The sequence below is a fragment of the Mycolicibacter longobardus genome (assembly GCF_002102265.1).
GTDB classification, from domain to species: Bacteria; Actinomycetota; Actinomycetes; order Mycobacteriales; family Mycobacteriaceae; genus Mycobacterium; species Mycobacterium longobardum.
The window spans coordinates 57,672-114,638 of sequence record NZ_LQPG01000022.1; the positions used below are offsets into that span (position 1 = coordinate 57,672).

Below are 56,967 nucleotides of genomic sequence, written 5' to 3' on the forward strand. Positions count from 1 at the left end.
CATCTCCTGCTTGACCATGAAACGGATCCGGCGCCGCGGCTTGCCCAGGTAGGCGGCCAGGCCGGCGAACGCGAAGTCGAGATAGCCGGTGTGGTTGATCGCGATCACCGCACCGCCGGCAGGGGGCAGGTTCTCCGCGCCGGTGACGTTGATCTTCAAGCCCTCATAACGCCACAGCGTGCGCGCAGCGGTAGCGACACTTCCGTACCAAAGCTCCACAGCGTCCAAGCCTAGGCGATGACGCCGCCCATGCCGCCGCTAAGCTCGGGTGGAGTCTCTAGAGCGTCGGGAGAAGGTACAAGTGCAGGTCACCAGCGTCGGGCACGCCGGCTTCCGGATCGAAACCGCCGCGGGCAGCATCCTGTGCGACCCGTGGGTCAACCCGGCGTACTTCGCGTCCTGGTTTCCCTTCCCGGACAATTCCACCCTGGACTGGGACGCCCTCGGCGACTGCGACTACCTCTACATCTCGCATCTGCACCACGATCACTTCGACCCCCAGCACCTGGCGGCCCACGTCAACAAGGACGCGGTGGTGCTGTTGCCCGACTACCCGGTGCCCGACCTGCGCCGGGAGTTGGAGACGCTGGGTTTCCACCGGTTCTTCGAGACCACCGACTCGGTGCGGCACACCGTGCGCGGCCCCAAGGGCGACCTGGACGTGATGATCATCGCGCTGCGCGCCCCCGCCGACGGCCCGATCGGCGACTCGGGGCTGGTCGTCTGCGACGGGCAGACCACCGTTTTCAATATGAACGACTCGCGCCCGATCGACCTGGACGTGCTGGCGGCCTTCGACACGATCGATGTGCACCTGCTGCAGTACTCCGGGGCGATCTGGTACCCGATGGTCTACGACATGCCGGAGCGGGCCAAGGAGGCGTTCGGCACCCAGAAACGCCAGCGGCAGATGGACCGCGCCCGCCAGTACGTCGCCCACGTCGGCGCGACCTGGGTGGTGCCGTCGGCCGGCCCGCCGTGTTTCCTGGATCCCGAACTGCGTTTCCTCAACGACGACCACGGCGATCCGGCCAACATCTTCCCCGACGAGATGGTGTTCCTAGACCAGTTGCGTCGCAACGGACACCACGGCGGGCTGCTGATGATCCCCGGAACGACGGCCGGTTTCACCGGGCCGCAACTGGATTCGCTGACCCACCCGCTGCCGGACGAGGACGTGGAGGCGATCTTCACCACCGGCAAGGCGGACTACATCGCCGCCTACGCCGAACGGATGGCCCCGGTGCTGACGGCCGAGAAGGCGTCCTGGGCGCCGGCGGCCGGGCCGGCGATGCTGGAGCCGCTACGGGAGCTGTTCGAGCCGATCATGGCCCGCAGCAACGAGATCTGCGACGGCATCGGCTATCCGGTCGAGCTGGTGCTCGACGGGCCGGGTCACACCGAGACCGTTGTGCTGGACTTCCCCAAACGCATGGTGCGCGAGCCGATCCCGGGCGAGAAGTTCCGCTACGGCTTCGGTATTCCGCCCGAGCTGGTGCGCACCGTGCTGCGCGACAAAGAACCGGACTGGGTCAACACCATCTTCCTGTCCACCCGGTTCAGGGCGTGGCGAGTCGGCGGTTACAACGAGTACCTCTACACGTTCTTCAAATGCCTCACCGAGGACCGGATCGTCTACGCCGAAGGCTGGTTCGGTGAAAGTCACGACGACTCCGCGATGATCACGCTGGGCGACTGGCAGATTCAGCGGCGCTGTCCGCACATGAAGGCCGACCTGTCGAAGTTCGGGGTGGTCGAGGGCGACACCCTGACCTGCAATCAGCACGGCTGGCAGTGGGACCTGGGCACCGGCCGCTGCCTGACCGCCAGGGGCCACGAGTTGCGCTGCGAGAAGCTGTGACCGACTGCTACGACGACGGCCGGGTGGCCCTGGACAGCCAGGCGATCACATTGCGCCGCTACCATTTTCCGTCCGGCACGTCGAAGGTGATCCCGCTGTCGGCGATCCGCGGCTACCACGCCGAGCCGCTGGGCATGCTGACTCACCGGTTCCGGATCTGGGGCAGCTCGGACCTGCGGCGCTGGCTGCCGCTGGACGTCAAGCGGCCGGTGCGCAGCACCCTGTTCACCCTGGAGCTGCAGGGCTCACCGTGGCCGCGGCCAGCGTTCACCCCGGCGGATCCGGACAGGTTCCGGGCACTGCTCGACGAGCTGCTGGCGGGCTAGTGTCCTGAGCTCAGCGGTCGGCCAGCACCTGATGGGCGGCGTTGTAGCCGGGAATGAAGGTGATCCCCGGCCCGCCATGACAACCCGCACTTCCCAGATACAGTCCCTCGACCGGTAGCGGCTGCCCGAGGAAGCCCCGGGGGCCGGGCCGGTTGGGGCCGATCTGATCCGAGTTGAGCAGACCGTGGCAGTAGTCGCCGCCCGGCGCGCCGAACATGGTGCCCATATGACGCGGGGTGAAGGTGGTGTGCCGAGTGATGCTGCGCTCGAAATTCGGTGCCAGCCGGGTGATTTTGTCGATCACCCGCTGGCCCATCTCCACCTTCATCTCGCCGTAGTTCCCGTCCCCCTCGATCGGGAACCACAACGCGAACGCCGACGCGGCGTGCTTCCCGGCCGGCGCCAGATCCGGGTCGTGCAGCGACGGGATCTGCAGCACGACGGTCGGGTCGGACGGCACGATGCCGCGGCGCGCGTCCTCCCACTGCTGCTGCACCTCCTCGGGAGTACAGAAGATGCCCAACGAGGCCTGCATGGCGGGGTCATTGAGCGCCTCGTAGGGCGTAGCGAACACCGGGGCCTCATCCAGCGCGAAATGCATCTGCAGATAGCTGCCCCGGTGGTCGGTGCGCGCGTAACGTGCCCGGACATCCTCGGGCACGGCGGACGCGTCGATCAGCTGGGTGACCGTGATGTCGGGGGCGACGGCGGACACCACCACCGGTGCGGTCACGGTGTCGCCGGATTCGGTGCGCACCCCGGCCACCCGGCCTTTGGAGCCGGCACTGTCGACGAGGATCTCGGTGACCTTGGCGCGCAACCGCAGCTGCCCGCCCAGCCCGGTGAACGTGTCGCACAGATGCCCGGTGAGCGCACCGATCCCGCCGCGCAACTTCTTCATCAGCACAGTGTTCTCATCCGGCACACCGAGGCCGTAGGCCAGCGCCGCGGCGCTGCCGGGGGTCGCCGGTCCGCGATAGAGCGTGTTGACGGCCAGCACGGTGAACGAGCCGCGCAGTGCCGCGTGCTTCTCCGGATCCGGCAGGTAGCGGTCCAACACGTCGGTGACCGAACCGAAGAGCATGTCGTCGACGGCGGATCGCTCGAACTCGTTTGTGGCGCAGGCATACATCTCGTCGAGCGTCTTCGGCGGCCGGCCGGCCTCGAAGCGCCCCAAGGCCCGGGTGGGGGCCTGACTCCAGGCCAGCAGCCCGGCCATGCCGTTGACCGCCTCGGCGCCGTGCACCTCCGACAGGTGGGTGAACAGCCTCATCGGGTCGGTGTATTGGATCAGCGGGTCATCGCCGACGCCGCGCATCGCCACCGACATGACCTCGAGATCGATGCTGTCCAGGCCGTCCAACCCCAGTTCCGCGCTGACCACGGCCGACGTCGGGAACTGCACCGAACCGGCGATCTCAAACCGGTAGCCGTCGAAGAGCTCCACCGTGGAGGCCATCCCACCGGCGTAGCGTCCGCTCTCCAGGCACAGCGTGCGCAGTCCGGCGCGCTGCAGGATGAGCGCCGCCGCCAGCCCGTTGTGCCCGGCGCCTATGACGATCGCGTCGTAATCGGTCTTGCAGTCGGTCATGGACCCCGCCCTTCCCCGCTTTCCGGGAACGCTGGCACGCGTGGATAGTTTTGTCAATAATGACGTAACTAGAGGTTCCGGAGCGAGTCCAGCGCGGTATGGCACATCCGGGCCAGCTCGGCCAACGAGCGGTCGGCGCCCAACATCCAGACCTCCATCGCGGCGAACACCGCCGCCGCGATACAGCGTGCCGTCACCGCGATTCGGAGCGGGTCACCGCATTCATGGGGCGGTCCAGCGGCCCGCAGCCGCTCGGCCACCGCGTCGGCGAAATCGGTCTCCACCTGCCGGATGTGGCGCACGATCCGCTCCGGATCGAGCTCCTCGGCGCGCAGCGCGGCGATGCGGGTCACCGCCTCGACGTCGTAGGGAAACGCGAAGATGGCGGCCTGAACCGCCTCGGCCATCGGTTCGTCCGGCGGGCGGGCGGCCAGCGCGCTGCGAAACCACTGCAGCCCGGCGTCGTAGTCGGCGAACAACAGGTCGTGCTTGGAGTTGAAGTGCCGGTAGAACGTCCGCAGCGAGACGCCGGCGTCGGCGGCGATCTGCTCGGCGGAGGTGTCCTCGACGCCTTGAGCGAGAAACCGGACCAGCGCGGCCTGGCGCAACGCTTCACGGGTGCGTTCGCTGCGCGCGGTCTGCGGCGCTCGGGGCGGCATGCGGCTAAACGTACCCCAGCACCGCATTCACCGAGAATGACAATATTGACAAAACCATGGGCCGTGATGACACTGAGCGCATGATCTCGCTCATCGTGCACGCGGTGCTGGGCCTGGCGACAATCGGCTGGATCGTGACCTCCAACCGCGCGGTCTTCGCGAAACCGTCTGGGGGCGGGCTGTTCTCACCCCTGGAGATCGTCTACTACGTGATCGGCATCGGCTCGATCGTGCTGGGCTGGTACTTCAACATCCGCTTCGTGAACGAGTACGCGCAGGGCCCCAACCACAACCCGATCTGGGGGCCCGGCAGTTGGACGCAGTACATCCAGCTGATGTACACCAATCCGGCTGCCGGTTCGGCCAGCCAGGACTACACCATCATCAATGTCATTCTGCTGCCGCTGTTCACCATCGTGGACGGCTACCGGCGCGGGCTGCGGCACCCCTGGCTCTACTTCGTGTCGAGCTTGTTCACCAGTTGCGCGTTCGCCTACGCGTTCTACTTCGCCACCATGGAACGTCAGCGACGGCACGCCAAGGCTTCGTCGTAGCGGGGTCGTGGCGGGGTCGTAGTGGGGTCGTAGTGGGGTCGTAGTGGGGTCATAGCCGGACTGCCTCCCGACGCTGCGAGATAGGCTGATCGCGACGACGGGAGGAATGTCGTGGCCAAGCCGGTGGCGCCGCGCGGATCCGCACGCGAGCGGGTGCTGCAGGCGGCATTGGCCCTGTTCGTGGAGCACAGCGTGGGCGGCACGTCGATGCAGATGATCGCCGACCGGCTGGGCGTCAGCAAACCGGCCGTCTACTACCAATTCCGGTCCAGGGACGACATCGTGATCGCCTTGGTGGAACCGATGTTCGACGACATCGTCCGGGTCATCAAGATCGCCCAGGCCATGCCCACCCAGCAGGGCAAGCGTGACGTGATGGTCAGCGGCGTGGTCGAACTCGCCGTGCGCTACCGCCGTCTCACGTTCCTGTTCTACGACCGAGCCGTGGAACACGCCGTGCGGTCGCGTGAGGATTTCATGGCCCTCGGCGATGACGCGGCGGCGATCCTGCATGGCCCCGAACCGGACGCGACCACCCGCGTCATCACCACGGCGCTGATGGCGGGCACCTTCACCGCCGCAGCCGATCCGGAGCTCGAGGACATCGCCGACGAGGAGCTGCACAAGATCCTGCTGGCCACCGCACGCCGGGTGATGGAGCCGCTGACCTGAGGATCAGCCCCAGGTCCACACGCCCATGTCCTCGGCGGGGTACTGCTCGCACACGTCGGTGGTCCGGGCAGCGACCCCGTGGTTGTTGAAGAACAGCTTCGACCAGTTCGGCCACGCGAAAGCGAGGTTCTCGTAAAAGGCGTTGGTGGCCAGGTTTTCGGAGTAGGCGCGTCGGCCCGGGTAATCCATCGCGTAGAACCAGTGGATCCGGTCCTGCACCGCCCGGTGGAGCTGCGGGGATTTGTTGTTGTAGTCGATCATGTACCGCTCGTAGTAAACCGGTGCGACATCGCGGGCGGCCGCCATGATCTGCTCAGCGGTGCAGCTGGTGTGCAGCATCCGGTTGGGAATCGGGAAGTTCTCCGTCGCATCCGCTGAGGCGGTGCCCGCCGCGGCCATACCGGCCAGGAGCATCGCCGCTGAAACGCCTGCCACCGCACACGCCGCGGGCCTCATCACCAACCTCCCCGATGAGCTCCGCCACCGGAGCCGACGAGCTCATCGCTCGGGTTCCGCTGCAGCGGCGCCGGCCAGGGTGCGGGCTTGGGCCGCAGACGCGGCACCTGCGGCCACCAGAACCATTTGCCGAGCAGGGTTGCGATCGACGGTGTCATGAACGAGCGGATGATCAGGGTGTCGAGCATCAAGCCCAACCCGATGGTGGTGCCGACCTGGCCGATCACCCGCAGTTCGCTGATCGACATCGCCATCATGGTGAAGGCGAACACCAGTCCCGCGGCCGTCACCACCGACCCGCTGCCGCCCATGGCCCGGATCATCCCGGTGTGCAGCCCGGCGTGGATCTCCTCCCGCAGGCGCGACACCAGCAGCAGGTTGTAGTCGGCACCCACCGCCAACAGGATGATCACCGCCATCGCCATCACCATCCAGTGCACCGGCAGACCGATGATGTGCTGCCACAGCAACACTGACAGTCCGAAGGCACTGCCGAGCGACACCACGACGGTCCCCACGATCACCAGTGCGGCCACCACCGCTCGGGTGATCACCAGCATGATGATGAAGATCAGGCACAGCGCCGCAACGCCGGCGATCATCAGGTCGTAGTTGGAACCCTCCTGCATATCCTTGAACATCGCGGCGGTACCACCGACGTAGATCTTGGAGCCCTCCCACGGGGTGGTCTTGATGGCCTCCTTGGCGGCGAGTTTGATCGCGTCGATGTGCGCGATGCCGTCGGCGCTGAGCGGATCTCCCTCGTGGGTGACGATGAACCGCACCCCCCGGCCGTCCGGAGACACGAACATCTTCATGCCGCGCTGGAACTCGGCGTTGTCGAAGATCTCCGGCGGCAGGTAGAAGGAGTCGTCGTTGCGGGCTTTGTCGAAGGCATCGCCCATCGCGGCGGGGTCGCCCTGGGCCTCCTGCTGTTGCCTGGCCAGCCCACTCTGGGTGGCATACGTGGTCAGCATCATGGCCTTGGTGTTCTTCATCATCTGGATCATCGGCGGCATCAGCGCGAGCATCTGCGGCAGTTGCGCGGCCATCGCATCCATGTCCGGGACGATCTGCTTGAAGTTGTCGGTCATAGTGTCGACGCCGTCCATGGCGTCGAAGACCGATCGCAGCGCGTGGCAGATGGGAATGTCGAAACAGTGCGGCTCCCAGTAGAAGTAGCTGCGCATCGGCCGGAAGAAGTCATCGAAGTTCGCGATCTTGTCACGCAGCTCCTCGATGTCGGAGACCATCAGGTGCATCTTTCCCACCATGCGGCCCATGGTGGCGTTCATCTCCTCCATGAGCTCGATCATCTTCGTCATCGTGTCGATGTTGACCTGCATCTCCTCGGCCTGGGCCAGCATCTCCGCGGTGCGGTCGTCGTTGAACTTGCGGGTCATCTCCTGGCCTACGGCCTGCATACCCATCATGTAGCCGAAGGTGGAGTGCTCCATCGGAATGCCCTGCGGCCGGGTGATGGACATGACCCGGGAGATGCCGGGTACCCCGGTGACCCGCTTGGCAATTCGCTCGATGACCAGGAAGTCGGCGGAATTGCGGATGTCGTGGTCGGTTTCGATCATCAGCATCTCGGGGTTCATCCGCGCCGACGGGAAGTGCCGGTCCGAGGCCAGGAAACCCTGGTTGGCGGGTAGCGACTCCGGCATGTACGCGCGGTCGTTGTAGCCCGGCTGGTAGGCCGGCAGTGCGAGCAGACCGACCAACGCGACTGCGGTGGCCGCGATCAGTATGGGGCCCGGCCAACGGCTCACGGCCGCACCGATTTTGCGCCAACCCCGTCCTCGGTCGGCGCGCTTGGGTTCCAGCAGTGTGCCGAACCTGCCGGCCACCACAATGACGGCCGACCCCATCGTCAACGAGGTGATGACGACGACCGTCATCCCGATTCCCAGCGGAATGCCCAGCGACTGGAAGTACGGCAGCCGGGTGAAGTGCAGGCACAGCGTGGCGCCGGCGATGGTCATGCCCGAGCCCAGCACCACATGCGCGGTACTGCGAAACATGGTGTAGTACGCCTGTTCCCGGTCCTCACCGGCACTGCGGGCTTCCTGGTATCTGCCGATCAGGAAGATCGCGTAGTCGGTGGCCGCTGCGATCGCCAGCGTCACCAACAGGCTGGTCGCGAACGGCGACAGCCCGATCAACCCGTGATAGCCCAGGAATGCCACGATGCCGCGGGCCGACATCAACCCGGTCACCACCATCGCCAGCGCCAGCAGCACAGTGGTGATCGATCGATAGACCATCAGCATCATGGTGATGATGACCACGAACGTCAGCGCCTCGATGACGTGCATGCTGCGGGTGCCGGCCTTGTCCTGATCAGCTGAGAGCGCGGCCCCGCCGGTCACGTATGCCTTGACACCCGGCGGCGCCGTGAAGCTGTCGACAGCCTCCTGCACCGCCTTGACCGACTCGTTGGCCAGCGCCTCACCCTGATTGCCGGCGGTGTAGATCTGCACGTAGGCGCACCTGCCGTCCGGGCTCTGGGCGCCGGCGGCGGTCAGGCGATCGCCCCAGAAGTCCTGGATGTGTTCGACGTGGGTGGTGTCGGTCTTGAGTTTGGCGAGAATCTCGTCGTAGTAGCGGTGGGCGTCGGCACCCAGCGGCTCTTCGCCCTCGAGCACCAGCATGACCGAGCTGTTGGAGCTGAACTCCTTGAACACCTCACCCTGACGTTTGACCGCGATCATCGACGGCGCCTCGTCCGGGGTCATCTGCACCGCGGCCATCTCGGCGACCTTCTCCAGCTGCGGGACGGTCACGTTCGCCAGGACGATGATGCCCATCCAGGCCAGCATGATCGGAATAGCCAGGCGCCGAATCCATTTGGCGATCCGGCCGCGCTCGGCGCCGTGCGGGGAACTGTCGGTTCGGGTGCTCATGCGGATTTCACCAGGCAAAAGGTCAGGGCGCTGGCGCCGGTGGCGATTCTTTCGTCTTTGAGCTCGTTGTCGATGCTGATGCGGCATCCCAGGGTGGAGCCCTTGCCCTGCGCGTACAGGTTCGGCGACACCGCGGAAAGGTTGGTGCTCAACGTCACCGACCAGGGCAGGGCTGCGGCGTCGACGCGCTGCGGCCTGCTCTCGAGATCGAGGTAGCTGATGTCGGCGGTCGCGCCGGGTTCACCGAAGACCTCATAGGTGACGACCTTCGGGTTGTACGGCTTGGTGTCGTCGACCTTGGTGCTGACGAGGTTGGAGTTCTCGCCACCGAAGTAGGTGCGTATCCGCAGCACGGTCAGCGCCCCCAGGGCCACTACCGCGACGATGAGCAGCGGCATCCAGGCGCGCTTCAGCGCCGTCATGGAGCAGACTCCGCCGTGCTCGAAAGCCGGTGCACTTGTGAGTTCAACACGGCTAAGCCCCCTGTCTCTGCCCGAGTCTGTGGTTAAGCGTTACGAACGGCAAAGTTATATGATTAGTAAAGTCAGATCAAGTGATCGGTCAGTTCAATCGTGCGACGTGGCCCACGTCTGTGACCGGTCCGCTCGGACAGCAGGAGGCGTGTGGTGGCGAAGACGGCGGCCCCGCGGGGGTTCGCGCGAGATCGGGTGTTGGATGCCGCTCAAGGGCTGTTCGCAGAGCACGGGGTGAGCGGCACGTCGCTGCAGATGATCGCCGACCGACTGGGCGTCAACAAGTCCGCGGTGTACTACCAGTTCCACTCCAAGGACGACATCGTCGCGGCCGTATTCCGCCCGGTGTTCGAGGACATCGCCCGGGTGGTCAGCATCGCCGAGGCGATCCCGTCCCGCGAGGTCCAGCGGGAGGCCACCATCAGCGGCATCATCGAACTGGCCGTCCGCCACCGCCGGACCACGGCCCTGGTCCACGCCGATCCCGCCGTCGCCGGCGTCATCGAGGCCGTCGGGGAGTTCCAGGACGCCTCCCGACGCCTGCAGACCATCCTGGCGGGGCCGGATCCCGGCCCGGACACGCTCATCGCGATCGCGGTCCTGGTGCCCGGAATCCTGGGCGCGGCAGCCGATCCCACGGTTGCCGACATCCCCAACGACGAGCTGCACCGGATGCTGCTGGACTGCTCGCGCCGGCTCTTCGCCTCCTGACAGGCATGCGGGTCAAGCGTGGTGGACCACTCACCGGAAGGCTCTTGCTGCCGCTCCCTTCTCGGGGTCTCGGCGTCCAATCCCGGTTCCTGAGCCAAATGCCTAACGACGTATGTGGTTGTTGCCCGCCTTTGAGCGACAACTGACGTTATGTCGGGTTGGTGATGCGCGACTTCGCCCGCGCTTCGGCCCGCAATGCCATCACCTGATGGTGATTCCGGTACTCGGTACTGCGAGGACCGTGGTCGTTGTCGCTCAAAGGCGGGCAATTATCTATATGGTCCCCGGCCCCTGCGCCGGAAGTCAATGCCGAAGAGACGGCTCCAGCACGTCTACACCCACGTAGGGCACCAGCGCGGCTGGCACTCGGACGCTGCCGTCGGCCTGCTGGTGGTTCTCCAGGATCGCCACCAGCCACCGGGTGGTGGCCAGGGTGCCGTTCAACGTCGCGGCGGTCTGCGGCTTGCCGTTCTCGTCGCGGTAGCGGATGGCCAACCGGCGCGCCTGGAAGGTGGTGCAGTTCGACGTCGACGTCAACTCGCGGTAGTTGCCCTGGGACGGCACCCACGCCTCACAGTCGAACTTGCGCGCAGCCGAAGACCCGAGATCGCCTGCGGCGACGTCGATCACCCGGTAGGGCACCTCGATGCGGGCCAGCATCTCACGCTGCCAGCCCAGCAGCCGTTCGTGTTCGGCCTCCGCCTCGTCGGGACGGCAGTAGACGAAGCCCTCGACCTTGTCGAACTGGTGCACCCGGATGATGCCGCGGGTGTCCTTGCCGTAGCTGCCGGCCTCCCGGCGAAAACACGACGACCACCCGGCGTAGCGCAGCGGTCCGTCCGACAGGTCCAGGATCTCGTCGGAGTGATAGCCCGCCAGCGGCACCTCGGAGGTGCCCACCAGATAGAGGTCGTCGGCCTCGAGCCGGTACACCTCGTCGGCATGCGCCCCCAGAAACCCGGTACCGGACATGATCTCCGGGCGCACCAGGGCGGGGGTGATCATCGGGGTGAATCCGTTGTCGACCGCCAGCCGCACCGCCAGCTGCAGCAGGCCCAACTGCAACAGCGCTCCGCGGCCGGTCAGGAAGTAGAACCGCGAGCCGGAGACCTTGGCGCCGCGGGCCATGTCGATCAGCCCCAGCGCCTCACCGAGCTCGAGGTGATCCCGCGGATCCGTGATCGCCGCCGGCTCACCGACCACATCGCGCACCGTGTAGTCGTCCTCGCCCCCGGAGGGCACCCCGTCGATCACCACATTGGCGATCGCCAGATGCGCGCCCGCGAACGTCGTCTCCGCATCATCCTGGGCGGCCTCGGCGGCCTTGACCTGTTCGGCCAGCTCCTTGGCCCGCGCCAGCAGCGCGGGGCGCTCCTCCGGGGATGCCGCGCCGACGGACCGGCTGGCCGCCTTCTGTTCGGCACGCATCGTGTCGGCCGCCGCGATCGCCGCTCGCCGCGCGGCGTCGGCTGCCAGCAGGGCGTCCACCAGGGCCGGGTCCTCGCCGCGACCCACCTGGGAGCGGCGGACACGGTCGGGGTCTTCACGCAGCAGCTTCAGGTCGATCACGGCGCAACCCTACAACCCGGGCCAACCCGGTCCGCGGCATCACTTTCGCATCATTTGTCACGCTTCGGCGCCTGCCTGTCAGAATGGACGCGATGTCGAAGGCAGCCGACCAGGAAAATCCACCCGCAAAGCGGGTGTCTTGGCTGCGCACACTGCAGGCCGCCGCGACGCGACGCACGCTGCTGCTGACCGCGCTGGGCGGGCTGCTGATCGCCGGGTTGATCACCGTGGTGCCGGTCCTCGGCGAGGGCCCCGCCGGGCTGCTGGGCCACCTCAGCGCCGAACCGGTGGCCGGGGCGGGCGCCAAGGGTGCCGCACCCGGCCTGGGGATCGGCACCGTCAAGGGCAACGAGGCGATCGACCACGCGGTCGCGGGCGACTGTCTGGACTGGCCGGACGACGACCTGGACGGGGCGACGATCGTCGGCTGCGCCGAGGAGCACAAATTCGAGGTCGCCGGGCCGGTGGACATGAAGATGTTCCCCGGCGCCGAGTACGGCCCGGACGCCCCACCGCCGTCGATGGCCCGCATCGAGCAGATCACCCAGGAGCAGTGCGAGTCGGCGGTGCGGCGCTACCTCGGCGCCAAGTTCGACCCGCACAGCAAGTTCGTCGCCAGCATGCTGTGGGCCGGCGAACGGGCGTGGCGGCAACACGGTGAGCGCCGGATGCTGTGCGGCCTGCAACTGCCCGGTGTCGGCGGCCGGCAGACCGCGTTCACCGGCAAGGTCGCCGACATCGACCAGTCCAAGGTGTGGCCGCCCGGCACCTGCCTGGGTATCGATCCGGCCACCAACCAGCCCAACGACGTTCCGGTCGACTGCGCGGCGCCGCATACCAAGGAGGTCACCGGCACCGTCAATCTGGCCGAGCGGTTCCCCGGCGAGCTGCCGCCTGAACCCGAGCAGGACGCGTTCATCAAGGACTCCTGCACGCGGCTCACCGACGCCTACCTGGACCCGGTCCAGCTGCGCGACACCACGCTCACGCTGACCTACGCCACCGTGTCGCTGCCGAGTTGGTCGGCGGGCAGCCGCGAGGTGGCCTGCAGCCTCGGCGCCACCCTGGGCAACGGTGGCTGGGCGGCGTTGATCAACAGTGCCCGCGGGTCGCTGCTGATCAACGGCCAGCCCCCGATCCCGCCGCCGTCGATCCCCGCGGAACGGCTGAACCAATTGCCGGCGGGCAGCCAGCCGCGGTGAGTGTGCAGATGGACCCGCGCCGGTTCGACGATCTCGTCTCCGACGCGCTGGACCTGATTCCCGCCGAGCTGGCCGCCGCCTTCGACAACGTCGTCATCCTGGTGGAAGGCCGCAACGCCGAGGAGCCCGACCTGCTCGGGCTCTACGAGGGTGTGGCGCTGACCGAGCGCGACTCGAGTTACGCGGGGTCCCTGCCGGACACCATCACCATCTACCGGGAAGCCCTGCTGGAGATGTGCGGCTCCGACGACGAGGTCGTCGACGAGGTCCGGATCACGGTGATCCACGAGATCGCCCATCACTTCGGCATCGACGACGACCGGTTGCACGAACTGGGCTGGGGCTAGCCCGCAGCTCACGCGGGTATCACGACCCGGACCCCGAACCGTTCGAAGTCGCGGTCGAAAGTGGCGACGGCACCGCCGTACTCAACGGCAAGCGCGGCGAGGTGGGCGTCATTGCTGAGATTGCCCGCGGTGTCCAGCAGTCCGCGAAGTATCGCCCGGTGCCGGACCGTCGGCTCCACGACGACGCCGGCAGGTGTCGCCAGCCAGGCGTCGATGAGGTCGAACGCCTGCGCTGCCCCGTCAGCCAGTCGTGTCAGGCCGCGGGATCGCATCATGCGTTGATGTCAATCCGCCACGACGCGCCGGTTCGTACACCGGCCCCCGCCGCGGCGCGCCGCCGCGATGTTGTCGGCGCACAGTGCTAGGAAAGGGCCATGGATGACCACTGCCGAGACTGCCGGGCGGGGTTGGACCACTGCCACGGCACGCTCATCCACCACGTGGCGCATGCCGCCGAATGCACCGAGGACGGCTGTCCCGGCGAGGTGCTGCCGCATTCGTTCGCCCTGGATTGTGAGGCGGTCGGCTGCCGGTGCGCCGAGGTGTACGCGCTGGCGGTCTGAGCCCTCAGCCCATCGGGTCGGTGTCGGAGCGCAGCGCGTCGCCGACCGGGTCCGCGTCGGGTTCGGGATAGAACGGCGGCGTCATCGAGCCCCACTGCACGCAGCTCCAGCGGCCATCGGTGATCGGGGCCAGCACCACGGCCGTGGCGTTCTCCAGGTGATGGTCCAGTGCGAAATTGCCGTCCACCCCGGCCAGCGTCGCCGCGGCCAACCGGATCGCCGCGCCGTGACTGACCACGACGATGTCACCGGTCCAGTCGTCGTCATCCAGATAGCGCATCCGCAAGTCGGTCACCACCGGCAGATAGCGGTCCAGGACCTGCTCGGCCGACTCACCGCCGGGCAACGCCAGGCCGGGCTCACCGGAGTGCCACCGCTGATAGATCGCGTTGAACTCGGCGATCGCGTCGTCGTCGCTGCGGTTCTCCAGCGCGCCGGCCTGCACCTCGTGGATGCCGTCGAGTTCGCGAACGGTCACGCCGAGCGGGCCGCCGATCTCGGCGGCGGTCTGGGTGGCGCGGACGGCCACCGAATGGACCACCAGCCTCGGACGGTGCGCGCGCTCGGATGCGAACGCCCGGGCTTGGTCGCGGCCCAGCGGTGTCAGCTCGGATCCGGGTGGGCGGGTGTCGAGCCGGCGGTCGACGTTGCCGTAGGACTGGCCGTGCCGCAGCAGCACCAGCCGGCCGCTCACGACGCCGCCTCGCACCCGCCGGCCGGTCCGGCGGGCCAGGACCCCAGATACCGCACGTCGGCACCGCTGCGGCGCAGCGCCTCCAGCGCCTCGCCGACGACGCCGTCGTCGATGTGTCCGACACAGTCCAGGAAGAACAGGTAGGTGCCCAGTCGAGCACGGGTGGGCCGGGACTCGATCCGTGTCAGATCGATTCCGCGGCTTCCGAACTCGGTCAGGGCCGCCGCCAGGGCCCCCGGCGCGTTGTCAAGGCGCAGCACCACAGAAGTCCGGTCGGCGCCGGTGCGCGCCGGCGGCGGCGCGGGCGCGCCGACCAGCACGAAGCGGGTGCGGGCGTTGGGTTCGTCGATGACGCCGTCGGCCAACGTCACCAATCCCCGTTGCTTGGCGGCCAGCGCGGTGCTCACCCCGGCATCCACCTCGCCGTCGCAGACCTGCTGCGCGGCAGCGGCATTGGAGTTCGCCGGCACGACGTGGGCCTGCGGCAGGTGCTCAGCCAGCCAGCGTCGCACCTGGGCGCCGGCGACCGGGTGGGCGGCCACCGTGCGGATATCGGCCACCGCCCGCCCCGCTGCGACGACGACCGAGAACGTGACGTCCAAGGCGGTTTCGGCGAAGATCTGCAGCGGCGAGCCGGCCGCAAGCGCGTCCAGGGTGGGTGTCACGCCGCCCTCGATCGAGTTCTCGATCGGCACACACGCGTAGTCGACGGCGCCGCTGCGCACCGCGTCCAGGGCGGCCGGTGTGCTGTCGGCCGGCACCGGTTGATGATCGTGATGGTCGCTGCCGGGAACCATGCCGGCGCCGGTCAACGCGAACAGCGCCGCTTCGGTGAAGGTCCCCGCCGGGCCGAGATAGCTGATGCGGGTCACCGGTCAACCCTATCGGCCGCGGCCCGCCGGCGCGGTCACCGGCGGCGCCGGCGGTGAAGCCAAGTGCACGTTCGACCTCGAGCGTGAAGCCAACTTCACGTTCGGCGGAGACGGCCCCGGCGAACTGAATTCCGCATTTTCGGTTGCGCGGAACCCCACATTTAATTAAGTTAGGCTTACCTCACTTCCGAAAGGGTGATCGATGGCCACCACCACAGCGGCAACCGTCCCGACGTCCGCAGAGCGGATCCGCAGCGCCTGCATTCGCGGTCAGGCACTGCTGGCGATCGCCGACTCTGCCGACGCCGCGCCGGTCAACGCGCCGGTCTGCCACCTGCTGCCGGACGGATCCGTGGTGGTCGCGGTGCCCATCGGCGACCCGGTCGCCGAGGCCGCCGCCGAGTCCGGTGTCCAGGCGATGCTGGAGCTGACCGATCATGCGCCGTTGCGGCTACGCGAACGGGTCCGGGCGCTGGTGTGGATCCGAGGCCTGCTGCGGCAGGTACCCGAGCAGGAGATCGCCCCGCTGCTGGACCGGATCGCCACGGTCAACCCGAATCCAGCACTGCTCCAGGTGGTCTCACCGCGCTCGTCGAAGAGGTTCCGCGACTTCGGCGCACCGGAGGGCGGCGACGCCGAGGCCGGCTACGCGCTGCTGCGGCTCACCCCGGACTCGGCGGTACTGGCCGATGCCACCGGAGCCGAGGCGGTCGCCGTCAGTGAGCTGCTGGCCGCCCGCCCAGACCCGTTCTGCGCCATCGAGGCGCACTGGCTGCACCACCTGGACTCGGCGCACCCCGAGATGGTCGCTCGGCTGGCCGCCGCCAAACTGCCGCCGCAGCTGCGGCGCGGGCAGGCCCGTCCGCTCGCCGTGGACCGCTACGGCATGTGGCTGCGGGTCGAGGCCCGCGACGGTGACCGCGACGTCCGGCTGAGCTTCCCGCAGCCGGTCGAGGACGTGATGAGCCTGAACCGGGCGGTGCGCGCGCTGATGGGCTGCCCTTTCCTCAACGGGCTGCAGGCCCGTCGCCCGTAGCCGGTAGCGGTTACCGTGGCGAGGTGACCGAGCCGGCGGCCCAGCGACGCGCACTGCGCCTGGAGATCGCCCTGGTGCTGGCGGTCACCTACGGGCTGAGCGCCGCCACCGCGATCCTGCAGCTCGCCGACGCGGTGCTGCGTGATCTCAGCGCCCAGCGGATCCCCCTGAATCCGCGCCGGTCCTATTTCGACCTCATCGATCTGGGCCTGAATGTCGCCTGGGCGGCGCAGCTGATCGCCTGGGGCGCCCTGGCCCTATACCTGCTGTGGCGCAGTGGATACGGTCCCGCCCGCATCGGGCTGGATCGGTCACCCCGCCGCTCCGACCTGGCCGGCGGCCTCGGTCTGGCCGCCCTGATCGGCCTGCCCGGGCTGGGCCTGTACCTGCTGGCGCGAACCCTGGGCCTCAACGCCGACGTGATCCCCGCGGCGATCAACGACACCTGGTGGCGCGCCCCCATGCTGATCGTGATCGCGTTCGCCAATGCCTTCGCCGAGGAGGTGATCGTCGTCGGCTATCTGCTGACCCGGCTGCGGCAACTGCGCGTCTCGCCGTGGGTGGCGGTGGCCTGTTCAGCCCTGCTACGCGGCGCCTACCACCTCTACCAGGGGTTCGGCGCCGGCCTGGGGAACGTCGCGATGGGTCTGGTGTTCGGCTACACCTGGCAGCGCACCGGCCGGCTGTGGCCGCTGATCCTCGCGCACGGCCTGATCGACACCGTGGCGTTCGTCGGGTACACGCTGTTCGCCGACCAGCTGAGCTGGCTGCGGTGACGGCCTTCGCTAACCGCCCGCGACGCGCGTCACGGTGACGCTGATGGTGCCGGCGCCGGCGTTGGATTCGATGACCAGCACCGGGGCGTTGTTCGCCGAGACGACCTCGCCGCCGGTGATGCTGACCTGGTAGCCGTTCGGGAACTGGAGGTCCGGGATCGAGATCCTGGTCTCCGACCCGGCGCCGAAGCTGCCCGACCCGTCGGCCATCGCCGTGGAGTAGCTGAACGAGAAGACGCCGTTGTTGAACGACCAGCTGTTCGGGATGCCGGCGATCACCTGCGGGTACGGCTGGGCCAGCGTCTCCACGACGGGCACGTCGACGTTGCCGCCGGTCGGCGGCAGGTTGGTGTTGTGTACCAGCGACCCCGCCTCGTTGGTGTAGCCCCAGTACAGCCAACCGAACTTGTGCGGGTCGATCGAGTTCAGCTGGCTGGTGATGGTGTCGAGGTTGCGGGTGGCACCGAACTCGGTGACCACCCCCGGGACGTCGTAGCGGTCGATGTAGTGCTGGGCGCCGCTCACCATCATCCCGTCCCACAGTGAGCAGCCGGTGGCGGTGCCACCGCCCAGGGCGTCGAAGATGCAGTAGGTGTGGAACGCGAACACGGTGTTGTCGTCGTCGACTGCGCCGATGTGAGTTGCCGGGGTCACGTTGCCGAACAGCACATTCGGCTCGTAGTACACCGTGGTGTGCGGGTCGACCGACCGGATCGCCGAGGTCACCTGGTCGTAGAACGGGGTCAGCGTCTCGCGGTCGAAGTGCGGGTTGCCGAGCAGGCTGGCCAACCACGGCGACCCGGCCCACGGCTCGTTCATGATCTCGTAGCCGGCCACGCCGGGAGTGCCGCCCAGGTAGTTGGCTGTGACCTGCCACATCCGGGCGTAGGAGTTCAGCAGGCCGACTCCGTCCACCTTCTCGTTGGACCAGAAGGCATCCCAGGCCTGGTTCTGTGCGGGGTTGAGCGCGTAGCCGAACGGGAACGGCGCGCTGGTGTCGTTGTCGTCGGGGTTGAACATCGTCGCCCAGTCCGGCGCGCCATGGCCGCCGATCTCCGAGCCGTACAGATCCTGGTGCATGTCGATGATGCTGACGATGCCATGCGCCTTGAGCGTCTCGATGGTGTCCTTGACCGACTCCAGGTAGGCGAAGTCGTACACCCCGGGCTGCGGCTCGATCTGTTCCCAATACACGCCCAACCGCACCGCGGTGAAACCGTTGGCGGCCAGGAATGCCGCGTCGTCGTCGTCAAACCCGTTGCCGCCGGGCGAGAACGGCGGCGACTTGTATACCTGGTTGACACCCTGCAGGATGACCACCCGGCCGTCGTGGTCGACGATCCACTTGCCGGCGGTGGCGAGTTCGGCCGGCCCTCTCTCCGGGGCTCCATCCAGCGTGCCGAAGTTGCCGACCGCGCCGTGGGTGCCCAGCGCGCCGGCGAGGCCGCCGGCCCCGCCCAGGCCGGGCAGGTCACCCTGGCTCTGGTAGACGCCGTTGCCGGCGTCGCCGCCGTCGCCTCCGCCGCCGAACCACGCCGAGCCGTTGCCGCCGTCACCACCGTTGCCGCCGATGTGGGTGCCGTCGCCTCCGGCGCCTCCGGCCCCACCGACACCCAGCATCCACCCGATCCCGGCACCGCCGGCCCCCCCGTTACCGCCGACCACCCCGTCGCCGCCGGCGCCGCCGACGCCCCCGACGCCCATGTACCACCCGCCGGTCCCGCCGACACCGCCGGCGCCGCCCTCTCCACCGGCGCCGCCCGCACCGCCGTTGCCGAAGAACCCGGCTGCTCCACCGGCACCGCCGACGCCGTTGACCTCGGTGTTGTCCCAGCCGGCCCCACCGTCACCGAACAACCAGCCCCCCGCACCACCGGCGGCCGACGCCTCCGTACCGGCCGCACCGTCGCCGATCGCCATGCCCAGCCCCAGCGCCCCACTGAGCTGGTTGAATCCGTCGACGATCGGCGCCATCCACGCGCTGCTGACCAAGCTGTCGATACCGGTGTACAGCGGGGTGTAGACCCAGTCCTGCACCAACGCGGTCAGGTCCGGGGCGAACAGGCTCGGCGACGCTGCCGCGGCCCCGGCCAGCACGCCGTCCCAGTTCGCCGGCTCGAAGAACGCCTCCCAGGACGCCGGGTTGAACACCGCCGCCCAGTCCGTCCAGCCGGTGGTCGCATCGACAAACGGCGCCAAAGCCAAGTCGAAGACGTCGTCGAAACCCTCGGCAGAGGCCGTCGGCGCCGCGGCCAGCGGCGTCACCCCGAACGCGAGAAACGCGCCGACCGCCGTACCCAATCCGACAACCCGGCGATTCCGCTTCGTGCTGCGCTGACGAGCCATCGGTGGGTAGACCTCATTCCTGCGACGAGTGACGAGTGACACGTGGCGACAATCGATGCGGCCAAGATAACAACTTGTTGGGAATATCGCTAACACCGCCTGAGAAAATAAGGAGAGCCGCGCCGGGCGGGGTGGCATCCAATGGGTGGCCGCCATCGCTGCCGGGCGCCGCACCGTTCCCGGGTGCGTAGATTGGGCAGGTGAACGGCGATCCCAGGGCTGGCGGGCCGCAGCGGCCGTGGGGTCAGCAACCACCGCCGCCGCGTGAGCCACCGCCGATGCTGTACCGCCATCCGCATCGACCACCACCGCCGGCACACCGGCCGATGCCTGCTGCGCCACGGCCGGTGGCACAGCGGCATGCACCGCCGCCCCGTCCGTCCGCACCACCGCCGCCACCGCCGCGCCCACCCGTATCGCGTCGCCGGCGATCCTGGCCGCGCCGACTCGCCGGGCTCACCCTGCTGTTGGTGCTGCTGGGCGCGGCGGGCCTGGCCGGCACCGCGGCGTGGCTGGACGCCGTGCTGCAGCGCGCCGCGGTCTTCTCCGGCTACGCCGACCGGCCGGCGCCGGGCCGCGGTACGACGTGGCTGCTGGTCGGCACGGACAGCCGCGCCGACCTCACCGCCCAGGAGCAGCGCGACCTGAGCACCGGCGGGGACATCGGCGACGGGCGCACCGACACCCTGCTGCTCATCCACCTGCCGGCTGCGGGCTCGGGCTCACCGGCGACGGTGGTGTCCATCCCGCGCGACTCCTACGTGCCCATCCCCGACTACGGCGACGACAAGATCAACGCGGCCTTCACCCTCGGCGGAGCCCCCCTGCTGACCCGGACGGTGGAGCAGGCGACCGGGCTGCGGCTGGACCACTACGTCGAGATCGGGTTCGGCGGGTTCGCCGCCCTGGTCGACGCGCTCGGTGGTGTCAGGCTGTGCCCGGACGAACCGCTCGACGACCCGCTGGCCGGGCTGAACCTGCCGGCCGGCTGCCAGAAGCTGGCCGGTGCGGCCGCACTGGGCTACGTGCGCAGCCGGGCCACGCCGCGCGCCGACCTGGATCGGATGGACAACCAGCGACTGTTTCTGGCCGCACTGCTCACCCGCATCGCCGATCCGGCCGTCTGGCTCAACCCGCTGCGCTGGTACACCGTGCCGCACGCCGCCGCACACGCCGTCACGGTGGATGCCGGCGCCGGGGTCCTTGACCTGGCGGCCCTGGGCTGGGCGCTGCGCGGCGCCACCACGATGCTGACCGTGCCGATCGGCGAGTTCACCGAGACCGACGTCGGCGACGCGGTGGTGTGGGACCACCCGGAAGCCGCGCGGCTATTCGACGCATTGAGTCGCGATGATCCACCCACTCCCGGCCCGGACGAATAAGCCGAACCTAATTCCTGCGCTGCAATAGGCGGAATTCAGCGTATCCTATCTTTACTTAGGCAATGCTGACCTGAGTAAGCCTCACCTTGGATGCGCACCCCATCTGACCAGGGGTAGCATCGCCGCCATGGCCGAGAATGAAACCCACACTTCGAAATTTCATGCACTGCTTCAAGAGCAGATCTACCACGAATTCACCGCCGCGCAGCAATATGTCGCTGTTGCGGTTTATTTTGACGGCAGCGATTATCCGCAATTGGCGAAGTTCTTTTACGCCCAGGCCGTCGAGGAGCGCAGCCACGCCATGATGATGGTGCAGTACCTACTCGACCGCGCCATCGATGTCGAGATTCCCGGCGTGGACGCGGTGCGCAACCACTTCGACGCGCCTCGCGACGCGCTGGCGCTGATGCTCGACCAGGAGCGCACCGTCACCGATCAGATCAGCCGGTTGACCAGCGTCGCCCGCGACGAAGGCGATCACCTCGGCGAACAGTTCATGCAGTGGTTCCTGCGTGAGCAGGTAGAGGAGGTGGCCCTGATGACCCGGCTGCTGCGGGTCGCCGACCGCGCCGGACACAACATGTTCGACCTGGAGAACTTCATCGCCCGCGAGATCGGCACCGTGTCCCAGGAGGCCGGCGCTCCCCGCGTCGCCGGCGGGTAAACCCCGCGCCCGCCGGCCGATCAGCCCGCCCGCAACCGCGCCTTGGTTCGGGCGGGCTGATTCGTGGCGATCCACGCAACACCCACGTCCCGGCAGAAATCGACGTCCTCGGCTTCATCGACGGTCCAGCAGTACAGCGCCCGTCCGCGCGCGGCGGCGTGGTCCACCAGTTCCGGGTGTTCACGCAGCGTCTCGATCGACGGACCGATGGCGGTGGCGCCGACCGTGGTCGCCGCACCGCCGCCCAGATAGCGCGCGCCCGAGCCGAGCAGAACCGTCGGCAGCAGGGGCGCGGCCCGGCGAATCCGCCACACCGCCGCGGCCGAGAAGGACATCACCACCGCACGCGACCGGGATGCCGAGGCCGGCGCGGCAAGCCCGAACCGGTCCAGCAGCGCGAGCACCTTGCGTTCGACCATGGCGCCGTAGCGCACCGGATGCTTGGTCTCGATGAAGATCTTCACCGGCCGGTGCCAGTCCAGGACCAGGGCCACCAGCGCGTCGAGGGTGAGCAGGCCGGTGTCGCCGGCGTTGTCGGCCTCCGGGGACTGCCCGCCGTTGTGCCAGGCGCCGTAGTCGAGGCTCTGCAATTGCGACAGCGTCATCTCGCTGACCACCCCGGCCCCGGTGGAGGTCCGGTCCACCCGCCGGTCGTGCACGCAGACCAGATGTCCGTCGCTGGACAGCCGGACGTCGCACTCGACGCCGTCGGCCCCCTCCTGCAACGCCAAGTCGTAGGCGGCCAGGGTGTGTTCCGGCCGGTCGATCGACGCTCCCCGGTGTGCGACCACGAACGGGTGCCCCGCAACGCCATCACCGGCCGGTGTCATGGGCTTATGCTGCCGGTTCCCGCCCGTCGGACTCAAGAGCCACGGCGGGTGTCGGCGCCTCCGGAGCCGAAGCGGCCGCCGGAACCTCCGGCGACGGCGGGGGCACGGGCTCCCGGGCGTCGGCGACCACCACCCAGTGATGCGCGGGTCGGCCCATCGACCGTTGCTCGAATCCCTCGACCACCTTGGCCGCGGTCACCACGGCGGCCAGACCGAACAGGTAGGCGACCACCGTGGCCACAATGTTGTCGGCGATGCCCTGGGCGCTGTCGGTCCAACTGGTCGCCGTCGCGAAGATCGCGGTGGCGGTGCTGGCCGCCCACACCACCCACCACACCACGATGGGTTTGCGCAGCCGGGCCAGCCGACCCTCCCGCCCGGCCAACTCCATGACATAGACCGGCGCCCAGGCCAGGTTGACCACCGGCACCATGCACCCGGCCCACAGCGCCCAGGTCGGGCGGGACTCGGGCAGTTGCAATCGGGCGAACGCCGCCGACCGGCGGGCCAGCAGCCATTTGGTCAGCACCACCGCGCAACCGATCACCGCCGCGATCGCGACGAGGCCGGCCAGCCGACCCAGCCATACCGCGCCACCGGCGATCAGCGGGTGCAGCAGCCTGGTGCGGTTGATGATCATCAGCAGGTAGATCAGCGCGTGCACCAGCGCCGCGATGCCCAGTGCGGCGATCGCGCCGCCCAGCGCCTTCTCCAGCGAGCGCACCGAAGGCGCCGCCCGCTCACCGGATTTCGGCTGTGCCGCAATCGGATTCGGAGCCCCCATCAGTGTCCAGCGCGGCATCACCGAGTAGCGCGGAGTGGGACCCAGCGGCCGCCGGCGTCGGGGCTGCGCCGGCGGCGGGCCGGGCCGCACCGCGATCCAGCGGTAACCCGGGCCCAGCCGTGCGGGCGAGTCCGTGGTCGCCGGCTGCGGCGCGGCGGGCGCGGGCGGGGTCCACTGCAACTCGGCTTCCTGCTCGGGCGTCAGCGGCGCCCACAGCGCACCGTTGCAGCGCGGGCACCAGGCCCGCCGACGGTCGCGGACGTTCCACCGCGTACCGCAGCGGGAACACACCTGAATCACCGCACCAGCCTAACGGCGATCGCAAGGCGGGTTGCCGTCATCATGACCCCAGGCTGGCCGGGCGCCGCGACGATACGCCCGACAAGCGCCATCCGGCACCCTCGGTACCCCGGCCAGCTACCACCGGACTATCCACAGTTTCCACAGCTTTATCCACATGCCCACGGCGCGCCCACAGGGCCGATGAGATGCTTTTTGGACGGCGCTGGATACCCCGACTGTGGATAACGTGGCGTCGCCCAAGCGGGCAACTAACAGCGTCGAGCGAAATCGCTTTATCCGCTAACTAACGCGCCGCGGGCCCACGATGCGCTTCGGGCCGCGTCGGGTGCATCTATGCAGGTAAGTCAGGTTATCCGGGTTGATTTTTCCACCGGGGGAACGAAGCGCTATGATCGGCGTCACATAGCGGATGTGATGCGCCTCACGGGGGTGGGCGCACGGTGGAAATTGGGGGCAACACGAGATGACGGCAGGCCCGATCGGACCCGGACCGGTCGCGACGGCGACGGGTTGGCACGCGGGATCGTCGACTTACAAGCGCGCCTATCTGCTGGCGTCGCTGCGCTCCGGAATCATCGCGTTGGTGCTGCTGACATTCCTGCTGGCGCTCGTCCTGACCTGAGCGCTGCGATCGACCGTCGTCGCGTGATGGCGCGACCCATTGTTGCGGTCCTCCCGGTGTTGGAGCAGTGTTGATCAAAGGCGGTCTCACCGCTCCGCAATCGCGGTGGGCGGTGGGGCGCCGCTAGAGCGTCAACGCAAGTCGACAATGATCAACGGTGATCGACACCGGATCAGTACTGATCGAAGGAAGGAACCCCGTGGCCGACTACACCTTGCCGGACTTGGACTGGGATTACGGAGCCCTTGAGCCGCACATCTCGGGCCAGATCAACGAACTGCACCACAGCAAGCACCACGCCGCCTACGTCGCCGGCGTCAACAGCGCCGTGGCCAAGCTCGAAGAGGCACGCGCCAACGACGACCACGGCGCGATCTTCTTGAACGAGAAGAACCTGGCTTTCCACCTCGGTGGGCACGTCAACCACTCGATCTGGTGGAAGAACCTGTCCCCCAACGGCGGTGACAAGCCGACCGGCGAACTGGCCGCGGCTATCGACGACGCCTTCGGGTCGTTCGACAAGTTCCGTGCGCAGTTCACCGCGGCCGCCAACGGCCTGCAGGGTTCGGGCTGGGCGGTCCTCGGCTACGACACCCTCGGCGGGAAGCTGCTGACCTTCCAGCTCTACGACCAGCAGGCCAACGTGCCGCTGGGCATCATCCCGCTGCTGCAGGTCGACATGTGGGAGCACGCCTTCTATCTGCAGTACAAGAACGTCAAGGCGGACTACGTCAAGGCGTTCTGGAACGTCGTCAACTGGGCCGATGTGCAGTCCCGGTTCGCGGCCGCCACCTCGAAGACGTCCGGCCTGATCTTCTAGCCGCACCGCCGTATCGAGTGGGGCGTCGCGCCGTTGGCGCGGCGCCCCACTCGTTTTATACGCCGGAGTTTTATTCACCGTTTCGTTATCGGCCGCGTCGCCGTGTCCCCTTGCACCGATCTCGGTGCTGGGAGCATGCTGCCAGGCAACCCACCCGCTGAAATGCGAGCCCACGAGCCAATGTGTCGCGGAGGGTGTGCGATGGAGACGACAGGGTCCGGCAGGGCGATCGAGGTCGCCCCGTTCCACTCCCGTGGCGAATTACACGGATTCGTGGTCTTCGGCCGCTGGCCGGACTCGACCAAGGAGTGGGCGCAGCTGCTCAGCATCGCGGTTCGAGTCGCGTCGATGCCCGGTTTGCTGCCCACCACGACGGTGTTCGGCACCCGAGAAGAACTCCCCGACAATCCGGGTCCCGGCACCGTCGGATTACTGCTGGCCGAAGGCACCGTCACCGGTGAATCGGCGATCGGGCCGGGTTACTTCGCCGGCCACCAGCCGTCCGCTCTGCTGATGCTGCACCCGCCTTCGGAAACCATTCCCTCCCTGCCCGAATGCCGCGGTGCCGCGTCCGGTTGTGTGCTGCTGCCCGGCCTGCCCCACCTGGGTTTGGACCACCGGGCGGCCTGGGTCGAAGCCGAATCCGACGGTACGGTCACATCCATGGTGAGCCGGGTCAGCGTCGACCCGGTCAGCCACCCCGATACCGCGATACTGGCCATGCTTCTTGCCGCATAACGCAATTCGAGACGAATTGTCATTCCACCGGACCATCGGATTCGGGCCGCCGAAATTCGGCGCCGGCTGGCGGCCGACCTGGGGAGCCACTAACCTCGGCAGCTGACGAAAGGGCGTCTCGCATGCTTGCCGCCATGCTGATCAGCCTGGGCGTGGTGTTTCTGGCTGAACTCGGCGACAAGTCGCAGCTGATCACCCTGACCTACGCGCTGCGGCACCGCTGGTGGGTGGTGCTGGGCGGGGTGAGCATCGCCGCGTTCGCGATCCACGGCATCTCGGTCACGGTGGGGCACTTCCTAGGGCTGACCTTGCCCGCGCGCCCGATCGCCGCGGTGGCCGGCGTCGCCTTCCTCGGTTTCGCGGTGTGGACGTGGCGGGAACGCTACAACTCCGCATCCGGGGAGACGACGGTTCGTGAGCCCCGCTTCGTGCTGTTCGCGGTGGTGTCCTCGGTGCTGCTGGCCGAACTCGGCGACAAGACGATGTTGGCGACGGTTGCGCTGGCCAGCCACCACGGCTGGCTCGGTGTGTGGCTCGGTGCGACGGCCGGGATGGTGCTGGCCGACGCGGTCGCGATCGCGGCCGGGACGGTGCTGCACCGCCGGCTGCCCGCACACCTGCTGCATTCGGCGGCCGGACTGCTCTTCGGCGTTTTCGGACTGTGGATGCTCCTCGACGAAGCGCTCGGCTGGCGCCCGGTGGCGGTCGTCTCGATCGTCGGGCTGGTGCTGCTGGCATCCAGCGGAGAACTTCGGCGGGCCCTCCGTCAACGTTCCGGGCAGGTCGCCGGGGACGATTCCGTCACCCGGTAGCCGCCCGGCAGCAAAGCTCTCCAACGCCTCGACGCGCGGTGCAAACTTCACTTCGCCGGAGGGGGTTCCAGCGGCGAGGACCAACGGTCGCGTCCGATTGGAACCTTTCAGTCACTGACGCCGGCGCAATTGTGCTTGGTACGTCAGAAAATCCGGCTGCGAAGGTCGGCGCGACCGGCGAAGGAACTCGATCCAAGAGCAACTCATCGATCAAGATCGAATTCGCTGCCGAATCACCCTTGGTTGTGTGGCTAACTATCGCTACGATGATCAGCAAATCATCAGGCGCTACCGCTCCCCCCTCGCGGGCGCCTGTCGACCGCCTGCCTACCCCCTGGAGGTCCTATCGATGAGCGCGACCTTCGCTGTCCGCTTGAACCGCCTTTTCGATGTGGTCTATCCGCCCGGCCGAGGACCGCACACGTCCGCCGAGGTGATCGCGGCACTCAAAGCGGAGGGCGTCACGATGTCAGCCCCCTATCTCTCCCAGCTCCGCTCGGGCAACCGGACCAACCCGTCGGCCGCCACCATGGCCGCGCTGGCGAACTTCTTCCGGATCAAGCCCGCGTTCTTCACCGACGACGACTACTACGCCAAGCTCGACGCCGAGTTGACGTGGCTGGACAGCCTCCGGGATGCCGGCGTGCGCCGCATCGCGACCCACGCGGTCGGGTTGTCGCCGGAGTCTCAACAGGACATTCTGGACCGGATCGATGAGCTCCGCCGCAAGGAGCACCTCAGCGCCTGAGGCGCCGGCACCGCGATTAGGGTTGCTGGATCGGTTCCAGCGAGACACCGGGAGGCGGCCGCGAATGGGCCTGTTCAGAAAACGCAAGAGCCGCGCTACCCGCCGCGCTGAGGCGCGGGCACTCAAAGCCGGCGCCAGACTCGAGGCCCGACTGGCGGCCAAGGGCGAGGCCAAGCGCTTCAAAGCCACCCAGCGCGCCGAGGCCCGCGCACTGAAGGCCCAACTCAGATCCGAACGCGACCGCGACCGCACCGCGCTCAAGGCGGCCGAGAGCCAACTCAAAGCGGCCCGCGAGGGCCGGTTGCTGTCTCCGGCCCGCATCCGCCGGACACTGGTGGTCTCCAGAATGCTGGCACCCATTGTGGTGCCGCTGGTGTACCGGGCCGCCATGGCCATACGCGGCCTGATCGATGAGCAGCGGGCCGAGCGGCTCGGTGTGCCGCTGGCCCGCGTCGGCGAGTTCGCCGGCACCGGAAAGAACGAAGCCCGGCTCTCGGCACGGATCGCCGGGGCGGAGAAGACGCTGCGCCTGGTGCAGGACCGCAAACCCAAGGACTCCGAGACCAAGCAGTTCGTCGCAGCTATCAACGAAAGGTTGTCTGACTTGGCCACCGCGGTCACCGCCATCGAGACCATGCCGGGGGATCGGCGCCGTGTCGCCTCCGCATCGATCAGCGCCCAGCTCGACGGGATCGATGCCGACCTGATGGCCCGGCTGGGGCTGCCGTCATGAGCCGCATGGGCCGCATGGGCGCCGGCATCCGCGCCCTGGCCCTCGCCGCGGCGATCACCGTCGCCGGTTCATTGGCCGGCGCCGCACCGGCTTGGGCGCACGTGCACGCCAGCAGCCCCGGCGCGGTGCGCGGTGGCATTGCGATGGTCACCTTCGAGGTCCCCAACGAGTCGCCGACCGGTTCTGCCACAACCGAACTCACGGTGACACTGCCCGACGTGGCCTCGGCGCGCACCGAGACCACGCCCGGTTGGACGGCCCGGCTGGACCGCGACGCCAAGACCGGAACGGTACGGTCGGTGACCTGGACGGCCACCGCCGGCGGTATCGGCGCCGACCAGTTCGGGCTGTTCCGGATAGCGATGAAACTGCCCGACACCGACACGGTGAACTTCCCCTCGGCGCAGCGTTACGCCGACGGGACCGTGATCCGCTGGGACCAGGAGCCCCCGCCCGGCGGCGGCGAGGCCGAACATCCGGTACCCACGCTGGAGCTGGCGACCGGACCGGTGTCGCGCACCGAACACCACGCCCAACACCCGGAGCCGGCCGTGTCTGCCGGCCCGGACCCGGACGGCGGAACCGGGCCCAGTGGACCGCACTATGCCGACAACCCGGCTCGGCTGATCGGCGGCGCCGCGTTGCTGTTCGCCGCGCTGGCCGCGACGATCACGTTCGGGAGGCGCCGGCGGTGAGGCAAGCGGTGCGCGTCGCGCTGACCGGGGTGTTCCTACTGGCCGTGCTGTTGACGCCGGTGCTGCCGGCCGGAGTGGCCGGCGCGCACGCCGTGCTGGTGTCGACGAATCCGGCCCGCGGCGCTGAGCTGTCCCACGGCCCGGAACGCGTCAGCGCCACCTTCAACGAGCGGCTGCAGGGCGACTTCGCTGCCATGACGGTGGTCGGTCCCGATGGGCATCTGTGGTCCACCGGCGAAACGCAGGTGGACGGCGCGGTCGCCGGCGTCGCGGTGCGGCCGCTCGGGCCGGCCGGTACCTACACCGTCCACTACCGAGTCACCTCCGCCGACGGCCATGTCGTCTCCGGTTCGTGGCCGTTCCAGCTGACCGTGGCCGGCACCGGCGAGCCGGGCCCGCCTGTCACCGACCGCGGCGAGGCCACACCGGCTGTCCCACGCCGCTATGCCGACCCCCAGGGTGACCTGCCGATTTGGCCGTTCGTGGCCGGTGCGGTGGCAATCGTCGGGGCCGGTCTGTGGCTGAACCGGCCCCGATCCTGACTGCTGCTCATCGGTAGCCGCCGACAGATACTGGCATGATGGGCAAAGTTGCCGGTGTCGCCGAGTTGATCTGAGACGAGAACCCCGCCAGAGGAGCTGCCATATGACCGACCCGCAGGGCCAGCCCGACCACGAATCCGCCGCTACACCCGAACCGGCTCAGCCGGCTGGAGCCGACCGGCCTGCCGACCCGCCCGCCGCGGAACCGCCGCCGCAGAAAGCCCCGGCCAAGAAGACCCCCGCCAAGAAGGCACCGGCCAAGGCCGCCAAGAAAGCTCCGGCGAAGAAAGCTGCCGCCAAGAAGGCTCCGGCGAAGAAGGCCCCCGCCAAGAAGGCGCCCACCCCGGCCCCGGCGCCTCCGCCGGCCGTCACCAACGGTTCGGGCCAACTGGCCGACGGCGCCAAAGAAACGGCGGCCCAGGCCAAGTCGACGGTGGAGGCGGCCCCCAACCCGCTCAGCTCGACGACATCGTCACCGCGACGCTCGCCCGGCCCGCTGCTGGCGGCCGGAATCCTGGCAGGGTTCGGACTGCTGCTGCTCCGCCGGCTGCGGCGCGCACGCCGGGGCTGAACCCGCCGGTGACTGTGGTCTTCCGGCCCACCGCCGACCTGGTCGACGATATCGGCGCGGATGTGCGCAGCTGCGACCTCCAGTTCCGCCAACTCGGCGGCCGTACGCAATTCGCCGGTCGCATCAGCACGGTGCGCTGTTTCCAGGACAACGCACTGCTCAAATCGGTGCTGTCCGGCCCGGGCGACGGCGGTGTGCTGGTGATCGACGGCGGGGGGTCGTTGCATACCGCACTGGTCGGCGACGTCATCGCAGAGCTGGCCCGCGCCAACGGGTGGGCGGGGCTGATCGTGCACGGCGCGGTGCGTGACGCCGCGACACTGCGCACCCTCGACATCGGCATCAAGGCGCTAGGCACCAATCCCCGCAAGAGCACCAAAACCGGCGCCGGCGAACGTGATGTCGTCGTCGAACTCGGCGGCGTCACGTTTGTGCCCGGCGAGACCGCCCACAGCGACGACGACGGCATCGTCGTCGTCTAGAAGCCGGCCGCACCGATGGATGCCACCCTGCGGACACGCTGGGAGCAGCTCCGAGCACGCGTGGATGACGCCTGCCGGGGCGCCGGGCGGGATCCCGGCGAGGTGACCATCCTGCCGGTGAGCAAGACCTTCGGCCCGGAGCGCATTCGCGAGGCCGTCGATTTGGGCTTGCACCGGTTCGGGGAGAACAAGGTCCAAGAGATCCGGGACAAGGCGACGGCCTTGGCCACCGAGGAGGCCGACCCAGGGATCGACTGGGTGATGATCGGCCACCTGCAGACGAACAAGGCCGGGGTGGTCGCACGGCTGGCCGCCGAGGTGCAGTCGCTGGACCGGCTCAAGCTCGCGGTGGCGCTGGACCGGCACCTGCGCGCCGAAAGTCGCGTCATCGACGTGCTGGTCCAGATCAAGACCTCCGACGAGCCCAGCAAATACGGCCTGGAGCCCGATCGGCTACTGCCGTTCCTCGATGAGTTGTCCGGCTATCCGACCCTGCGGGTGCGGGGCCTGATGACACTGGCCATCAACGCATCGGATCCCGACTCGGTCCGCGGCTGCTTCCGCCGGCTGCGGGAGCTGCGGGATCTGGCCGCATCACACGGCCACGACCTGCCCCGGCTGTCGATGGGGATGAGCGGCGACTTCCCCCTGGCGATTGCCGAGGGCGCCACCGAGGTTCGGATCGGGACCGCCCTGTTCGGCGCCCGGTCCTACCCCGACTCCTACTACTGGCCGGAGCGCAGTTAGGTCAGGCGCTCACGGCAGCGCGGTGCTTGCTGAACCGCAGCGACTTCTCGTCGACCTTGCCGTACCGGATCAGCCGCAGGTCCAGCAGATAGTTCTGCTTGAGCCGCCACGGGGCCTCCGAACCGGACCGGGGCAGGTTGTCCATCGCCCGGCGGAAGTATCCGGGGCTGAAGTCCATGAACGGCCGCTCCTCCACCGCGTCGCCGGGATGCTGGGGCTCGACCCGGTCGAAGCCGTGCTCGTCCATGTAGTTGAGCACCCGGCAGACGAACTCCGAGACCAGGTCGGCCTTGAGCGTCCAGGACGCGTTGGTGTAGCCGAAGCTGACCGCTGCGTTGGGAACGCCGGAGAACATCAGGCCCTTGTAGGTCATGGCCTTGGGCAGGTCGATCGGCTCGCCGTTGCGCAGCAACGTCGCTCCGCCCAGCAGCTGCATGTTCAAGCCGGTCGCGGTGATGATGATGTCGGCGTCGAGTTCCTGCCCGGAGTCCAGCAGGATCCCGGTCTTGGTGAACGTCTTGATGGTGTCGGTGACAACATCGGCCTTGCCGTCGCGGATGGTCTTGAACAGATCGCCGTCGGGCGCCAGGCACAACCGCTCGTCCCACGGGTTGTACCGCGGGCCGAAGTGCTTCTGCACGTCATAACCCTCCGGCAGCCGGTGCTTGGCCATGGTCATCAGCGTCTTGCGCATGTACTTCGGGAAGGTCTGCGACAGCTGGTACTGGATGGTGCTGAAGCCGATGGCCTTCCAGCGGTTGACGAAGTGCGCGAGCTTCTTCGGCAGGAACCGGTTGGCCTGCACCGCGATCGGGTCCACCAGCGGCAGCGCACCGACGTAGGTCGGCGAACGCTGCAGCATGGTCACATGCCCGGCCCCGGATTTGGCCAGTGCGGGGATCAGCGTGACCGCGGTGGCGCCGCTGCCGATCACCACGATCTTCTTGCCGGCGTAGTCCAAGTCTTCCGGCCAGTGTTGGGGGTGGACGATGGTTCCGGCGAAATCCTCGGAACCGGGGAATTCCGGCGAGTAGCCCTCTTCGTAGTTGTAGTAGCCGCTGCACGCGAACACGAACGAAGCGGTGATCTGCTCCTGCTCGCCGTTGTTGTCGACGGTGACCGTCCACTGGTTGTCAGCGTCGGACCAGTCGGCGGAGACCACCCGGTGCCGGTAGCGGATGTGCTTGTCGATGCCGTTCTCGACGGCGGCCTCGTTGATGTAGTTCCAGATGTCCGCCCCTTCGGCAATCGAGTGGGCCGAACGCCATGGCTTGAACCGGAAGCCCAGGGTGAACATGTCGGAATCGGAGCGAATTCCGGGGTATTTGAACAGGTCCCAGGTGCCGCCGAGCCTATCCCGGCTCTCCAGGATCGTGTAGCTCTTGTTCGGGCAGCGGTTCTGCAGGTGCCAGGCCGCGCTGATACCGGAGATGCCGGCGCCGACGATCACAACGTCGAGGTGTTCAGTCATGACGACAGATTATCAACACCGTGTTGAGTTAGTCAACGGTGCGTTGAGTAACGTCGCGCGAAGACCGAGCAAGGCCGAGAAAGCCCCCCACGCGGCGCGTGAGGGGCTTTCCCAGCTGTGGATCGCAGGCTACGGCGTGGTGCCGTTCTGCCCCGCGGTGCCGTCGGTCGAGCCGGTGCCTCCGACGGCGCCGGCGCCGCCGTTGATCTCACCGTTGGGCGAACCATCCGGGTTGACCGAGCCGGGGCCGGTCGGCAGGGCCGGGGTGATCACGCTGCCACCCTCACCACCCTCACCACCGGTGCCATTGGCCGCCTGACCGACGCCGCCGTTGCCGCCGTTGCCGCCGTTGCCGCCGTGCACGTTGTTAACCGGGCCGGAAGCGGTGGGAGTGCCGTTGCTGAAGTCGGGAGTGGTGTTCTGCCCGGTTCCGGTGAACGGCCCGTCATAACCCCAGCGGATGTTGCTGCCGTTGCCGCCCTGGCCGCCCGCACCGCCGTCGCCGCCGATGCTGCCGTCGCCGACACCGGCACCGCCGTTACCGCCGTTGCCTCCGTGACCGCCGTTGGAGCCGGCCGCGAACTGGTCGCTGCCGCCGTTACCGCCGCTGCCGCCGTTGCCGGCGACGTAGCCGTTACCGCCGTTACCGCCGTGGCCGCCGGCGCCGGTGACATTGGCAGGCTGGCCCGGGTTGCTGTTCCCGGCGTTGTCCATGTAGGCCAGCTCCTGGAAGTCCGGCCCGGCGCCACCTTCGCCGCCCGCGCCGCCGTCAGCGCCGTTACCGGCGTTACCGCCGGCACCCTGTGCCGTACCGGCACCGGCCGCGCCGCCGTTACCGCCGTGGCCGCCGTCGCCGCCCTTGGCGCCGACACCGACGTTGTGGCCCTGAAGTGGCTTGTTGTCGTTGATGCCGGTGCCCGGCTGACCGTGGGTGGTGTAGCCGCCGTGGCCGCCGTCGGCGCCATTGCCGCCGGTTGCGCCGTTGCCACCGTCGGTGCCGACACCGGTGGTCCCGCCGCCGGCACCACCGTTACCGCCGTGACCACCGGCACCGCCGTTGCCGCCGGGAGTTCCGTGGCCCGCCGGGTCATTCCAACCTTCGCTTCCGACACCGTCGGTGCCGCGGGCGCCGTGACCACCGATGGCGCCGTTGCCGGCGATACCGCCGCCACTGTCGGTACCCGCGGTGCCGTTGGCCGAGCTACCGCCGGCACCACCGTTACCGGCGTGACCACCGTTGCCGCCGTTGCCGCCATCGACACTCGGCGTGGTCGCATTGGCGCCGGCACCGCCGTCGGCTCCGTTGCCGGCCGCACCCGCGTTGCCGGCGGTGTTGGCAGCCAGCTCACCGGAGTTGCCACCGTTGCCGGCGTTGCCGCCGTTACCACCGGAGATGCCATGGCCGTTACCGCCGCCGGCGAAGGTGCCGTCGGTACCCGCGACGCCGCTGCCGCCGTCACCGCCGTCACCGCCGTTGCCCCACTTACCGCCGTTGCCACCGTTGCCGGCGTTGCCACCGCTGGTGCCCGCAGCCGCGCCGTTGTCGGCCGCCGCGTTGTAACCGTCACCACCGATACCACCGTTGCCGGAGACCACCGGGGTGATCGTGCCGTCGGCGCCTTGGGCGCCGTCCGCGCTGCCGCCGTGGCCCTGGCCGCCGGCGCCGCCGAGGCCGGCCACATCACCCGGGTCACCACCGTTGCCGGCGTTGCCGCCGTTGGGGTTGGCCGCAGTACCGGCCGCACCGTTGCCGCCGTCGCCACCCAGGCCGACATCGCCGCCCTTGCCGCCGTTACCGCCGACACCGCCGGCGCCGTCGGCGCCGCTGCCGGGGTGATGCGCGGTGCCGGCCGCACCGCCGTTGCCGCCGACGCCGCCGTTACCGCCGTTGCCGCCATTGCCGCCGTTGGTGCCGTGGCCGTTGCCGCCGTTGTCGAAGGTGCCGTTTGCGCCGTTGGCGCCGGTACCACCCGTGCCGCCCTGGCCCCCCTCGCCGCCGGCGCCGCCGTTACCGCCGTTACCGAAGATCTCGCCGCCGTTACCGCCGATGCCGCCGTTGCCACCGGCAGCACCCTCGGTACCGATGCCACCGTTGCCGTCGCCGTTGTTGTCGAAGGAGCCGGCCTCGCCCTGCAGCCCCTGACCGCCGACACCGCCGGCTCCGCCGTTACCGCCGTGACCGGTGTGCGGTCCGGCGTTGCCGCCGTTGCCGCCAAGACCGCCGACCGTGGCCGCGTACCCGGCGGTCGCGTCCAGGCCGTTACCACCGACACCGCCGTCGCCGCCGTTGCCGATACCCCAGTAGCCCATGCCGTCGCCACCGTTGCCACCGGTGCCGGCCAGAACCACCTGGCCGTTGACGTTGACGAACGCGGCGCCACCGTTGCCGCCGTTACCGCCGTAGCCCATCCAGGTGCCGCCGGCGCCGCCGTCGCCGCCGCTGCCCGCGTAAAGGACGTTGTTGAGTTCGAAGAACGAGTCGGCAGCCGCGTCGCCCCCGTTACCGCCGTTGCCGAAGAAGCCGGCCGCGCCGCCATCGGAGCCGTCGATGCCGTCGCCGCCGTCGCCGAACCAGAGGCCGCCATTCTGGGCCTGGACCAGGTCACCGTTGCCGTCGAGGTAGGCGTCAGCGCCGTTGCACAGCACGCCACACGTGTCACCCGTTGCGAACATCTCGTTCAGCGGATCCAACCACCAGCCGTTGGCCGAGTTGTCGATCAACGCCTGCATCGGGTCATAGATCGACAGGTAGACCTGGTTGTCGAAGGCAACCCACGCATTCGAGTCGCCGATCAGCAGACCGCCCCAGTCGTTGAACGACCAGGCGGCGGCTGACCCGGGCAGGTCCGCCCCGGTGTCCAGACCGAACCACGAGTCGGTGTCCAGGCCGAACCACGAGAACGGGTCCAGCCAGTCGAAGTCTGCTTGCGCAGGAGAGGCCACCAACGGCGTCATCCCGAAAGCCAGAAACGCACCAACCGAAGTTGCCGCGCCGACTACCCGACGACGACCTGCCTGCGCCTTCCGGCCCCGATTACGTTCGGACACCAATGTCCCCTCTCCGCTGTGGAATGCCGCCTTCGTCTGCGGCGCTCAAGATGGCCTTAAGCCGCGGCGAAGCTAACAAACAACTAAGAGAGTGTCCATTTATGCGGTCTATTTTGACTTTTTGGTCACCATGTGTCTCATGGGTTGAATTTCTCTGCGAGCCAGAAATAGCCGCTTGAACTGCGCATATAGCTTGTGTGAGCTGCGCCATCCGGCAGCGCGCATTGAGGCATGCCTCACTAAAAGACCGTGATTAAGGACACTAATCCGTAGATTTAGACAGTCGTCCGGTGAATAGCAGGTGGTCATCCTCGACTTTGGCGCGCCTTATCAGCGCTGAATCCAGCAGGTAGTTGTCGTACAGGCGCCAGGGGCGGTGCGAGCCGGCACGCGGCAGGTGACCCAGCGCTCGCTGCACATATCCGGAAACCTGCTTCACCAGCGGACGGTCCTGCACGTGCGCCCCAGGCTCGCGAGGGACGACGGTGTCGAAGCCCTGAGCGTCCATGTAGTTGAGCACCCGACAGACCGACTCCGATACCAAGTCCGCTTTCAAGGTCCAGGACGCGTTGCTGTATCCGACTGTGAATGCCATGTTCGGCACACCGCTGAGCATCATGCCCTGGTAGGCAACCGTGTCGCGTGGACTGATCGGCACGCCGTTGCGGCGGATCTCGGCGCCGCCGAACAACCGCAGATTCAGCCCGGTAGCGGTGACGATCATCTCGGCGGGCAGTTCGTCACCGGAACGCAGTCGGATCCCGGACCGGGTGAACGCCTCGATCTCGTCGGTGACCACATCAGCGGCGCCCGCGCTGATCGCGGCGAAGAAGTCCCCATCCGGGGCCAGGCACAACCGCTGGTCCCACGGCTGATAGCTCGGGCCGAAGTGCTTGGCGACATCGAACCCCTCGGGCAGGCGCCGCCGGGCCATCGCCATCAATGCCTTGCGCATGAAGTTCGGGAAGCGGCGGCTCACCTGGTAGACACCGACTTGGCCCACGATGTAACCCCACCGGTTGGCCGCGGCAGCGGCCCGAGCCGGCAGCAGCCGGTTCAACCGGCGCGCCACCGGATCGACGGAACGCAGCAGGCCGATGTAACCCGGGGATCGCTGAACCATGGTGACGTGGCCCGCCCCAGACTCAACCAGCGCTGGAACCAGTGTCACGGCGGTGGCCCCGGAACCGATCACCGCGATCTTCTTGCCGACGTAGTCCAAGTCCTCCGGCCAGTGCTGCGGGTGGATGATCGGCCCGGCGAAGTCCTCGGCCCCCGGGAATTCGGGCGTATAGGCCTCGTCGTAGTCGTAGTAGCCGCTGCAGGCGATCAGGAAGCCGCAGCTGAGCTCCGTGGTCGCGCCGTTCCGCTCGATGGTCAGCCGCCACCTTGCGTCGGCGTCGCTCCAGTCGGCGGCCACCAGTCGATGGCCGTAGCGGATGCGCTCGTCGATGCCGTGCTCACTGACGGTTTCCCGGAGGTAGTCCTTGATCGTTGCGCCGTCGGCGATGGTGGTGTCCGCCGTCCACGGATTGAATCGGAAGGCGAAGGTGAACATGTCTGAGTCGGAGCGGATCCCCGGATAGCGGAACAGGTCCCAGGTGCCGCCAAGATCGGCGCGGCGTTCCAGGATGGCGTAGCTCTTCGACGGGCAGTGCCGCTGCAGATGCCACGCCGCGCTGATCCCGGAGATGCCAGCGCCGACGACCACGATGTCGAGGTGTTCGGGCACGGGCGATTAGCGTAGCCAACCGGCCGACACAATCTCTCGACATGATGTTGATTTTCTCAACACCGTGTAAACTGCCTACTGTGCCCCAGCCTGTCCCGACGCGTACCCGCAGCCGACGCTCGACGCGGCCGTCCGGCGACGATCGCGAGCAGGCCATTCTGGCTACCGCCGAGAGGCTGCTCGAGCAGCGTCCGCTCACCGAGATCTCCGTGGACGACCTGGCCAAAGGCGCCGGCATCTCGCGGCCTACGTTCTACTTCTACTTCAAGTCCAAGGACGCGGTGCTGCTCTCGCTGCTGGAGCCGCTGATCGCGGCCGTCGACTCGGAGTTCGTCGGGGCGGTGCAGCGGTTGCCCACCGACCCGCGCCGGGTCTGGCGCAGCGGTATCAAAGCATTCTTCATCGCGTTCAGCTCGCATCGCGCGATCGCGAAAGCCGGCACCGAGGCACTGGCTACCAGCCCGGAGTTCCGAGCGATGTGGAACGGCTTCATGCAGCGGTGGATCGAGCAGACCGCCGCCTTGATCAGCGCCGAACGCGAGCGCGGCGCGGCACCCCACACCATCGACGCCCTGGACCTGGCGACTTCACTGAATCAGATGAACGAGCGCACCATGATGGCGGCGCTGGTCGCCGAGGAACCGTCGATCCCCCACGACCGGGTGGTCGACACCCTGGCACACGTCTGGGTCAGCAGCATCTACAGCGAAGCGTCCTGACGTCTGGGGCCGCACCAACACCGGCGGTTCAGAATTCCTCGATGCCGAATCCGGCCAGCAGCACCGCGAATCCGCCCACCTCACCAATGATGAGCAACACCATGGCGGCGTGCAGGCGCCAGCTGGAGTGCTCGAACTGGTTGGTGGTGTCGCGCAGCGCGCCGTGCAGCATGTAGCTGCCGATCGCGGTGACGAAGAAATAGACCATCACCATCGCCGCGGTCATATTCACCCAGGTGGGCCAGCCGCTGAGCTGGACAAACACCGCGACCAGCATGGTGGCGAAGGAGTACATCAGCGCCGCCCGGTGCGCGATGTCGACGTAGACGTGGGCCTTGTGGTCCTTTGAGGTGGCGATCTGTTGGTACTTCCACACCCCCAACAACAGGGCAAGCAGGAAGATCAGCCCCGCCGCGAGCAGGGTCACCTTGGTGTCGATGCCCAGAGTGATGTGCACCGGGTGAGCTTACTGCCCACCACCGGGGATCTTGGCGTCTATGCGCGGGAGCAACCACCGTGCCGATGGTGCCGCTAGCCTCGGCTGGATGCGCTTCGCGTTCAAAACCTCACCGCAGAACACCACCTGGGCTGACATGCTGGCCGTCTGGCAAGCCGCAGACGGTATCGACGTCTACGAGTCCGGTTGGACGTTCGACCACTTCTACCCGATCTTCTCCGACCCGGCGGGGCCGTGCCTGGAGGGCTGGACCACTCTGACGGCGCTGGCCCAGGCCACCACCCGGCTGCGAGTGGGCACGTTGGTCACCGGAATCCACTACCGTCATCCCGCCGTGTTGGCCAACATGGTCGCAGCCCTCGACATCATCTCCGGTGGGCGCTTGGAGTTGGGCATCGGCGCCGGCTGGAACGAGGAGGAGTCCGGCGCCTACGGGATCGAGTTGGGCAGCGTCCGGGAACGCTTCGATCGATTCGAGGAGGCCTGCCAGGTTCTCATCGGCCTGTTGAGCGCGGAGACCACCACCTTTTCCGGTACCTACTACCAGCTCACCGAGGCACGCAACGAACCCAAGGGCCCGCAGCGCCCACACCCGCCTATCTGCATCGGCGGCAGCGGCGAGAAACGCACGCTGAAGATCACGGCGAAATACGCCCAGCATTGGAACTTCGTCGGGGGAACTCCGGCCGAGTTCGCCCGCAAACGCGACGTGCTGGCGGGCCACTGCGCCGACATCGGCCGCGACGCAGGCGAGATCACGCTCTCGGCGCACCTACGGCTGCAGCCCGATCTCGACTACCGCAGCGTGATCGACGACGCCGCGGCCCTGGGCTCCGAGGGCCTGGATCTGGCGATCGTCTACCTGCCGGCACCCCATGACCCGGCGGTACTGGAACCGTTGGCTGAAGCGATCCGGGATTCCGGCCTCCTGGTCCCGATCACGGCTTGACAACCCTCAGCAAACAATCTGGGGCGCCCGTCCGCGGGGCCCACCAGAGCTATGTCGCGAAGCGCAGTAGTTCGTCGGCGGTGATCAAGCGCTCGTGCTTGGCGGGGAACTCGCGGCTCCTGCGCGGATGTCGCAGCAGTGACCAGGCCATACGGCCCATCCGGTATCGGTATATCGAGTTGATGTACACGGTGCTGACCCCCGCCCCGGCTCGGACCAGATTGGAATAACGCGGACTATGTTAACACGCCGTTAACGCAGATCCCATAGCTAACCATTAGACACCTGGTCGATGGCAAACAAAACCCGACGCGCCGTCATTTGGGGCAAAAGTTAACTAAGTGACTTGTGGGACGAGTGAGGGTCGCCCTGTTCGTCGCTTGCCGAAACTTGTCGGACCCTCCTGCGATGCTGTGGCTATGTCCTCGATCGCACCGTCAGCCAGTGCCGTAGCCGGTCCTGGTGCACGTCTTGAGGTGCTTTTCGAGCAGTTGGCGGAGTTGACCGGTCAGCGCAATGCCCTCGACGGACGCATCGTGGAGATCATCGCCGAAATAGAACACGACGAGTTGTGGGGTTCGACCGGCGCGCGCTCGATCCCGGCGCTGGTGGCCTGGAAGACCGGAGTGTCCCCGGGCAACGCCGCCACCATCGCGGCCGTGGCACACCGGCTTGCCGAATTCCCTCGCTGCGCCCAAGGCCTACGGGAAGGCCGCTTCTCCCTCGACCAGGTCGGGGTGATCGCCGGGCGGGCAGCCGAGGGCTCCGATGAGCACTACGCGCAGCTGGCCGGGGTGGCCACCGTCACCCAACTACGCACCGCGGTCAAACTCGAGCCCCGACCCGAACCCGAACCCCGACCCGAGCCGGCGCGCTCGATCACCAAAACCACCGACAACCACGGCAGCTGCTGGCGAATCACACTCGATCACCTCGACGCCGCCAAATTCGACGCCGCCCTGCAGTCTCACCTCGACGCGTTGATGGCGCAGTGGAAACACGACCACGACGATCCCCGCCGCACAACAGATCAAACGCCCCCGATGCCGACGAATATCGATGCGTTCCTGCGACTGGTCGAGACCAGTTGGGACACCGAGACCGCCCGCCGGCCCCACGGGCAGCACACCACCGTGGTGGCCCACCTCGACGTCAACCAGCAGATCGGCTCCCTACACCTGGGCCCACTGCTCTCAGACGCCGAACGGCAATACCTGACCTGTGATGCCACCTGCGAAGTCTGGTTCAAACGCGACGGCCGCGTCATCGGCGCCGGCCGCGCCACCCGCACCATCAACCGCCGGCTACGGCGCGCCCTGGAGCACCGCGACCGCTGCTGCGTCGTCCCCGGCTGTGGCGCCACCCGCGGCCTGCACGCCCACCACATCCGCCACTGGGAAGACGGCGGCGAAACCGAGTTGATCAACCTGGTGCTGGTCTGCCCCTATCACCACCGCCTGCACCACCGCGGCCTGATCACCATCACCGGACCAGCCAACCGGCTCACCATCACCGACGGCACCGGCCGGCCCCTGCCGGCGGCATCGCTGGCCCGACCACCCCAACAACCCCCACCCACAGTCAAACCCTGCCCCGGACCCACCGGAGAACGCGCCCAATGGTGGTGGTACCAACCATTCCAACCACAAGCACCACCGACACCAAACTAAGTGCGGCTACCTGGGTGCCACTGCCCGCACCGATTCAGCGAATCGGCGCTGCCGTCGACGGGATCGGGGCCGGCAGTGCGGTCTTGCCCATCAGATACCGGTCCACGGCAGCCGCCGCGGCCCGTCCCTCGGCGATCGCCCAGACGATCAGAGACTGTCCACGCCCCATGTCCCCGGCGACGTAGACCCCCGGCACCCCGGTGGCGTACTCCGGGTCGCGGGCGACCGAACCACGTTCGGTGAACTCCACCCCCAGATCGGTCAGCAGCGCTGACCGTTCCGGTCCGACAAAGCCCATCGCGAGCAGCACCAGGTCGGCTTCGAGCTCGAAGTCGGTGCCCTCCACCTTCTCGAAACCGCCGTTGCGGCGGCGCACCTCGTGCGCACGCAACCCGGTCACCCGGCCGTCTCGGCCGATGAACTCCTCGGTGTTGACCGAGAACACCCGGTCCCCGCCCTCCTCGTGCGCGGATGTGACGCGCATGACCAACGGATACGTCGGCCACGGCGTGGACGGGTCACGGATCTCCGGTGGGCGCGGCATGATCTCGAACTGGTGCACGCAGGTTCCGCCCTGGCGGTGCACAGTACCCAGACAGTCGGCGCCGGTGTCGCCACCGCCGATGATGACCACCTTCTTGCCGTGCGCGGTGATCGGCGGCTCGTCCAGGTCACCGGCCTGCACCCGGTTCGCCCACGGCAGGTACTCCATCGCCTGGTGAATGCCGTCGAGTTCCCGGCCCGGGATCGGCAGATCACGCCAGGCCGTGGCGCCGCCGGCCAGCACCACAGCGTCGAAATCAGCCCGCAACTGCTCAGCCGTCAGATCCACGCCGACGTTCACGCCCGTCTTGAACGTCGTGCCCTCGCCGATCATCTGCTCCAGCCGCCGGTCGACGATGCGCTTCTCCATCTTGAATTCCGGTATGCCGTAGCGCAGCAGGCCACCGATGCGGTCGTCACGCTCGAACACCGTCACCGCATGCCCGGCCCGGGTGAGCTGCTGAGCCGCGGCCAGACCGGCCGGCCCAGAACCCACCACCGCGACCGACTTCCCGGTGTGGGCCGAAGGTGGGATCGGTTGCGCCCAACCCTCTTTGAATCCGCGCTCGACGATCTCGTACTCGACCTGCTTGATGGTCACCGGAGGCTGGTTGATGCCCAGCACACAGGCCGGCTCGCACGGCGCCGGGCAGAGCCGCCCGGTGAAGTCCGGGAAGTTGTTCGTGGCGTGCAGCCGGTCGAAAGCCTCCCGCCAGCGCCCGGTGCGAACCAGGTCGTTCCACTCCGGGATCAGATTGCCCAGCGGACATCCGGTGTGGCAGAACGGAATGCCGCAGTCCATACAGCGGCCAGCCTGCTGTCGCAGGGTGTCTTCGGTGAACTCCTGATACACCTCGTTCCAGTCACCGAGGCGCTCGTCAACCGGCCGCCGCTGCGGCAGGATCCGCAGCGGATATTTGATGAAGCCCCTCGGGTCAGCCATGAGCCGCCGCCATAATCGCCTCTTCCGGATCGGTACCGTTCTCTTTCGCCTCTGCGACCGCGGCGAGCACCCGCCGGTAGTCGCGCGGCATCACTTTGACGAAGTCGCGGGCGCGGTTGGACCAGTCGGCCAGGATCTCCCGCGCAGGCACGGAGTCGGTGGCGGCGATGTGTGCCGCCAGTATGTCGCGCAGCCAGCTCACGTCGGCGTCGTCGAAATCCTCGAACCTGTCCAGGTCCACCATCTCGGTGTTCAGCCGGCCCGGCAGTTCTGCGTCCGGGTCGTAGACGTAGGCCACTCCGCCAGACATGCCTGCGGCGAAGTTGCGGCCGGTGCGGCCCAAGACCACCACCTTGCCACCGGTCATGTATTCGCAGCCGTGGTCGCCAACACCCTCGACCACCGCCACCGCACCGGAGTTACGGACCGCGAACCGCTCCCCGACCACTCCGCGCAGGAACACCTCGCCGCTGGTCGCACCGAACAGAATCACGTTGCCGCCGATGATGTTGTCCTCGGCGACGTAGCCGTCAGGCGCATCGAGGGGGGGCCGGATCGCCAGCCGGCCACCGGACAGGCCCTTGCCGACATAGTCGTTGGCGTCGCCGAAGACCCGCAGGGTGATCCCGGACGGCAGGAAAGCCCCGAAGCTGTTGCCCGCCGAACCGGTGAAGGTGATGTCGATGGTGTCGTCGGGCAGGCCACGGGCCCCGTAGGCCTTAGTGACCTCATGGCCGAGCATGGTGCCGACCGTCCGGTTGACGTTGGAGATCGCGCTGGTGAACCGGACCGGCGTGCCGGCGTCGAGCGCTTCGCGGCTCATGGCGATCAGGTGCTGGTCCAGCGCCTTGTCCAGACCGTGGTCCTGAACGGAGGTGCAGTACAGGTCCTGGTTCATGAACGCCGACTCCGGCTCGTGGAGAACCGGTGTGAGGTCGAGCTTGTGGGCCTTCCAGTGCGCACGAGCCAGCGTGGTGTCCAGCGCGCTCACCTGACCGACAGCCTCGTTGATCGTCCGGAATCCCAGTGCCGCAAGATATTCGCGAACCTCCTCGGCGATGAACCAGAAGAAGTTCTCGACAAACTCCGGGCGCCCGGTGAATCGTTCACGCAGCTCGGGGTTCTGGGTGGCCACCCCCACCGGGCAGGTGTCCAGGTGGCAGACCCGCATCATGATGCAGCCCGACACCACCAGCGGCGCGGTGGCGAAGCCGAACTCTTCGGCGCCCAGCAGCGCGGCGATCACCACGTCGCGGCCGGTCTTGAGCTGTCCGTCCACCTGCACCACGATCCGGTCTCGAAGACCGTTGAGCAGCAGTGTCTGCTGGGTTTCGGCGAGCCCCAGCTCCCACGGCGCCCCGGCGTGCTTGAGCGAGGTCAGCGGCGCCGCCCCGGTGCCGCCGTCGTGCCCTGAGATGAGCACGACATCGGCGTGTGCCTTGGACACCCCGGCCGCCACTGTCCCGACGCCGTTCTCGGCGACCAGCTTCACATGGATGCGAGCCTCGGGGTTGGCGTTCTTCAAGTCGTGGATCAGCTGTTTGAGGTCCTCGATGGAGTAGATGTCGTGGTGCGGCGGCGGGGAGATCAACCCGACGCCCGGGGTGGCGTGCCGAACCTCGGCGACCCACGGATACACCTTGTTGCCCGGAAGCTGTCCGCCCTCACCGGGTTTGGCTCCCTGAGCGATCTTGATCTGCAGGTCGGTGCAGTTGACCAGGTACTCGCTCGTCACGCCGAATCGGCCCGAGGCGACCTGCTTGATCGCGCTGCGCCGCCAGGAGCCGTCCGCGTCGGGCAGGAAGCGGCCGGAGTGCTCGCCGCCCTCACCGCAGTTCGACCGGCCGCCGATCCGGTTCATCGCGATCGCCAGGGTCTCGTGGGCCTCGGCGGAGATCGAGCCGTAGCTCATCGCGCCGGTCGCGAACCGCTTGACGATCTCGGTGGCCGGTTCCACCTCCTCGATCGGAATCGGAGGCCGCTCACCGGCTTTGAATCGCAGCAGGCCTCGCAGGGTGGCCAGGCGCTCGCTCTGATCGTCGACGAGCGCGGTGTACTCCTTGAAGACCTCGTACTGGCCGGTGCGGGTGGAGTGCTGCAGCTTGAACACCGTCTCCGGATTGAACAGGTGGTACTCGCCCTCGCGCCGCCATTGGTATTCACCGCCCACCGGCAGCTCCCGGTGAGCGCGTTCCTCCGGGCGGTCCAGGTAGGCCAACCCGTGGCGGGCGGCCACGTCGGCGGCGATGTCGTCGAGCGTGATGCCGCCGATCGGGCAGTACAGCCCGGTGAAATACTCGTCGAGGACGTCCTGGGAGATGCCGATCGGCTGGAACAGTTGCGCGCCGGTGTAGGAGGCCCGCGTCGAAATCCCCATCTTGGACATGACTTTCAGCACGCCCTTGCCGGCGGCCTTCGCGTAGTTGGACAACGCCTTCTCGCGGTCGACACCGTCGATCAGACCCCGGTCGAGCATGTCCTCAACGGACTCGAACGCCATGTACGGGTTGATGGCGGCAGCGCCGAACCCGATCAGTGCCGCCATGTGGTGCACCTCGCGGGCATCACCGGACTCCACCACCAGACCCACCTTGGTGCGGCTGCGTTCGGCGACCAGATGGTGATGAACCGCGGAGGTCGCCAACAGCGACGGGATGGGCGCCAGCGTCTCGTCGGATTCCCGGTCGGAGATCACGATGAAGCTGGCACCCTCGGCGATGGCCTCCGAGGCCCGCGCACACACCTGCTTGAGCGCTGCACGCAACCCGGCGCCGCCCGCAGCGGGCGGATACAGGCACCTGATGACGGCCGTGGACAGACCGTGCGGGCCCCGGGAGCCGATCTGCTGGTCCGGGCTCAGCTTCACCAGCTTCGCCAGCTCGGAGTTGCTCAAGATCGGCTGGGACAGCACGATCTGCCGCCAGGTGGGCTCCTCGGTGTTGAGCAGATCCCCCTCCGGCCCGAGCGCGCCCTGCAGGCTGGTGATCACCTCTTCGCGGATGGCGTCCAACGGCGGGTTGGTGACCTGGGCGAACAGCTGCTGGAAGTAGTCGAAGAGCAGGCGGGGCCGTGAAGAGAGTGCCGCCACCGGCGTGTCGGTACCCATCGACCCGATCGGCTCGGCACCGGTGCGAGCCATCGGCGCGAGGATCAGGTTGAGTTCTTCGTAGGTGTATCCGAACACCTGCTGGCGCAACAGGACCCGGTGGTGCTCCATGTGGGGTGCGTCACCGGCGGGCAGTTCGTCGATTCCGATCAGGGCTTCGTCGATCCACTGCTGGTAGGGACGTTCGGACGCCAACGTCGACTTGATCTCCTCATCGGAGATGATCCGCCCGGCGGCGGTGTCCACCAGGAACATCTTGCCGGGCTGCAGGCGCTGCCGGTGCACCACGGTGGCGGGGTCCAGGTCGAGCACCCCGGCCTCGGATGCCATGACCACCAGCCCGTCGTCGGTGACCCAGATACGTGATGGCCGCAAGCCGTTGCGGTCCAACACCGCGCCCACCACGGTGCCGTCGGTGAAGGTCATCGAGGCCGGACCGTCCCAGGGCTCCATGAGCGAGTCGTGGTACTCGTAGAAGGCGCGGGTCGCGGGGTCCATGCTCTCGTGGCGTTCCCAGGCCTCCGGGATCATCATCAGCACCGCATGCGGCAGACTGCGGCCCCCCAGATGCAGCAGCTCGAGCACCTCGTCGAACCGGGCGGTGTCCGAGGCACCCGGCGTGCAGATCGGGAACAGTTTGTCGGCGGTCCTTTTCGCGCCCCCGAAGCGCTCCGAGCTGTCGGCGCCGAAGACGTCGGTGCGGATCAACGCCTCCCGGGCGCGCATCCAGTTCTCATTGCCGGTCACGGTGTTGATCTCGCCGTTGTGCGCAATGCGCCGGAACGGGTGGGCCAGCGGCCATGACGGGAAGGTGTTGGTGGAGAACCGGGAATGCACCAGGCCCAGCGCGCTCTGCATCCGCTCGTCGGCCAGGTCCAGGTAGAACGCCTTGAGCTGCGGCGTGGTCAACATGCCCTTGTACACCATGGTGCGACCGGAAAGGCTTGGGAAATAGACAGATTCCCGTCCCGGACCGTCTTGCCCGGGACCCTTGCTGCCCAGCTCGTGTTCGGCGCGCTTGCGGACGACGTAGGCCCGGCGCTCCAGAGCCATGCCGGACGCTCCGCCGATGAACAGCTGCCGGAAGGTCGGCATCGCGTCGCGGGCAAGCGCACCCAACGACGAGTCGTCGATCGGTACCTCGCGCCAGCCGAGTACCTGCAGGCCCTCGGCCTCCACGATCTTCTCCAAGCCGACGCACGCCGCCGCCGACTCTTTGGCGGACTGCGGCAGGAAAGCGATCCCGGTGGCGTAGCTTCCTTCGGGCGGCAACTCGAAATCGGTTACCGCACGCAGAAATGCGTCGGGGACCTGAATCAGGATCCCGGCGCCGTCGCCGCTGTTCGGTTCGGCGCCGGCGGCACCGCGGTGCTCCAGGTTGAGCAACGCGGTGATCGCCTTGTCGACGATGTCGCGACTACGCCGGCCGTGGATATCGACCACCATCGCCACCCCGCATGCGTCATGTTCGAACGCGGGGTTATAGAGCCCTACCCGGCTGGGTGCCATCGCCATCTGACCCTTCACACTTCCCTGTCCATTCGCCTGGCTATAGATAGACAAGCGATCAAGAGGATTGGTCCGTGCGACATTGAACGGGCGGGCCTGTGGAGAAAATCTCGACAGGCAACGCCACGATATACCCCGATCTGCACAGCGTGCTACCAGGCACCCGGTGAGGCCCGTGTTACACCGGCGTAATAACCGGATGATGTTCGGGAAATGTGGACTGCCTATCGTCTGGCTGACCTCGCGCAAAGGAGATCCGCCATGTCCGTCGATATTTTCAAGCTCGTCGCCGATGAGAAGGTTGAGTATGTCGACATTCGGTTCTGCGACCTGCCTGGGGTTATGCAGCACTTCTCGATCCCGGCCGACGCACTGGACGCGAGTGTGTTCGAAGACGGGCTGGCGTTCGACGGTTCCTCCATCCGCGGCTTTCAGTCCATCCACGAATCCGACATGCTGCTGCTGCCCGACCCGGAGACCGCCTGCATCGACCCGTTCCGGGCTGCTAAGACGCTTAACCTGAACTTCTTCGTGCACGACCCGTTCACCCGCGAGCCCTACTCGCGTGACCCGCGCAACATCGCCCGCAAGGCGGAGAACTACCTCACCAGTACCGGTATCGCCGACACGGCCTACTTCGGTGCGGAGGCCGAGTTCTACATCTTCGACTCGGTGAGCTTCGATTCGCAGATCAACGGCTCTTTCCACCAATTGGATTCCGCCTCGGGGTGGTGGAACACCGGTCGGCCCACCGAAGCGGACGGCAGCCCCAACCTCGGTTACAAGGTTCGTCCCAAGGGCGGCTATTTCCCGGTGGCACCCAACGACCAGTACGTCGACCTGCGCGACGCCATGACCACCAACCTGATCAAGGCCGGCTTCACCGTCGAGCGCGGTCACCATGAGGTCGGCAGCGGCGGACAGACCGAGATCAACTACAAGTTCAACACCCTGCTGCACGCCGCCGACGACCTGATGCTGTTCAAATACATCATCAAGAACACCGCCTGGCAGGCCGGCAAGACCGTCACCTTCATGCCCAAACCGCTCTTCGGAGACAACGGTTCGGGCATGCACGTACACCAATCGGTGTGGCAGGACGGCGAACCGCTGTTCTACGACGAGGTCGGCTACGCCGGACTGTCCGACACCGCCCGGCACTACATCGGCGGCATCCTCCACCACGCCCCATCGCTGCTGGCGTTCACCAACCCGACCATCAACTCCTACAAGCGACTGGTCCCGGGTTATGAGGCACCGATCAACCTGGTCTACAGCCAGCGCAACCGCTCCGCGTGTGTACGCATCCCGATCACCGGCACCAACCCGAAGGCCAAGCGCCTGGAGTTCCGCTGCCCGGACTCCTCGGGCAACCCGTATCTGGCGTTCGCGGCCATGCTGATGGCCGGGATCGACGGCATGAAGAACAAGATCGAGCCGGCCGCCCCGGTCGACAAGGATCTGTATGACCTGCCGGCCGACGAGGCCGCCGCCATCGCGCAGGCCCCGACCAGCCTGTCCCAGGTGATCGACAACCTGGAGGCCGACCACGAGTACCTCACCGAAGGCGGGGTGTTCACCCCCGACCTGATCGACACCTGGATCAGCTACAAGCGCGACCAGGAGATCACGCCGGTCAACCTGCGCCCACACCCCTACGAGTTCGCGCTCTACTACGACTGCTGACCGGGGCCGGTACGCCGATCTTCGGCCGGTCTTGGCCGGTCTGAGCAGCTGTGGGCACCTCCGCGATTAAGCTGCAGTGTTGTTGGGCCACCTGGCCGCGCCGCTGCCGTATGCCTCGAGGAGCCTATGAACGCAGACGACAACTTCCTGCGGGGCAACTTCGCGCAGGGCCGGGTGCCGCCACCGCAGAATCCACCGCCCTGGGCGCCGCCCCCGCAGCAACCGCCGCGGCCCGCACCGCCCACCGCCGCCATGCCCTCCCCGCCCTACCCGCCGCCCGGTCCGGCGTTGCGGCTGCAACCGACGCGCGGCTGGCGGCGCGTTCTGCTGTCCGCGACGCTGGGGCTGGTCAACCTGGGTCCGTCGCCGGCCGAGCGTGAAGAAGTCGCCTACCAGGCGGCCATCCGGTCCATGCCGAACGGCAGCTACAAGGTCGGGGTACTCGGCAAGGGCGGCGTCGGCAAGACCACCGTGGCGGCCAGCGTGGGTTCGGTGTTCGCCGCGCTGCGCCGGGCCGACCACGTGGTGGCCGTCGACGCCGACACCGCGTTCGGCCGACTCGGTAGCCGTATCGACCCGCACGCCACCAGCTCATATTGGGATCTGGCGGCCGAGCAGGGCATGCAGTCTTTCACCGACATCACCAGCCGCGTGGGCGCCAACGCGGCGGGACTGTACGTGCTGGTGGGTGAGCCGGCCGTGGGACGGCGCCGGATCCTCGACGCGGCGCTGTACCGGGAGGCCGCGCTGCGCCTGGATCGGCACTTCACCATCTCGATCATCGACTGCGGTTCGACGATGGACTCGCCGGTGACCCAGGAGGCCCTGCGCGACCTCGACGCGCTGATCGTGGTCTCGTCGCCGTGGGCGGACGGGGCCGGTGCGGCCGCCAAGACCATGGAGTGGCTGGCCGACCGCGGCCAGGGCGGCCTGCTGCAGCGCACCGTGGTGGTGCTCAACGACTCCGACGGTCACGCCGACAAACGCACCCGCTCCGCGCTCACCTCGCAGTTCCTGCAGCACGGCCAGGCGGTGGTCGAGGTGCCGTTCGACCCGCACCTACGGCCCGGCGGTGTCATCGACGTGCTGAACGGGATGTCCCCCGGCACCCGCCGCCGATTCCTCCAGGTCGCCGCGATCATCGCGCGCTACTTCTCGGCCCGCCCCAGCGGCCGGGAGGCCAAGACCGGCCCGAGTCAGAGCACGTAGCGCACGACACTCTCGGCGACGCACGCCGGCTTGGCGCTGCCGTCGATGGACACCGTGGTCGAGAAGGTCACCTGGTGGGCGCCGCCGCCGACATCGGCCACCTCGACGACGGACGTTTCGGCCCGGATCTTGGAGCCGACCGGCACCGGGGCCGGGAAGCGCACCTTGTTCAGCCCGTAGTTGATCGCCAGCTTGACCCCATCGAGGCGGTAGATCTGCTGCATCAGCTGCGGCAGCATGGCCAACGTCATGTACCCGTGGGCGATCGTGGTCCCGAACGGTCCGTCGGCAGCGCGCTCGGGGTCGACATGAATCCACTGATGGTCACCGGTCGCGTCGGCGAACAGATTGACGGCATCCTGGGTGATGGTCACCCAGTCGCTGCTGCCGATCACCCCGCCCTGGCATGCGGCAAGTTCGTCGATCGATCGATAAGTACGCACGTGTTCTGACTCCTTCGCTAATCCGTTGCCACCGCGCCGCTTTGGCACAATCGGCCGATTTCGTCGGTGCTCATTCCCAGCCGATCGGCCAGCACCTGTTGAGTGTGCGCGCCCAGTGCCGGGGCCGCGACCGCGGGTGGGTGGGCGCCGTCGATCGACGCCGGCAGCCCGGCCGCCAGATACTCTCCCACCCGGGGCTGATGCAGTGTCGCGAACATCGGGTTGTCGCGCAGACGCTCGTCGGCGGCCACCTCGGCGAAGCTGCGGTAGCGGTCCCACAGCAGCGACGTTCCCGCCAGGGCGGCTTCGACCTGCGCCGCCGGCCGCTCGGTGAACCAGCCGCTGAACAGCCCGGAGAGCAGATCGCGGTGACGGTAACGCTGCCCCTCGTCGGAGAAATCGATATCGCGTGCCTGAGCCAGTGCGGCAAGGACTTTCGTCGAACCGGTCAACTCAGCCAGATCGCGGAAATGCCGGTCGGTCAGCGTGACGACCATGAACGACACCCCGTCAGCGCTGGTGAAACTCTGCCCGTAGGTGCCGTAGACCACGTTGCCGCTCCGCTCCCGCTCGGCGCCGTTCACCATGGCCTCGGTGAGGAAACCCAGCGCGCTGGCGGTGCCCAGCGCGACATCCTCCAAAGCCAGCCGGATGCGGCACCCCTGGCCGGTCTGGTCCCGGCGGCGCAGCGCAGCGGTGACGTCCAGCGCGGCATGCAGCCCGCACGCGATGTCCCACGCCGGCAGCACGTGGTTGATCGGAGCGCTGTAGTCGGCCGGACCGGTCACCAACGGAAAACCGACACCGGCGTTGATCGTGTAGTCCACCGCGGTAGAGCCGTCGGCGCGCCCGAGCACCTCGAGGTGGATCAGATCGGGACGATCTGCCACCAGCGTCTCGAAGGAAAGCCATTGTCGGCCCGCCATATTCGTCAACAAGACGCCGCTGTCGGCGATCAGGCGCTGGACCACCCGCTGCCCCTCGGGGGAACGCAGGTCGGCGACCACCGAACGCTTGCCCTTGTTGAGACCTGTCCAGTAGATGGAGGTGCCGTCATCGGTGACCGGCCAGCGACGGTAGTCGGCCGCGCCACCGACCGGATCGATCCGCACCACGTCAGCGCCCAGCTGCGCGAGCGTCATCCCGGCGAGCGGTACCGCGACAAAACTGGCGATCTCGATAACGCGCACCCCGGCCAGCGGAGCCCCAGCAGCCCCCAAGGGCCCAGCAGTCGCCCGCATGACCTGCCCCTCCGTCGATTATTACGTCGACTATATGCCTACCCGGATCGCCGTCCGGACGGTGGCGAGTCCGCGTCGAATCTCAATCGTTGCCGAACCGCGATATGAAATCCCGTGGCGGCGAACAGGACACGACCGAGCACCGTGTTTGACTCCCTTGCAGAAGGACTGGACCGCGTCTTGCGGAACGACATTGGGATGGGAATGAGCTATGAAGAGCGTTGAGAAGTTGCGTCACGCGGCAGGTCGGCTCCCGCGCCGGCTGATGGTCGCGGCGGTGGGGGCCGCGCTGCTGGGCGGCCTCGTCGGGGTCGTCGGTGGTTCGGGCAACGCGTCGGCGTTCTCCCGCCCGGGCCTTCCGGTGGAGTACCTGCAGGTGCCCTCGGCATCGATGGGCCACGACATCAAGGTGCAGTTCCAGCCGGGTGGCGCCCACGCGGTGTATCTGCTGGACGGGCTGCGCGCCCAGGACGACTACAACGGCTGGGACATCAACACCCCGGCGTTCGAGGAGTACTACCAGTCCGGACTGTCGGTCGTGATGCCGGTCGGCGGGCAGTCCAGCTTCTACTCCGACTGGTATCAGCCGGCATGCGGCAAGACCGGCTGCCAGACCTACAAGTGGGAGACCTTCCTGACCCGGGAGCTGCCCGCCTGGCTGCAGGCCAACAAGAGCGTCTCACCCAACGGCAATGCGGCAGTGGGGCTGTCGATGGCGGGCGGTTCGGCGCTGATCCTGGCGGCGTACTACCCGCAGCAATTCCCCTATGCGGCAGCTCTTTCAGGATTCCTGAACCCGTCGGAGGGCTGGTGGCCGACGTTGATCGGGATGGCCATGAGCGACGCCGGCGGCTACAACGCCAGCAACATGTGGGGCCCGTCGTCGGACCCGGCCTGGAAGCGTAACGACGCGATGCTGCAGATCCCGCGGTTGGTGGCCAACCGCACCCGGATCTGGGTCTACTGCGGCAACGGGACCCCGAACGACCTGGGCGGCAACGACCTGCCCGCCAAGTTCCTGGAGAGCCTGACGCTGCGCACCAACCAGAGCTTCCAGCAGAACTACGCGGCCGCCGGCGGCAACAACGGGGTGTTCAACTTCCCGGCCGACGGCACGCACGCCTGGCCGTACTGGAACCAGCAGCTGGTCGCGATGAAGCCCGACATCCAGCGCACCCTGGGTGTGGGCGTCGACCCGACCTGATCGACCCCCCAACACGTCGGCAGCAGTGCAATCCAGCACTGCTGCCGACGTGTTTGTAGGGATAGGCGCTATGCGCTGGACCGAGCAGAGGAGTCGGTCAGCGCCACAGGCCGCGGCTGTCGACATAGCGGTGGCTGTACCAGGTCGCCATCAGGCAGATGCCCGTCGCGACCGCCAGCATCCAGGTACCACCGGCGAACAGGCTGATGATGCCGCCGACGAAGGCCCCCGACATGTACCCGAAGAGCAGCATGAAATTCGCGAACCAGTCGTGAATGCTTCCGCCGCTGATGTGACGCTCGATGCCCTGCCCCATCTTCACCACGGTGCCGGTCACGTAGCTCAACGGAATCGACACTTCGCCGTCGCGGACGAACGTGGTGTTCAGCGCACCCACCCCGAACGCGACGAGCAGGATCGGCAGCAGCGGCACCGGCAGCGCCGGCCCGCCCTCGATCCAGTCGACGATGGTCGCGATCAACAGTGAGACCCCGGTCAGCCGTATCGCGCCGTGCGGCCGGCTTCGCCACACATACCGATGGCACAGCGATGCGACCACCACGCCGGTGATGAAGGACACCAGCAGGGCGAATGCCGAAATCGACATCCACAGACTGTCGGTGAACAACCCCAGCGGCGCACGTCCGGCGTTGCCGGTCATGAAGGTGACGAAGTAGCCCTCGGAGTGGGTGAACGCTGTGGCGGCCAGCACCCCGGCAAGCCCGGCAAGCACCCAGGACAGTCGGATTTCGCTGCCGTAGCGACGTTTGTCTAGCACGAGCGCCTAACGTTGCGTCAGCCGACGGGGCCGGGTACGAGAGTCACGGTGGCGCTGTGGTCCCCGCCCATCGGGTTGCGCCAGGTCAGCGTGATGGTGTCACCCGGGTGGCGTTGGTCAAGGACATCGGTCAGATCGGTGGCCGAGTTCACCGGCCGATCGTTGATCGAGGTGATGATGTCGTCCCTCGCGATACCGGTCGCGGCGGCCGGGGTGCCTTCCAGCACCTGGGCGACCCGCGCCCCGCCGTTGCTGTCCACCACACCGACACCCAGGAACGCCGTCTCACCGATGTGCACGGTGCTCGAGGAGACACCGGAGCGGATCTGGTTGGCGATGGCCATCGCCTGGTCGATCGGGATTGCGTAACCTTCGCCGCCGGGCTGGGCGAACTTGTAGTTGTCCGACGCGGCGGTGTTCATCCCGATCACCTGGCCGGCGGCGTTCACCATCGGACCACCCGAATCACCGGGCCGGATCGCGGCGTCGGCCTTGATCATGTTCGTCAACGTCTCGGTGGTGCCGGTCAGCTCGTCGGCAGCCGAGACGGTCTGGTTCAGACCGATGACGCGTCCCGGAACCGCGCTCGGCGTGCCGCCGTGGCCACCGGCGTTGCCCATCGCGACCACCGGGTCGCCGATGGCGACCCGCGACGAGTTGCCGATGTTGGCGGCCGGCAGGCCCTCGGCGCCACGCAACTGCAGCACCGCGACGTCGTGGCTGCGGTCGAAACCGAGCACGTCGACGTCGTAGCTCCGGCCGTTGGCCACCGATTCCACCGTGAGGTCGGTGGCCCCGGCGATGACGTGGTTGTTGGTCAGCACCACGCCGCTCGGATCCAGGACGATGCCGGTTCCGGACCCGACCGCGCCCTGGTAGCCCATCCGGGCGTCGATGTTGACCACCGCGGGACCGACCTGGGCAACCATCGCCGACGGGTCCAGTGGCGGGGCGGGCAGCGTCGGCGACGCCTGGGCCGGCGCCGATACCAGCCCCAGGCCGGCGGTGACCACCGTGGCCATTGCCACGCTGAGCGGCCGCCAACGGCCGGGGCGATGCGATCCGCTCATCCGTCTACCTCCTGCGGTCGGTCACGATTCAGGGCACTTGAGTCCAGCACATCTCGGCATGTTTCCTCATTTCCGAGACGGTGGCTACGCGAAACAAAGCATGGCAAGCCTACCGGAGCCGTCAGTACGGCTGACAAACGCTAGCCGCCGGCTGGGCAAATATCGTCATGTCGGGGCCTTGTGCTCAGCGCCCGTTAACGGAAGGCTGAACTGTCAGGAGGCTGCCATGGCAGACAAGAACGGGACCTCACGCGGCGCGGGCGCCGCCCCCACCGCGGCCACTCCGGCCGCAATCCGCAATGTCGTGCTGATCGGTCCACCCGGCTCCGGAAAAACCACGCTGGTCGAGGCGATTCTGGTGGCGTCGGGAGTGCTGCCTCGAGCCGGGTGCATCACCGACGGCAGCACGGTCTGCGACTACGACGACGCGGAGATCCGCCAGCAGCGTTCGGTCGGGGTCGCGTGCGCCTCGCTGGCCCACGACGGCGTCAAGGTCAACCTGATCGACACCCCGGGCTACGCCGACTTCATCGGAGAACTGCGCGCCGGGCTGCGGGCCGCCGACTGTGCGCTGTTCGTGATCGCGGCCAATGAGGACGTTGACGACGCGACCACCACGCTGTGGCAGGAATGCAGCCGGGTCGCCATGCCGCGCGCAGTGGTCGTCACCAAGCTGGACCACGCCCGCGCCGACTTCTCCGCCAGTCTGGCCGCGGCCCGGGCGGCATTCGGCGAGAAGGTGCTGCCGCTGTATCTGCCGGACGGGAACACCGGCCTGATCGGGCTGCTGGCGGATCAGCCGTACGACACGACCACCGCCGAGCAGCAGCGCGGCGCGCTGATCGAGGCGATCATCGAGGAATCAGAGGACGAGTCGCTGCTGGACCGCTACCTGGGCGGGGAGCAGATCGACCGGGCGGTGCTCACCGCCGACCTGGAGCGGGCGGTGGCCCGCGGTTCGTTCTTCCCGGTCGTCCCGGTGTGCAGCAGCACCGGCGTCGGCATCCCCGAACTGCTCGAGGTCATCACCGCCGGATTCCCCTCCCCGCCGGAACACCTGCTGCCGGAGGTGTTCAGCCCGGACGGGGTGGCCCGCACCGGGCTGGGTTGCGACCCCGACGGGCCGCTGCTGGCCGAAGTGGTCCGGACGACGTCGGACCCTTACCTCGGCCGGGTCAGCCTGGTGCGGGTGTTCTCCGGAACCATCAAGTCCGACAGCGGGATTCATGTCAGTGGGCATTACACCGGTTTCTTCGGTGAGGCCAGCGGCCACAGCGACCACGACGAAGACGACCGGGTCGGGGCGCTGGCGTTTCCACTGGGGAGACATCAGCGTCCGGCCACCGCCGTGATGGCCGGCGACATCTGCACCATCGGCCGGCTCAGCCACGCCGAGACCGGGGACACCCTCTCGGACACCAGTGAACCCCTGGTGTGCAAACCCTGGGCGATGCCGGATCCGCTATTGCCCGTCGCGGTCATCCCGCACGCCAAGACCGACGAGGACAAGCTGGCGGTCGGGTTGGCGCGGCTGGCCGCCGAGGACCCGAGCCTGCGCATCGAGCGCAACCCGGAGACGCATCAGACCGTGCTGTGGTGCATGGGCGAGGCGCATTCGGGCATCGTGCTCGACGCGTTGGCCAATCGCTACGCGGTGTCGGTGGACACCGTGCCGCTGCGGGTGGCGCTGCGGGAGACGTTCTCCGCCACCGCCAAGGGCCACGGCCGCCATGTCAAGCAGTCCGGCGGGCACGGCCAGTACGGCGTCTGCCACATCATCGTGGAGCCGATGCCGCAGGGCGCCGGGTTCGAGTTCGTGGACCGCGTGGTCGGCGGAGCCGTACCCCGCCAGTTCATCCCCAGCGTCGAGAAGGGTGTCCGTGCGCAGATGGAACGAGGACTGACCGGTGACGGCACCGGCGGATATCCGGTGGTCGACATCCGGGTCACCCTGGTCGACGGTAAGGCGCACAGTGTCGACTCATCCGACTTCGCCTTCCAGATGGCGGGCGCGGCCGCCCTGCGCGACGCCGCGGCGGGCGGACGGGTGCGGCTGCTCGAGCCGATCGACGACGTCGCCGTCCTGATACCCGACG

Annotated in this window: 54 protein-coding genes (2 of these 54 running past the window's edge); 31 read left to right on the forward strand and 23 right to left on the reverse strand. The window is 67.9% G+C overall.

Annotated features, from left to right (window positions below; all coding sequences use genetic code 11):
• Window positions 1-219: the 5' portion of a lysophospholipid acyltransferase family protein gene (locus AWC16_RS12530; RefSeq protein ID WP_085265082.1), read on the reverse strand. Its footprint begins 570 nt before the window's first position; 219 of the gene's 789 nt are visible here — the first part of the coding sequence; the start codon lies at window positions 217-219; its stop codon lies beyond the left edge, outside the window.
• An 82-nt stretch (window positions 220-301) separates the two neighbouring features.
• On the opposite strand from AWC16_RS12530, the gene AWC16_RS12535 reads away from it, so the two are divergent.
• Complete coding sequence (locus AWC16_RS12535) at window positions 302-1,861, forward strand: Rieske 2Fe-2S domain-containing protein (RefSeq protein WP_085265083.1); 1,560 nt, start codon at window positions 302-304, stop codon at window positions 1,859-1,861.
• Window positions 1,858-2,187, forward strand: coding sequence for a hypothetical protein (locus AWC16_RS12540; protein WP_085265084.1), 330 nt, complete (start codon window positions 1,858-1,860; stop codon window positions 2,185-2,187). Before AWC16_RS12535 ends, AWC16_RS12540 begins: the two co-directional genes overlap by 4 nt.
• A gap of 10 nt (window positions 2,188-2,197) precedes the next feature.
• Here the strand turns inward: AWC16_RS12540 and AWC16_RS12545 are convergent, their stop codons facing one another.
• Both AWC16_RS12545 and AWC16_RS12550 read right to left on the reverse strand, forming a co-directional pair.
• On the reverse strand, window positions 2,198-3,778 hold the full coding sequence (locus tag AWC16_RS12545; RefSeq protein ID WP_085265085.1) for a phytoene desaturase family protein: 1,581 nt from the start codon (window positions 3,776-3,778) through the stop codon (window positions 2,198-2,200).
• Between the two features lie 68 nt (window positions 3,779-3,846).
• Window positions 3,847-4,437, reverse strand: a complete 591-nt coding sequence (locus tag AWC16_RS12550; protein ID WP_085265086.1) for a TetR/AcrR family transcriptional regulator — start codon at window positions 4,435-4,437, stop codon at window positions 3,847-3,849.
• Between the two features lie 80 nt (window positions 4,438-4,517).
• Between AWC16_RS12550 and AWC16_RS12555 the strand changes: the two genes are divergently transcribed.
• On the forward strand, window positions 4,518-4,991 hold the full coding sequence (locus AWC16_RS12555) for a DUF2834 domain-containing protein (protein WP_085265087.1): 474 nt from the start codon (window positions 4,518-4,520) through the stop codon (window positions 4,989-4,991).
• Between the two features lie 111 nt (window positions 4,992-5,102).
• Window positions 5,103-5,663, forward strand: coding sequence for a TetR/AcrR family transcriptional regulator (locus tag AWC16_RS12560; protein ID WP_085265088.1), 561 nt, complete (start codon window positions 5,103-5,105; stop codon window positions 5,661-5,663).
• Window positions 5,664-5,666: 3 nt separating this feature from the next.
• Here AWC16_RS12560 and AWC16_RS12565 read toward each other — a convergent pair whose 3' ends face one another.
• Genes AWC16_RS12565 through AWC16_RS12575 form a run of 3 tightly spaced genes read right to left on the reverse strand, consistent with a single transcriptional unit; the run spans window position 5,667 to window position 9,450 of the window.
• On the reverse strand, window positions 5,667-6,119 hold the full coding sequence (locus tag AWC16_RS12565; protein ID WP_085265089.1) for a DUF5078 domain-containing protein: 453 nt from the start codon (window positions 6,117-6,119) through the stop codon (window positions 5,667-5,669).
• Window positions 6,119-9,028: an MMPL/RND family transporter gene (locus AWC16_RS12570; RefSeq protein WP_085265090.1), complete on the reverse strand. Its 2,910-nt coding sequence runs from the start codon at window positions 9,026-9,028 to the stop codon at window positions 6,119-6,121. The genes AWC16_RS12565 and AWC16_RS12570 overlap by 1 nt, the downstream gene beginning before the upstream one ends.
• Window positions 9,025-9,450 carry an MmpS family transport accessory protein gene (locus tag AWC16_RS12575; protein ID WP_085265091.1) on the reverse strand — a complete coding sequence of 142 codons (426 nt, stop codon included), beginning with the start codon at window positions 9,448-9,450 and terminating at the stop codon, window positions 9,025-9,027. The genes AWC16_RS12570 and AWC16_RS12575 overlap by 4 nt, the downstream gene beginning before the upstream one ends.
• 204 nt (window positions 9,451-9,654) lie before the next feature.
• Here AWC16_RS12575 and AWC16_RS12580 point away from each other — a divergent pair, with 204 nt between their 5' ends.
• Entirely contained in the window at window positions 9,655-10,212 is a 558-nt protein-coding gene (locus AWC16_RS12580; protein ID WP_085265195.1) for a TetR/AcrR family transcriptional regulator, read from the forward strand.
• A gap of 303 nt (window positions 10,213-10,515) precedes the next feature.
• On the opposite strand, the gene serS is transcribed toward AWC16_RS12580, so the two are convergent.
• On the reverse strand, window positions 10,516-11,781 hold the full coding sequence (gene serS, locus AWC16_RS12585; protein WP_085265092.1) for a serine--tRNA ligase: 1,266 nt from the start codon (window positions 11,779-11,781) through the stop codon (window positions 10,516-10,518).
• Window positions 11,782-11,873: 92 nt separating this feature from the next.
• On the opposite strand from serS, the gene AWC16_RS12590 reads away from it, so the two are divergent.
• Both AWC16_RS12590 and AWC16_RS12595 read left to right on the forward strand, forming a co-directional pair.
• Window positions 11,874-12,983, forward strand: a complete 1,110-nt coding sequence (locus AWC16_RS12590) for a septum formation family protein (RefSeq protein WP_234812244.1) — start codon at window positions 11,874-11,876, stop codon at window positions 12,981-12,983.
• Complete coding sequence (locus tag AWC16_RS12595) at window positions 12,980-13,330, forward strand: metallopeptidase family protein (protein ID WP_085265094.1); 351 nt, start codon at window positions 12,980-12,982, stop codon at window positions 13,328-13,330. The genes AWC16_RS12590 and AWC16_RS12595 overlap by 4 nt, the downstream gene beginning before the upstream one ends.
• A gap of 8 nt (window positions 13,331-13,338) precedes the next feature.
• Here the strand turns inward: AWC16_RS12595 and AWC16_RS12600 are convergent, their stop codons facing one another.
• Complete coding sequence (locus AWC16_RS12600) at window positions 13,339-13,605, reverse strand: PIN domain-containing protein (RefSeq protein WP_085265095.1); 267 nt, start codon at window positions 13,603-13,605, stop codon at window positions 13,339-13,341.
• Between the two features lie 99 nt (window positions 13,606-13,704).
• On the opposite strand from AWC16_RS12600, the gene AWC16_RS12605 reads away from it, so the two are divergent.
• Window positions 13,705-13,893, forward strand: coding sequence for a hypothetical protein (locus tag AWC16_RS12605; protein ID WP_085265096.1), 189 nt, complete (start codon window positions 13,705-13,707; stop codon window positions 13,891-13,893).
• A 4-nt stretch (window positions 13,894-13,897) separates the two neighbouring features.
• Here AWC16_RS12605 and AWC16_RS12610 read toward each other — a convergent pair whose 3' ends face one another.
• Both AWC16_RS12610 and pheA read right to left on the reverse strand, forming a co-directional pair.
• Window positions 13,898-14,587 (reverse strand): histidine phosphatase family protein, encoded by a 690-nt coding sequence (locus AWC16_RS12610; RefSeq protein WP_085265097.1) that lies wholly within the window; start codon window positions 14,585-14,587, stop codon window positions 13,898-13,900.
• A complete protein-coding gene (gene pheA, locus AWC16_RS12615) occupies window positions 14,584-15,459 on the reverse strand; it encodes a prephenate dehydratase (protein ID WP_085265098.1) in 876 nt (291 codons plus the stop codon). The genes AWC16_RS12610 and pheA overlap by 4 nt, the downstream gene beginning before the upstream one ends.
• Between pheA and AWC16_RS23890 the strand changes: the two genes are divergently transcribed.
• Genes AWC16_RS23890 through AWC16_RS12625 form a run of 3 tightly spaced genes read left to right on the forward strand, consistent with a single transcriptional unit; the run spans window position 15,449 to window position 17,271 of the window.
• On the forward strand, window positions 15,449-15,628 hold the full coding sequence (locus tag AWC16_RS23890) for a hypothetical protein (RefSeq protein ID WP_133055934.1): 180 nt from the start codon (window positions 15,449-15,451) through the stop codon (window positions 15,626-15,628). The genes pheA and AWC16_RS23890 overlap by 11 nt on opposite strands.
• 33 nt (window positions 15,629-15,661) lie before the next feature.
• The gene (locus tag AWC16_RS12620) at window positions 15,662-16,495 is read left to right on the forward strand and encodes a DUF2470 domain-containing protein (RefSeq protein ID WP_085265099.1); all 834 of its coding nucleotides are present in this window, start codon (window positions 15,662-15,664) and stop codon (window positions 16,493-16,495) included.
• 23 nt (window positions 16,496-16,518) lie between these two features.
• Window positions 16,519-17,271 (forward strand): CPBP family intramembrane glutamic endopeptidase, encoded by a 753-nt coding sequence (locus tag AWC16_RS12625; RefSeq protein ID WP_085265100.1) that lies wholly within the window; start codon window positions 16,519-16,521, stop codon window positions 17,269-17,271.
• Between the two features lie 9 nt (window positions 17,272-17,280).
• Here AWC16_RS12625 and AWC16_RS25560 read toward each other — a convergent pair whose 3' ends face one another.
• The gene (locus AWC16_RS25560) at window positions 17,281-19,617 is read right to left on the reverse strand and encodes a cellulase family glycosylhydrolase (protein WP_133055935.1); all 2,337 of its coding nucleotides are present in this window, start codon (window positions 19,615-19,617) and stop codon (window positions 17,281-17,283) included.
• 200 nt (window positions 19,618-19,817) lie between these two features.
• Between AWC16_RS25560 and AWC16_RS12635 the strand changes: the two genes are divergently transcribed.
• Window positions 19,818-20,999: an LCP family protein gene (locus AWC16_RS12635; protein WP_085265102.1), complete on the forward strand. Its 1,182-nt coding sequence runs from the start codon at window positions 19,818-19,820 to the stop codon at window positions 20,997-20,999.
• Window positions 21,000-21,126: 127 nt separating this feature from the next.
• Complete coding sequence (locus AWC16_RS12640; RefSeq protein ID WP_085265103.1) at window positions 21,127-21,666, forward strand: ferritin; 540 nt, start codon at window positions 21,127-21,129, stop codon at window positions 21,664-21,666.
• A 20-nt stretch (window positions 21,667-21,686) separates the two neighbouring features.
• Here the strand turns inward: AWC16_RS12640 and AWC16_RS12645 are convergent, their stop codons facing one another.
• The gene (locus AWC16_RS12645) at window positions 21,687-22,496 is read right to left on the reverse strand and encodes a glycerophosphodiester phosphodiesterase (protein WP_085265104.1); all 810 of its coding nucleotides are present in this window, start codon (window positions 22,494-22,496) and stop codon (window positions 21,687-21,689) included.
• 4 nt (window positions 22,497-22,500) lie between these two features.
• The gene (locus AWC16_RS12650) at window positions 22,501-23,580 is read right to left on the reverse strand and encodes a DUF4328 domain-containing protein (RefSeq protein ID WP_085265105.1); all 1,080 of its coding nucleotides are present in this window, start codon (window positions 23,578-23,580) and stop codon (window positions 22,501-22,503) included.
• A 466-nt stretch (window positions 23,581-24,046) separates the two neighbouring features.
• Between AWC16_RS12650 and AWC16_RS24350 the strand changes: the two genes are divergently transcribed.
• The 11 genes from AWC16_RS24350 (at window position 24,047) to AWC16_RS12700 (ending at window position 31,093) form a co-directional block, all read left to right on the forward strand.
• Window positions 24,047-24,205: a hypothetical protein gene (locus AWC16_RS24350; RefSeq protein WP_165759219.1), complete on the forward strand. Its 159-nt coding sequence runs from the start codon at window positions 24,047-24,049 to the stop codon at window positions 24,203-24,205.
• Window positions 24,206-24,404: 199 nt separating this feature from the next.
• Window positions 24,405-25,025, forward strand: a complete 621-nt coding sequence (locus AWC16_RS12655) for a superoxide dismutase (RefSeq protein ID WP_085265196.1) — start codon at window positions 24,405-24,407, stop codon at window positions 25,023-25,025.
• A 201-nt stretch (window positions 25,026-25,226) separates the two neighbouring features.
• Window positions 25,227-25,763, forward strand: a complete 537-nt coding sequence (locus tag AWC16_RS12660; RefSeq protein ID WP_085265106.1) for a peptidase — start codon at window positions 25,227-25,229, stop codon at window positions 25,761-25,763.
• Between the two features lie 122 nt (window positions 25,764-25,885).
• Entirely contained in the window at window positions 25,886-26,575 is a 690-nt protein-coding gene (locus AWC16_RS12665) for a TMEM165/GDT1 family protein (RefSeq protein ID WP_085265107.1), read from the forward strand.
• A gap of 349 nt (window positions 26,576-26,924) precedes the next feature.
• A complete protein-coding gene (locus AWC16_RS12670) occupies window positions 26,925-27,323 on the forward strand; it encodes a helix-turn-helix domain-containing protein (protein WP_085265108.1) in 399 nt (132 codons plus the stop codon).
• A gap of 64 nt (window positions 27,324-27,387) precedes the next feature.
• Window positions 27,388-28,056, forward strand: a complete 669-nt coding sequence (locus AWC16_RS12675; protein ID WP_085265109.1) for a DUF6474 family protein — start codon at window positions 27,388-27,390, stop codon at window positions 28,054-28,056.
• Window positions 28,053-28,751 carry a YcnI family copper-binding membrane protein gene (locus AWC16_RS12680; RefSeq protein ID WP_085265110.1) on the forward strand — a complete coding sequence of 233 codons (699 nt, stop codon included), beginning with the start codon at window positions 28,053-28,055 and terminating at the stop codon, window positions 28,749-28,751. Before AWC16_RS12675 ends, AWC16_RS12680 begins: the two co-directional genes overlap by 4 nt.
• Window positions 28,748-29,293, forward strand: a complete 546-nt coding sequence (locus tag AWC16_RS12685) for a copper resistance CopC family protein (RefSeq protein ID WP_409370627.1) — start codon at window positions 28,748-28,750, stop codon at window positions 29,291-29,293. Before AWC16_RS12680 ends, AWC16_RS12685 begins: the two co-directional genes overlap by 4 nt.
• A 103-nt stretch (window positions 29,294-29,396) precedes the next feature.
• Complete coding sequence (locus AWC16_RS23895) at window positions 29,397-29,864, forward strand: hypothetical protein (RefSeq protein ID WP_133055936.1); 468 nt, start codon at window positions 29,397-29,399, stop codon at window positions 29,862-29,864.
• A gap of 8 nt (window positions 29,865-29,872) precedes the next feature.
• Window positions 29,873-30,346 (forward strand): ribonuclease E activity regulator RraA, encoded by a 474-nt coding sequence (gene rraA, locus AWC16_RS12695; protein ID WP_085265112.1) that lies wholly within the window; start codon window positions 29,873-29,875, stop codon window positions 30,344-30,346.
• Between the two features lie 15 nt (window positions 30,347-30,361).
• On the forward strand, window positions 30,362-31,093 hold the full coding sequence (locus tag AWC16_RS12700) for a YggS family pyridoxal phosphate-dependent enzyme (protein WP_085265113.1): 732 nt from the start codon (window positions 30,362-30,364) through the stop codon (window positions 31,091-31,093).
• 1 nt (window position 31,094) lies between these two features.
• Here AWC16_RS12700 and AWC16_RS12705 read toward each other — a convergent pair whose 3' ends face one another.
• From AWC16_RS12705 to AWC16_RS12715, 3 genes are all read right to left on the reverse strand, one after another.
• The gene (locus AWC16_RS12705) at window positions 31,095-32,564 is read right to left on the reverse strand and encodes a flavin-containing monooxygenase (RefSeq protein WP_085265114.1); all 1,470 of its coding nucleotides are present in this window, start codon (window positions 32,562-32,564) and stop codon (window positions 31,095-31,097) included.
• Window positions 32,565-32,693: 129 nt separating this feature from the next.
• Window positions 32,694-35,519 carry a hypothetical protein gene (locus tag AWC16_RS25565; RefSeq protein ID WP_165759220.1) on the reverse strand — a complete coding sequence of 942 codons (2,826 nt, stop codon included), beginning with the start codon at window positions 35,517-35,519 and terminating at the stop codon, window positions 32,694-32,696.
• 355 nt (window positions 35,520-35,874) lie between these two features.
• Window positions 35,875-37,344, reverse strand: coding sequence for a flavin-containing monooxygenase (locus AWC16_RS12715; RefSeq protein WP_085265115.1), 1,470 nt, complete (start codon window positions 37,342-37,344; stop codon window positions 35,875-35,877).
• A 71-nt stretch (window positions 37,345-37,415) separates the two neighbouring features.
• On the opposite strand from AWC16_RS12715, the gene AWC16_RS12720 reads away from it, so the two are divergent.
• Entirely contained in the window at window positions 37,416-38,063 is a 648-nt protein-coding gene (locus tag AWC16_RS12720; protein ID WP_085265198.1) for a TetR/AcrR family transcriptional regulator, read from the forward strand.
• Between the two features lie 28 nt (window positions 38,064-38,091).
• Here AWC16_RS12720 and AWC16_RS12725 read toward each other — a convergent pair whose 3' ends face one another.
• Complete coding sequence (locus AWC16_RS12725; RefSeq protein ID WP_085265199.1) at window positions 38,092-38,514, reverse strand: hypothetical protein; 423 nt, start codon at window positions 38,512-38,514, stop codon at window positions 38,092-38,094.
• A 94-nt stretch (window positions 38,515-38,608) separates the two neighbouring features.
• Between AWC16_RS12725 and AWC16_RS12730 the strand changes: the two genes are divergently transcribed.
• The gene (locus AWC16_RS12730) at window positions 38,609-39,469 is read left to right on the forward strand and encodes an LLM class F420-dependent oxidoreductase (protein WP_085265116.1); all 861 of its coding nucleotides are present in this window, start codon (window positions 38,609-38,611) and stop codon (window positions 39,467-39,469) included.
• A 419-nt stretch (window positions 39,470-39,888) separates the two neighbouring features.
• Window positions 39,889-41,139: an HNH endonuclease signature motif containing protein gene (locus AWC16_RS12735; RefSeq protein WP_085265117.1), complete on the forward strand. Its 1,251-nt coding sequence runs from the start codon at window positions 39,889-39,891 to the stop codon at window positions 41,137-41,139.
• Window positions 41,140-41,173: 34 nt separating this feature from the next.
• On the opposite strand, the gene AWC16_RS12740 is transcribed toward AWC16_RS12735, so the two are convergent.
• Window positions 41,174-42,625, reverse strand: a complete 1,452-nt coding sequence (locus tag AWC16_RS12740) for a glutamate synthase subunit beta (protein ID WP_085265118.1) — start codon at window positions 42,623-42,625, stop codon at window positions 41,174-41,176.
• Window positions 42,618-47,240: a glutamate synthase large subunit gene (gene gltB, locus AWC16_RS12745; RefSeq protein ID WP_085265200.1), complete on the reverse strand. Its 4,623-nt coding sequence runs from the start codon at window positions 47,238-47,240 to the stop codon at window positions 42,618-42,620. Before gltB ends, AWC16_RS12740 begins: the two co-directional genes overlap by 8 nt.
• 261 nt (window positions 47,241-47,501) lie before the next feature.
• On the opposite strand from gltB, the gene glnA reads away from it, so the two are divergent.
• Window positions 47,502-48,926, forward strand: a complete 1,425-nt coding sequence (gene glnA / locus AWC16_RS12750) for a type I glutamate--ammonia ligase (RefSeq protein ID WP_085265119.1) — start codon at window positions 47,502-47,504, stop codon at window positions 48,924-48,926.
• 126 nt (window positions 48,927-49,052) lie between these two features.
• Entirely contained in the window at window positions 49,053-50,135 is a 1,083-nt protein-coding gene (locus tag AWC16_RS12755; RefSeq protein WP_207572314.1) for a MinD/ParA family ATP-binding protein, read from the forward strand.
• Here the strand turns inward: AWC16_RS12755 and AWC16_RS12760 are convergent.
• Both AWC16_RS12760 and AWC16_RS12765 read right to left on the reverse strand, forming a co-directional pair.
• Entirely contained in the window at window positions 50,123-50,578 is a 456-nt protein-coding gene (locus AWC16_RS12760; protein ID WP_085265120.1) for a MaoC family dehydratase, read from the reverse strand. The genes AWC16_RS12755 and AWC16_RS12760 overlap by 13 nt on opposite strands.
• Window positions 50,579-50,595: 17 nt before the next feature.
• On the reverse strand, window positions 50,596-51,819 hold the full coding sequence (locus AWC16_RS12765; RefSeq protein WP_085265121.1) for a CoA transferase: 1,224 nt from the start codon (window positions 51,817-51,819) through the stop codon (window positions 50,596-50,598).
• Between the two features lie 211 nt (window positions 51,820-52,030).
• Between AWC16_RS12765 and AWC16_RS12770 the strand changes: the two genes are divergently transcribed.
• Complete coding sequence (locus AWC16_RS12770) at window positions 52,031-53,023, forward strand: esterase family protein (RefSeq protein ID WP_085265122.1); 993 nt, start codon at window positions 52,031-52,033, stop codon at window positions 53,021-53,023.
• A 97-nt stretch (window positions 53,024-53,120) separates the two neighbouring features.
• Here AWC16_RS12770 and AWC16_RS12775 read toward each other — a convergent pair whose 3' ends face one another.
• Window positions 53,121-53,801, reverse strand: coding sequence for a YoaK family protein (locus tag AWC16_RS12775; RefSeq protein WP_085265123.1), 681 nt, complete (start codon window positions 53,799-53,801; stop codon window positions 53,121-53,123).
• Window positions 53,802-53,818: 17 nt separating this feature from the next.
• Complete coding sequence (locus tag AWC16_RS12780) at window positions 53,819-54,871, reverse strand: S1C family serine protease (RefSeq protein WP_085265124.1); 1,053 nt, start codon at window positions 54,869-54,871, stop codon at window positions 53,819-53,821.
• A gap of 226 nt (window positions 54,872-55,097) precedes the next feature.
• Here AWC16_RS12780 and AWC16_RS12785 point away from each other — a divergent pair, with 226 nt between their 5' ends.
• A protein-coding gene (locus AWC16_RS12785; protein WP_085265125.1) for an elongation factor G-like protein EF-G2 crosses the window boundary here: on the forward strand, window positions 55,098-56,967 show its 5' portion. Its footprint extends 236 nt past the window's final position; the window shows 1,870 of its 2,106 coding nt (coding positions 1-1,870); the start codon lies at window positions 55,098-55,100; its stop codon lies beyond the right edge, outside the window.

Coding starts and splice junctions, on each gene's coding strand:
- AWC16_RS12730 (WP_085265116.1), top strand. CDS start 38,609: ATGCGCTTCGCGTTCAAAACCTCACCGCAGAACACCACCTGGGCTGAC.
- AWC16_RS12660 (WP_085265106.1), top strand. CDS start 25,227: ATGGAGACGACAGGGTCCGGCAGGGCGATCGAGGTCGCCCCGTTCCAC.
- AWC16_RS12575 (WP_085265091.1), bottom strand. CDS start 9,450: ATGACGGCGCTGAAGCGCGCCTGGATGCCGCTGCTCATCGTCGCGGTA.
- AWC16_RS12735 (WP_085265117.1), top strand. CDS start 39,889: ATGTCCTCGATCGCACCGTCAGCCAGTGCCGTAGCCGGTCCTGGTGCA.
- AWC16_RS12680 (WP_085265110.1), top strand. CDS start 28,053: ATGAGCCGCATGGGCCGCATGGGCGCCGGCATCCGCGCCCTGGCCCTC.
- AWC16_RS24350 (WP_165759219.1), top strand. CDS start 24,047: ATGACGGCAGGCCCGATCGGACCCGGACCGGTCGCGACGGCGACGGGT.
- AWC16_RS25560 (WP_133055935.1), bottom strand. CDS start 19,617: ATGGCTCGTCAGCGCAGCACGAAGCGGAATCGCCGGGTTGTCGGATTG.
- AWC16_RS12665 (WP_085265107.1), top strand. CDS start 25,886: ATGCTTGCCGCCATGCTGATCAGCCTGGGCGTGGTGTTTCTGGCTGAA.
- AWC16_RS12700 (WP_085265113.1), top strand. CDS start 30,362: ATGGATGCCACCCTGCGGACACGCTGGGAGCAGCTCCGAGCACGCGTG.
- AWC16_RS12605 (WP_085265096.1), top strand. CDS start 13,705: ATGGATGACCACTGCCGAGACTGCCGGGCGGGGTTGGACCACTGCCAC.
- AWC16_RS23890 (WP_133055934.1), top strand. CDS start 15,449: ATGCGGGTCACCGGTCAACCCTATCGGCCGCGGCCCGCCGGCGCGGTC.
- AWC16_RS12640 (WP_085265103.1), top strand. CDS start 21,127: ATGGCCGAGAATGAAACCCACACTTCGAAATTTCATGCACTGCTTCAA.
- AWC16_RS12770 (WP_085265122.1), top strand. CDS start 52,031: ATGAAGAGCGTTGAGAAGTTGCGTCACGCGGCAGGTCGGCTCCCGCGC.
- AWC16_RS12780 (WP_085265124.1), bottom strand. CDS start 54,871: ATGAGCGGATCGCATCGCCCCGGCCGTTGGCGGCCGCTCAGCGTGGCA.
- AWC16_RS12565 (WP_085265089.1), bottom strand. CDS start 6,119: ATGAGGCCCGCGGCGTGTGCGGTGGCAGGCGTTTCAGCGGCGATGCTC.
- gltB (WP_085265200.1), bottom strand. CDS start 47,240: ATGGCACCCAGCCGGGTAGGGCTCTATAACCCCGCGTTCGAACATGAC.
- glnA (WP_085265119.1), top strand. CDS start 47,502: ATGTCCGTCGATATTTTCAAGCTCGTCGCCGATGAGAAGGTTGAGTAT.
- AWC16_RS12590 (WP_234812244.1), top strand. CDS start 11,874: ATGTCGAAGGCAGCCGACCAGGAAAATCCACCCGCAAAGCGGGTGTCT.
- AWC16_RS12570 (WP_085265090.1), bottom strand. CDS start 9,028: ATGAGCACCCGAACCGACAGTTCCCCGCACGGCGCCGAGCGCGGCCGG.
- AWC16_RS12755 (WP_207572314.1), top strand. CDS start 49,053: ATGAACGCAGACGACAACTTCCTGCGGGGCAACTTCGCGCAGGGCCGG.
- AWC16_RS12550 (WP_085265086.1), bottom strand. CDS start 4,437: ATGCCGCCCCGAGCGCCGCAGACCGCGCGCAGCGAACGCACCCGTGAA.
- AWC16_RS12675 (WP_085265109.1), top strand. CDS start 27,388: ATGGGCCTGTTCAGAAAACGCAAGAGCCGCGCTACCCGCCGCGCTGAG.
- AWC16_RS12600 (WP_085265095.1), bottom strand. CDS start 13,605: ATGATGCGATCCCGCGGCCTGACACGACTGGCTGACGGGGCAGCGCAG.
- AWC16_RS25565 (WP_165759220.1), bottom strand. CDS start 35,519: ATGACGCCGTTGGTGGCCTCTCCTGCGCAAGCAGACTTCGACTGGCTG.
- AWC16_RS12740 (WP_085265118.1), bottom strand. CDS start 42,625: ATGGCTGACCCGAGGGGCTTCATCAAATATCCGCTGCGGATCCTGCCG.
- AWC16_RS12555 (WP_085265087.1), top strand. CDS start 4,518: ATGATCTCGCTCATCGTGCACGCGGTGCTGGGCCTGGCGACAATCGGC.
- AWC16_RS12645 (WP_085265104.1), bottom strand. CDS start 22,496: ATGACACCGGCCGGTGATGGCGTTGCGGGGCACCCGTTCGTGGTCGCA.
- AWC16_RS12765 (WP_085265121.1), bottom strand. CDS start 51,819: ATGCGGGCGACTGCTGGGCCCTTGGGGGCTGCTGGGGCTCCGCTGGCC.
- AWC16_RS12620 (WP_085265099.1), top strand. CDS start 15,662: ATGGCCACCACCACAGCGGCAACCGTCCCGACGTCCGCAGAGCGGATC.
- AWC16_RS12670 (WP_085265108.1), top strand. CDS start 26,925: ATGAGCGCGACCTTCGCTGTCCGCTTGAACCGCCTTTTCGATGTGGTC.
- AWC16_RS23895 (WP_133055936.1), top strand. CDS start 29,397: ATGACCGACCCGCAGGGCCAGCCCGACCACGAATCCGCCGCTACACCC.
- AWC16_RS12705 (WP_085265114.1), bottom strand. CDS start 32,564: ATGACTGAACACCTCGACGTTGTGATCGTCGGCGCCGGCATCTCCGGT.
- AWC16_RS12545 (WP_085265085.1), bottom strand. CDS start 3,778: ATGACCGACTGCAAGACCGATTACGACGCGATCGTCATAGGCGCCGGG.